Raw genomic sequence first — 57,216 nt, 5'->3', positions numbered from 1 at the left:
GGCTCGACGTCGGGCTCCTTGCCGTCGATGAGGCGCATTGCGTTGCGAGCTGGGGTCACGACTTCCGGCCCGACTATCTTCGGCTCGGCGACGTCCGCGAGCGCCTCGGAAGGCCCGTCACCGTCGCGCTCACGGCCACGGCGGCCGAGCCGGTCCGTGCCGAGATCACGGCACGGCTCGGCATGAGGGACGCCCTCGTCGTGGTGCGCGGAGTCGACCGGCCCAACATCGACCTCACCGTGCACCGTGCGACGACCGATGACGAGAAGTGCGAACGGGTCATCGACGAAGTGCTCGCCCTCCCCAAGCCCGGGCTCGTCTACACGGCGACCCGACGAGACTCCGAGGAGTACGCGGAGGTGCTGCGCTCGCACGGCCTCCGCGCGTCCGCCTATCACGCGGGCCTGCCGGCGCGGGAGCGATCGGACGTCCACGACGCCTTCCTCGACGACGAGGTCGACGTCGTCGTCGCGACGAACGCCTTCGGCATGGGGATCGACAAGCCGAACGTCCGCTTCGTCGCCCATGCGTCGGTGCCCGACTCGCTCGACGCGTACTACCAGGAGGTGGGCCGGGCCGGCCGCGACGGCGATCCCGCGAGCGCCATCCTGTTCTACCGCTCCGAAGACCTCGGCCTGCGAAAGTACTTCGTCGCCCGCGGTGTCGACCAGGAGCGGGCGGCGGCCGCCTACCGGGCACTCGCGCAATCCGACTCGCCCGTGAAGGCGACCGAGCTCGCGAAGCGGCTGGAGATCTCCCCCCGCTCGGCCACCGCACTGCTGAATCTTCTCGCCGAGGCGGGTGCGGTGTCGGTCACACGGCGGGGCGCACGGCCCCGTGCGGGATTCACGCCGGCGGCAGCCGCGGCGGGCGCAGAGGAGGCGTCGGAGCGCCGGGAGCGCATCGAGGAGTCTCGACTGGAGGTCATGCGCCGCTACGCCGAGACTCGCGACTGCCGGCGCCGGGTCCTGCTCGGCTACTTCGGCGAGGACCTGCCGGAGCCCTGCGGCCACTGCGACACCTGCCGGGCCGGCACGGCGAAGGAAGCTGAAGAAGAGGTCGACACGCCCTATCCCGCAGGCGTGAGCGTGAAGCACATCGAATGGGGCCGGGGCAGCGTCGTGGAGGTCGAGAGCGACCGGATCACCGTCTTCTTCGAAGAGCAGGGCTACAAAGTGCTGGCCTTGGACGCCGTCACAGAGAACCACCTGCTGAGCCTCGTCTAGACTCCGACGTCATGGACATGGGTCTGTGGATCGGCGTGGGCGTCGCCCTGGCCGCTGCCGCCGTGCTCGTTATCCTCGCACCGGTCCTGAAGCGCGACCAACTCAGACGGCAGCTGGACGGACGAGCGCCGTCAGGCGGGCTCGGCTCGGGACTGGACGCCGTCTGGCGCCCCTCCGCCGAAGACGCTCATCGCGACTGGGAGGCCACCGTCGAGCTGCCCGCGCCGGCGCCGACACCGGGCGACAAGGGGCGCATGGACGATGGCCGGATCGTCATCGAGGTTCCGAAGGACGCCTAGGCGCGGCATCCGTCGCTCAACGGGGCTCTTCCGGTCCCTCCGGAGGATTGCTCCCCCGGGGTATGGGCAGCTCACCGCTGTGCGAGAGCACCTCCGGGTGGAACCGGGCGAGGGTGATGACACCGAAGACGGCGATCGCACCGGCCAGCGCGAAGCCGATGAAGGCCCAGAGCGGCGCGTTGGCCGCCTCCTGCAGGACCGTCAGGCCGATGATCACGGCGACGATGGGGTCGATGACGGTGAGGCCGGCGATGACGAGGTCGGGCGGACCCACCGCGTAGGCGGTCTGCACGAAATAGGCGCCGATCGCGACGGCGGCGAGCAGGGCGACGATGCAGAGGATCGTGAGCCAGTCGAAGTCATTGGCCTTGATGCGCTCGATGACGACCTTCGCGAGAGTCGCGACGAAGCCGTAGATCATGCCGGACGCGACGATGTAGAAGAGAGCTTGACCGCGCTTGCGAAGCCAGAGCCAGAGTGCGCCGAGCGCCACGAGGACGACGCCCAGGAGCGAGAGGATGACGATGGTCTCTCGTGGCGTCACGGGGTTCTCAGTCGCGTAGAACGCGGCGATCGTGACGAAGATGAAGATTCCGCCGACGCACGCGATGATCGCCATGATCGATCGTCTCGTCGGCCGTATGCCGGTCACGCGGGAGTTCAGCAGAGTCGTGATGACGAGCGAGATCGCTCCGATGGGCTGCACGATGATGAGCGGCGCGAAGGCGAGGGCGCTCAGCTGGCATATGATCGCGAGCCCCAGCATGCCGGTGCCGGCGACCCATGAGGGGCGCTTGAGGAGGCTCACGAGCTGACGCCCGCTGAGACCGGATGCGCCGGAGAGCCCGCTGAGCCGCTCCACCTTCGTGACACCGCGGTGCTGGTACTGAGCGCCGAAGGACATGAAGACGGCGCCGAGCAGGGCGAGCGGGATGCCGATCAGGATGGCGGGCTCCCGGAAGAATCCGATGAGGTCGTCCGTCACCTCATCCAGAGTCAGTTCCGCCCACAGCACCCTCCGACACTAACCGCCCGGATGCCTCGATAGGCTCAAGGCGTGGCCGTTCTGCCGATCCGCATCATGGGTGACCCCGTCCTGCACGCCCCCGCAGCGGCGGTCGACGAGGTCACCGACGAAATCCGCACGCTCGTCGCCGACATGTTCGAGACGATGGATGCCGCGCCCGGTGTCGGGCTCGCCGCCCCCCAGGTCGGGGTGCCGCTGCGGATCTACACGTACTCGTACCAGGACGACGACGGGCAGCCCTGGCGGGGAGTGCTGATCAACCCGGAGCTGTGGATGCGTCCGCTCGTGCCGGGCGATCCCGACCCCGACGACGAATCCGAAGGATGCCTCTCGTTCCCCGGCGAACGGTTCCCGCTCCGCCGCTCCGAGGAGGTCCTCGTCACCGGCACGGACCTCGAGGGCGAGCCGGTGCGCATCGAGGTGGACGGCTGGCGGGCGCGCATCATGCAGCACGAGTTCGACCACCTCGACGGGATCCTCTACATCGACCGACTCGACGACAGCGACTGGAAAACGACGCAGAAGATCGCGCGCAAGCGCGGGTGGGGTCGGCCGGGCGCATCCTGGACGCCTGGAATCGACGACATCGAAGCCTGACCGCTCCGAGCGTCGGCGGTAGCCATCCGGAAATGAAGAACGGCCCCGGAGTGGAGTCCGGAGCCGTTCGCTCCCCCACTTGGACTCGAACCAAGAACCTATCGGTTAACAGCCGATTGCTCTGCCAATTGAGCTATGGAGGAATGCTTCGCGCTCTCGCGCGGGCAACCACACCATATTAGCAAAGCCGGAGGGGTGCTCACGACGCGACGAGGCGATGATCGGCCTCCGAGCTCGGCGTCCACAGCAGATCCGTCGTGCCGCGCCCGTAGGCGACCGTATGGCCGCCCCTCAGCACGAGCACGTCGGCCGAGAGCTCCCGGACGACCTCGGCGTCATTCGTCACCACGAGAGTCGACATGCCTCGCGCGCGCCGGCGCAGGATCGCGTCGCGGGCGGCTCTGCGGACCTCGACGTCCATGTTGGCGAACGGCTCGTCGGCGATGAACACGCGCGGCTCGAGCACGAGCGTCTGCGCGAACGCGACCCGCTGGCGCATGCCGGCGCTGAGTTCGTAGGGGTACTTGGCGGCCGCTCCGAGCGGCAGCATCAGCTCGTCGAGGAGGGTCGCCACCCGGACCGCGAGAGCCCGCTGGTTGACGCGTCGGTCGCGGCTCGTGATGGGTTCGCCGATCACGTCGGCGACCGTCATGCGCGCCGGCAGCTTCGCCCCGGCGGACTGCGCGAGGTAGCCGGTGAAGTACGTCAGCTCCCGGCGGGAGCGCCCCGGATGTCGCACCGGGATGCCTTCGACCCAGGCGTCTCCCCCGACGACGGCGAGGCCGGGCGCGTCGACGCCCGCCAGAACGGCGGCGAGGCTCGACTTGCCGGCTCCGGTCGGACCCATGATCGCGAGCGTCCCGCCGTGCGGGACCACGAAGGATGCCCCGTCCACGACGCGCACGTCCACGGCGCCCCGGGTCGAGCGAGCGAGCGACAGGTCCGTCGCACGGATGGCGACGTCGGCGTCACGGCGGCGGGGCATGGACTCATCCTGCCCTGCGCGGCGGCCGGGGGCCAGCCGGCGTGCGGAATCAGGACTCCGAGACGAGCTGCTGCCGGTTCACATCCAGCTCCCGCAGACGGAGGCGGATCGACCGCCCCTCCTCGGAGTCCGGCGGCACGCGCTGGATCGCACCCAGCAGCTCTGCCTTCTCGCGATCGAGCGATCGCTGGATGAGCCGCCGGCAGAGGGAGGATGCCGAGGCCACGGCCTCGTCGTCGGTGAGCGCCGGGAAGTCCGCCGTCAGGAGCTCGGCTGCGAGGGAGCGGAAGGGCTCCCGCACGGTGCCGATGGCCTCCGCGGCCCAGCCGGGCCGGTCGACGGCCGCCTCGGGGGCCACGGACGAGCGGACGGCTTCGAGGGCGGGGTGCCGGAACGGCAGTGCGAACGCGCGCTCGCGCAGTGCGGAGTCGAGGCGGTGCCCGAACTGCAGCAGGCCCATCAGGGCGTCGCGCTCGAGCGCCACCTCCGCGGTGCGGGGCAGCGACGCGAGTGTGACGCGGACGAGGGGCGCGGCATCCGTCGCCCCATCGGCCGGACGATCGGGCGCCGGTCGCGCCGGGCCGCGGTCGCCCGTTCGGCTCGCGCGCTCGACCTCGCGGCGCACGTCCTCGGTGTCCATGCCGAGGCGCCGAGCGAGGACGCGGACGTACTCGGGCTGCAGCAGCGGGTCGCGGAGCTCGGCCACGACGGGCGCCGCGGCGCGAAGAGCCCCGACACGACCTTCCACGCTGGCGAGGTCGAAGCCGGAGATGCGCTGGTCGAGGACGAACTCGACCATGGGCGACTTCGTGTCGACGAGCGTCCGGACGGCGCCGTCGCCGCGGCGGAGACGCAGATCGCACGGGTCGAGGCCCTCCGGGCCGACTGCGACGTAGGTCTGCGCATTGAACCGCTTGGCGTCGGCGAAGGCGCGGAGCGCGGCCTTCTGTCCCGCGGCATCCGGATCGAACGTGAAGACGACCTCGCCCGCCGCGGAATCGTCGCCCATCACCCTTCGGAGCACCGTGATGTGGTCGGAGCCGAAGGCCGTGCCACAGGTCGCGATGGCCGTCGTGACGCCTGCGAGGTGGCACGCCATGACGTCGGTATAGCCCTCGACCACGACGACGCGGTGGCTGCGGCTGATCTCGCGCTTCGCGAGGTCGAGCCCGTACAGCACCTGGGCCTTCTTGTAGATCGTCGTCTCGGGCGTGTTGAGGTACTTCGGTCCGTTGTCGTCGTCGAAGAGCCGGCGCGCTCCGAAGCCGAGCACCTGACCCGTGACGTCGCGGATGGGCCAGACGACGCGTCCGCGGAACCGGTCGTAGACGCCTCGCTGCCCCTGGGAGACGAGACCCGCCGCGGTGAGGTCGTCGCGCGAGAATCCCTGGGCGGTCAGGGCGTCGAGCATGCCCGACCATCCTTTGGGGGCGAAGCCGACTCCGAAGTGGGCCGCGGCGCCGGCGTCGAAGCCGCGCTCGCCGAGGAAGCGCCGGGCGATGTCCGCCTCGGGGGTGGCGAGCTGCGCGCGGAAGAACTCCGCCGCGGCGGCGTTCGCAGCGTACAGGCGCGCACGCCCGGAGGTCTCGGGAGCGGCTCCGCCGTCCTCGTAGTGGAGCGAGTAGCCGATGCGGGCGGCGAGCCGCTCGACGGCCTCGGTGAAGGAGAGGTGGTCGAGGTTGCGGAGGAACGAGTAGACGTCGCCCGACTCGCCGCAGCCGAAGCAGTGGTAGAAGCCCGCCTGCGGGCGCACGTTGAAGCTCGGGCTGCGCTCGTCGTGGAAGGGGCACAGCCCCTTGAGCGCGCCGACGCCGGCGGACTTCAGCGCGACGCGTTCGCCGATGATGTCCGCGATGTTGGTGCGGGCCTTGACCTCGTCGACGTCGGCCTGACGGATCCGCCCCGGCATCAGGCGTCCTCGCGCGAGGCGACCCGGCGGCCGGGCTTCTGCGAACCGGGCGCCCAGACGCCGATGGACTCGGCATCCACCTCGCCGACGAGGCGTCCGTGCCAGGCGATCGCCAGCTGGTCGGTCAGGCTCGCGACCTGGTCGACGACGACACGGCGGCGCGCGGCATCCGTTCTCGCCGTCTCGAAGTCCAGGGCGTAGAGCGCGTCGAGCTCCTCGGGCCGCTCCCACAGCGCCGTCGCCAGGCGCTTGAGCACGCGTCGCTGCTCCTTGTAGAGCTCTTTGCGGCCCTCCATCGACACGACGACGGCTCCGATGATGCCCTTGAGCACCGCCATCTCGGCCTCGACGACGCGCGGCACGACGACGTGGGCGCGATAGCGGGTCAGCACATTGAGAGCGTACGCATCCCGCGTCGCCGTCGTCGCGGCCCGGGCGAATCGTCCGATGAGGTCGGAGGTGAGGTTCTTCAGCCGTGCGTGGTCGGCGCGGGTGCCTGCGTAGGACGTGATCCACTCGGGCATCCGCATGAGCCGGTACAGCGCGTCCGCGAGCTCGTCGCGCGCGAAGTCGAAACCCACCCACGACTGGATTCCGCTCAGCAGCTTGTCGTGCACCCGGACGTCGGCGAGGAACGCCGGATCGAGGTAGCCGTTGACGATCGCGTCCTCGAAGTCGTGGACCGAGTAGGCGATGTCGTCGGACAGGTCCATGACCTCGGCCTCGATGCAGCGCACGCGACCCGGAGCGTCCTGGCGCATCCAGCGGAAGACGTGCTCGTCGTCGGGGTAGACGCCGAACTTGAGGCGGCCACCGGGGTCGGGAAGCGGATGATCCGCCGTCCACGGGTATTTGCAGGTCGCGTCGAGGCTCGCCCGAGTCAGGTTCAGGCCGAAGCTCGCGCCGTCGTCGTCGACGACCTTCGGCTCGAGCCGGGTGAGGATGCGGAGCGTCTGCGCGTTTCCCTCGAAGCCGCCGAAGTCCTCGGCCCAGTCGTTGAGCGCCCGCTCGCCGTTGTGCCCGAAGGGCGGATGCCCGAGGTCATGGCTCAGGCACGCCGTGTCGACGACGTCGGGTGCGAGTCGCAGCGCGGTCGCGAGCTCCCGCCCGACCTGTGCCACCTCGAGCGAGTGCGTCAGGCGGTTGCGCGCGAAGTCGGCGGGGCTCGCGGGGCTCAGCACCTGCGTCTTGGCGGCGAGGCGACGCAGCGCCGCCGAGTGCAGCACCCGGGCGCGGTCGCGTGCGAAGTCGTCGCGCTGCGACCGGTGCCGCTCGCGGTGGAAGCGCGCCGCGTCGGCGTCGTCATAGCCCTCCGGCCGCTCCGACGCGACGCCGACCGCACCCGTCGCGGCAGCCGAGAGCGCCGGCGCCAGCCCGGAGCTCGTCGAAGCGTCAGCCGCCACTGTGGTCGAGTTCCGCTTCGGCGAGGGCGCTGGATGCCTCGGCTCCGAGGTCCTGCGAGTCGAGCCAGCCGTCGGGCAGCGCGGGGCGCTTGGGGGTTCCGGCGCGTCCGCGCTGACCCTCCGCCGCGGCGCCCGGATAGGCAGCCTCGAGGTCGAGGGTCGCCAGCAGGTCGTCGATCTCAGCGAGGCTCGACACCGTCGCGAGCCGCGCTCGCGTGTCGCCGCCGACCGGATATCCCTTGAAGTACCAGACGACGTGCTTGCGGATGTCGCGGCATCCGCGGTCCTCGTCCTCGAAGAACTCGACCAGCAGCTCGGCATGGCGGCGGAACGCCGCGGCCACGAACCCCAGCGTCGCGTCGACGGGCTCGCCCATCGCCGCCCCCGGCTCGCCGAGCGCCCGGGCGAGGTCGCCGAACAGCCACGGACGGCCGAGGCATCCGCGTCCGACGACGACGCCGTCGCAGCCCGTCTCGGCCATCATGCGCACCGCGTCGTCGGCCGACCAGATGTCGCCGTTGCCGAGCACCGGCACGCTCGTGACGGTCTCTTTCAGCTTCGCGATGGCCGACCAGTCGGCCTGGCCGGAGTAGAACTCGGCGGCGGTGCGAGCGTGGAGCGCGATCGAGGCGACTCCGGCGTCCTCGCCGATACGTCCCGCCTCGAGGTAGGTGAGGTGATCGGAGTCGATGCCCTTGCGCATCTTGATCGTCAGCGGGATGTCGCCCGCGGCGCGGACGGCGCCTGTGACGATGTCGCGGAACAGCTCGCGCTTCCACGGGAGGGCCGCTCCCCCGCCCTTGCGGGTGACCTTGGGGACGGGGCATCCGAAATTCAGGTCGATGTGATCGGCGCGATCCTCGGCGACGAGGATCCGGACCGCCTCGGCGACCGTCTTCGGATCGACGCCGTAGAGCTGGATGGAGCGCGGGGTCTCGGACTCGTGGTGCGTGATGAGGCGCATCGTCGTGGCGTTGCGCTCCACGAGCGCGCGCGACGTTATCATCTCGCTCACGTACAGGCCGGCGCCGTACTCGCGGCACAGGCGACGGAAGGCCGTGTTGGTGATGCCGGCCATGGGAGCGAGCACGACGGGCGCATCGAGCTCGATGGGCCCGATGCGCAGCGCGCGGGCCGGAGCCAGGGCGGTCGTCATCCTCTCATTCTCCCAGACGAAACCGGGCGCCTCCTTGAAGAAGGGCCTTAGCCTGGAAACATGACCCAGGCCGTCGACGTCTCGCTCCGCGACATCCCGTTCCAGACCGCAGAAGGCGAGACCAAGACGCTCGCCGACTACGGCGACAAGGTGCTCCTGGTGGTGAACGTCGCCTCGAAATGCGGGCTCACGCCGCAGTACGAGCAGCTCGAGGAGCTGCAGCGCGCGTACGCCGACCGCGGCTTCACGGTGCTGGGGTTCCCCTGCAACCAGTTCGCGGGTCAGGAGCCGGGATCGATGGACGAGATCCTCGACTACTGCGCCATGACGTGGGGCGTCACCTTCCCGGTCCTCGACAAGGTGAAGGTCAACGGCGGGAAGGCCGCGCCGCTTTACAAGGCGCTCAAGAAGACCCGGGATGCCGAGGGCAAGCGCGGTCCGGTCCTGTGGAACTTCGAGAAGTTCGTGCTCACGCCCGACGGCGCGATGCATCGCTTCCGGCCGAACGTGAAGCCCGACGACCCCGCGATCGTCGAGGTCATCGAGCGGAATCTTCCCGCCTGACGGCGGGCCGGCGGCCTCAGGCGGCGTCCTCGTCGGCGTCGCGGTGCTCGGCCCACACCTGGCGCGCGATCTGCGCGAACGCCTCGGCGGGCTGCGCGCCGGAAACCCCGTACTTGCCGTCGATGACGAAGAACGGCACGCCGTTGATGCCGTACGCGGATGCCTGCGCCTGGTCGGCGCGCACGGCCGCGAGATAGCGCCCGCTCCGCAGAGCCTCGCGGGCTGCGTCGCCGTCGAGACCCGCGTCGACAGCCAGCGAGACGAGCTCGTCCTCGCGCCCGACGTGGCGGCCCTCGGTGAAGTACGCCGACATGAGCCGCTCTGCCAGCTCGAGCTGGCGGCCCTGATCCTTCGCGAAGTGGAGGAGCTCGTGGGCCTTCACGGTGTTCGTGTGCTTGAGGATGTCGAACCGGTATTCCAGTCCGGCGTCGGCCGCGACACCGGTGACCCGGTCGAGCATGCCGGTGGCCTGCTCCGCAGAGATGCCCTTGTGCCGGGCCAGATAGTCCGCCTCACCGCCCTCGAAATCGACCGGCGTGTCGGGCGAGAGCTCGAAGGAGTGGTACGTCACCTCCACGAAGGGGGCGTCGTCGTCGGCGGATGCCTCGGCGAGTCCCTTCTCGAGATTCCGCTTGCCGATGTAGCACCACGGGCAGGCGATATCGCTCCAGACGTCGATTCGGATGGGTTCGGTCACGTCAGGGCTAACGCCCCGCCGCGGGCTCGATATTCCGCCGGGCGAGGACGGCAGCGACGAAGAAGCAGACCGCACCGACGAATGTGCCCAGGTTCGCCCACTCGAGGTTCCGCGGATCTCCGGTCGCCGGGAGGATGTAGGCGCCGACGGCGGAGAAGCCGAACGCGATCGACCCGACCATGTTGAGGATCGTGCCGTGGCCGGTGCGGGCGAGCGGGTCCCAGAGCTCGTGACGCCGGTTCGCGGCGACGAGCGCGAAGACGCTCGAGATCAGGAAGGCGATCGAGCCCCAGGCATCCGGTCGCCACCCGGTGAAGTCCTGCCGGGGTGAGGCGGCCGCCTCGACCAGCACGGCGAGGGTGCTCAGGTTGAAGAGGAGCGTGCCGAGGAACTGGATGGCTGCCGACCACCAGTCGGCGGCATCCGCCCCTTGCAGCGGCTTCTCTGGTGGCCGCCGCCCGCTCAGCGCGAGCTGGATGAGCGCGGCGAGGGTGAAGAAGATCGATCCGACGAAGAAGGTCGCCGAGCCCCACACGGGTCCGACGGCGTTCGCATAGGCGGGGACGGCTCCGATCGCGAAGCATGCCGATCCGATCATGAATCCCCACGCCTCCCGGCGCAGGCGCAGAGGGCGAGGGGGTGAGGCCACAGTCCGATCGTAGCGATGCCGAAGGGGCGGTCCGTGCGGCGGGATGCCGCAGGGACCGCCCCTCGGATCGGCTCAGTGGTGGAAGGCCCCAGCCTCCTCCTCGCTCATCGGCACCGTGATCGGGTGCTTGTCGAAGTGGGCGATCGCGTCGCGGTAGTCGTTCATGAGCAGGGATGCCTCGTCACGGCTGAAGCCGACGCGCACCAGGATCCGCTGGATCGGCAGATCCTCCCGGTTCTTCGGCATCGTGTAGGCCGGCACCTGCCAGCCGCGGGCGCGCAGACGGTCGGCGAGGTCGAACAGCGTGAAGGCGTGATCGACTCCGTCCTTGAGCTTCCAGGACACCGCCGGGATGCCCTCCTGCGGGCTGCCGCCGTTGATGATGTCGAAGTGCCCGAGCTTGTCGATCTCGGACGCGAGATACATCGCCGTGTCGTAGCAGGACTGCTGCACCTTGCGGTATCCCTCGCGCCCCAGGCGCAGGAAGTTGTAGTACTGAGCGACGATCTGTCCCCCGGGCCGCGAGAAGTTCAGCGCGAACGTCGGCATGTTGCCGCCGAGGTAGTTGACGTTGAAGATCAGGTCCTCGGGGAGGTCCGCGGCATCCCGCCACACGACCCAGCCGACGCCCAGCGGGGCGAGGCCGAACTTGTGGCCGGATGTGTTGATCGACTTGACCCGAGGCAGCCGGAAGTCCCAGATGATGTGGGGCGCCGTGAACGGCGCCAGGAAGCCGCCGCTCGCTCCGTCGACGTGGATCGGGATGTCGAGGCCCTGCTCCTCCTGCAGCTGGTCGAGCGCGTCGCTCACCGCCTGCACCGGCTCGAAGCCGCCCGTGAACGTCACCCCGAGAGTCGGCACGACGCCGATGGTGTTCTCGTCGACGCGCTTCACGACCTCCTCCGGGGTCATCAGGAAGCGGTCGCCTTCCATCGGGATCTCGCGGAGCTCGACGTCCCAGTACCGTGCGAACTTGTGCCAGCAGACCTGCACCGGACCCGTGATGAGGTTCGGCTTGTCGGTCGGCTTGCCAGCCGCCCGCTGGCGCGCCCGCCAGTTCCACAGCAGCGCCATCCCGCCGAGCATCGCCGCCTCGCTCGACCCCGTCGTCGACGTGCCCAGCGTGTTGGCGGCGTCGGGCGAGTTCCACAGGTCGGCCAGGATGTGGACGCAGCGGGCTTCGATCTCGGCCGTCTGCGGGTACTCGTCCTTGTCGATCATGTTCTTGTCGAGCGTCTCGGCCATGAGGGCGCGCACCTCGGGCTCGAGCCACGTCTGGCAGAACGTCGCGAGGTTCTGTCGCGAGTTGCCGTCCATCATGAGCTCGTCGGAGACGACCTGATACGCGTGCCGGGCGAGGTGCTCCTTCTCGGGGATGCGGTACTTCGGCATCGAGACCGAGAGGTCGCTCGATGAGAAGACCTCGTCGAGGATCTCGTCGCGGATGTTGTCGCGGTGGTGCAGCATTGTGCGTCTCTCCCTTGTCGGATTCGAGTCAGTAGTCGGTCGTGATCGTGAGAGGCAGGTCAGGAGACCTGCGGCTCGGTCTTGGTGAGGTCCGGGTCCGTGTCCTCGTGGGCGTGCGAGACCTCGGGGTGGACCTTCCAGCTGGGCTTGCGCACCGCGTAGAGGATGAACGGCCAGACGCCCAGCACGACGATGCCGGCCACGAGCAGGAGCGAATACCAGGGCTGGCCCATCGTGCTGCTGGACGGCTCGACGAAGCCGATGAGGAAAGCGAGCAGGCTCGCGAAGAACCCGACCCAGCCGAAGAGCGGCATCGCCGGGACGCGGAAGCCGCGCTGGACGTCGGGGTGCGTGCGCCGCAGCCGCATGGCCGCGAGGAACATGATCATGTACATGATCAGGTACAGCTGAACGGCCATCGCGGAGAACACCCAGAACACGCTCTGCACCGACGGCACAATGGCGAACAGCACCGCGAGGACCGTCACGATGATGCCCTGCACAACCATGATCGGCACCTGCATGTCGTACTGGTTCGTCTTCTGCAGCGACGGGGGCAGGTAGCCCTGGCGGCCGACCATCAGAAGACCCTTGCTGGGCCCGGGGATCCAGGTGACCACCGATGCCAGGATGCCGAACACGATGAGCAGCGACATCACGGTGGTCGCCCAGGGCATCCCGAGCTGCTTGAAGAAGACGTCGAACGCCTGCAGCACACCCTGAGTGAGGTTGACGCTGTCGGCGGGGACGCCCACCGAGATCGCGAGCGTCGGGAAGACGAAGACGATCAGGATCACGATCGCGGCCAGCACGATCGCCTTCGGGAAGTTCTTCGCCGGGTTCTGCATCTCGTTCACGTGCACGGCGTTCATCTCCATGCCCGCGTACGAAAGGAAGTTGCTCACGATGAGCACGATGCTCGCAATGCCCGTCCAGGTGGGGAGCCACTGCGCCTCGGAGATCGGAGCCAGCTGCGACTGGCCGCCTCCCGTCAGGAAGAGGATCGCGAAGAAGACGAGGCCGAGTGACGGGACGATCGTGCCAGCGATGAAGCCCCACTTGCTGACGCCGGCGAACGCCTTGACGCCGCGGAATGCGATGAGGGTCGAGAACCAGTAGACGACGAGGATCACGACACCGGTGAAGAGGCCGTTGTTCGCGAGCGCCGGGTTGAACACGTACGCGAGCGCCGAGGCGAAGAACGCCAGCTGCGCGGGGTACCAGACGACGTTCTGGATCCACTGCTGCCAGATCGCGACGAATCCGACGCGGTCTCCGAACGCCTCCTTCGCCCAGACGAACACGCCGCCCTTCCATCCGCTCGCCAGCTCCGCGGCGACCATCGCGACCGGGACCATGAACACGATGGCGGGCAGGATGTAGAGGAAGATCGAGGCCCAGCCGTACGGAGCCATCGCCGGTAGGCCGCGGACGCTGGCGACGGCGGTGGCGATGAGGATCGCCATCGTGGTCCACGAGAGGGCGGCGTTGCCCGTCTTGGCTGGGGTGGCCGACCGTGTGGTCTTGTCAGTGCTCGACATTGCAACTCCCTCAACAAGAGGGGGTCTCTCCGTGAGGCCCCCCGGCTCGGAGATCGACGGCGGACCTTGGCGAGGGACGTCGGCGACAGTTCGAGTTCGGGTCTACTCGCGTCCCGCGAAACGTGTCAACGGCTCACAGCCGGTCGGGAATCGAATTCATCCGATCCGGGTGAGGAGACGTGGCGGTCGGGTCAGAGCCCTGTTTCCGACGGAGCGTCGACCGCGCCGCCGAACCGCCGGTCGCGGTCCAGATAGAGGTCGATCGCCCGCCACAGATCCGTGCGGCTGAAGTCGGGCCACAGGGTGTCGAGGAACACGAACTCGGCATAGGCCGACTCCCACAGCAGGAAGTTCGACGTTCGCTGCTCGCCGCTCGACCGCACGAAGAGGTCGACGTCGGGCATGTCGGGGATGTAGAGCCGGCGCTGGATGAGCTTCTCCGAGACGGCGCTCGGCCGGATCCTCCCGGCGGCGACGTCGTCGGCGATCGAGCGCACCGCGTCGACGAGCTCGACACGACCGCCGTAGTTGACGCACATCGTGAGCGTCAGGACGTCGTTCGCCGCGGTGAGCTGCTCGGCGTACTGCAGCTCCTTGACGACCGAGCCCCACAGCCGCGGCTTGCGCCCGGCCCACCGGACCCGCACGCCCCACTCGTTGAGCTGATCGCGGCGGCGATGCAGCACGTCGCGGTTGAAGCCCATGAGGAAGCGCACCTCATCGGGCGAGCGCGACCAGTTCTCGGTCGAGAACGCGTAGACCGACAGATGCCTCACCCCGGCCTGGATCGCCCCGGCGACGACATCGAGCAGCGCCGCCTCGCCCGCCTTGTGGCCCTCTACGCGCGTGAGGCCCTTGCGGTTCGCCCAGCGTCCGTTGCCGTCCATGACGATCGCGACATGCTGCGGCACGGCGCCCTTGGGGTAGGCGGGCGGGTAGAGCCCTGTCCAGTCGACAGCGCGGTAGGGCACCGCATCGCGGTGCGTGTAGGGCTTCGGCGTCACCGGGCGGCCTCCCGGGGCGCGGACTCGACGTGCGAGAGCGAGCGGATGCCTCGTTCCAGGTGCCACTGCGCATACGCCGCGATGAGCCCCGACGCGGCGGCCGTGGCCGCCGGGGACGCGGCATCCACTTCCTCCCACTCCCCCGCCATCAGCGACTGGAGGAGCGCGACCGTCTCGGCGGGGACCCGCGCCGCGCCCGTCGGCGCGCAGTCGTGGCAGATCATGCCGCCGAGCTGCGCGACGAACGTGTCGTGCGGCCCCGGGCGGCTGCACCGGGCGCACTCGTCGAGCGACGGCGCCCAGCCCGAGAGCGCCATGGCGCGCAGCAGGTAGGAGTCCAGGATGCTGCGCGACGCGTGATCGCCGCGCGCGAGGGCGCGGAGCCCGCCCACGAGGAGGAGATACTGCTGCGGCGTCGCCTCGGCCTCGTTGAGGCGATCGGCCGCCTCGACCATGGCACTGGCCGACGTGTAGCGGTCGTAGTGCACCGCGATCTCGGCGCCGTACGATCCGAGCGACTCGGCCTGCTGCACGATGTCGAGCGACCGCCCCTGGTACAGCTGCACGTCGGCGACCATGAAGGGCTCGAGGCGCGAGCCGAAGCGCGACGACGTGCGCCGCACGCCCTTGGCGACGGCGCGGAGCTTGCCGTGGCGGCGGCTCAGCAGCGTCACGATCCTGTCGGCCTCGCCCAGCTTGTGGGTCCGCAGGACCACGACTTCGTCGCGGTAGGTGGGCACTCCTCGATTATCCCGGCCCACCGCGACAATGGAGGGGTGAACGAGCCGGTCTTCGTCATTCCGCTGTGGGCGGACCTCACCGCCGTGGGCCTCGGCGGCGTCCAGGGCGCGCTGTTCGCGTCGGGCTTCCGGGGTCAGCGACGACTCGACCTGCTCGGCGTCGCCATCATCGGGGTCGTGATGGGCATGGGCGGCGGACTCATCCGCGACCTGCTGCTCAATGTGCCGCCGGCGACCCTCCAGAGCAACTGGTACCTCATCACCGCGACGCTCGCGGCGCTGGTCGGCATGCTCCTCGCGAACCTCTTCCAGCGGCTGAACGGCGTGATCGTCGCGCTCGACGCCGTCGTCATCGGCCTCTTCGGCGCCTTCGGCACGAGCAAGGCACTGACCCTCGGCTTCCCCTTCGTCCCGGCGGTCTTCGTGGGCGTGTGCGCGGCCGTCGGCGGCGGCATCCTGCGCGACATGCTCATGGGTCTGCCGACCGCCATCATGCACGTCGGCTCGCTCTACGCGGTGGCCGCGGGAGCTGGATGCCTCGTCCTCGCGACGCTGCAGGCCTTCGGCCTCGACATCGTCATCGCCGCGGTCGTCGGCATCGTCGTGACCACCGTCATCCGTCTCCTCGCGGTGATGTTCGACATCTCGCTGCCCGAGCAGCGGGCGCTCTACCGGCGCAAGGTCGCGGTCGAGACGTCGGCGATCACGCTGCCGAAGCGGTGACCGCGGCCTAGACGAACCCCTGCCGCTGCGTCTCCTCGTTCGCCACCCGCACGCCGTAGTGGTACGCGAGCTTGCCGCCGAGCCACCCCGAGATGCCGAGTATCGCGAGTCCGACGATGCTCAGGACGAAGCCGATGACGCTCACGTGATCGTGATCCTCACCGGAGCGGATGAACCAGTTGACGGCGAAGAGGACGGTCACCGCGAGGTTGAGGGTCATATGCAGCAGCGCGGTGCGGTGCGCCGGCATGCCGCTCGGGATCACCGAGAAGTCGAGGAATCCGAGGATCGCGGCGAGAAGCGCTCCGACGATCCCGATCGCGATGAGCACCTGGGCGCCGATCGCCCAGGGCGTGGGGTCCTCGACGAAGAAGCCGATGAGGTCGAACACGATGCTCGCGGTCCATGCCCCGATGGGAATGGTCACGGCGATCGGGTGGAACGGATGGCCGTAGGGACCGGCGAGCACGGTCCTGGGTCGCTTTGCACGCTGAAGCGGATCGGAAGTCGTCATGTCCACAAGCTAGGAGCCCCCTCCGCCGGAGCGGAGGGGGCTTGACAAGCACCGCGGCGCTCGGGGGTCAGACGCCGGCGAGCTCCCGCGAACGCTCACGCGTGCGGATGGCCCGGTTGACGCCTGAGACGATGGCCTTGAGCGACGCCGTCGAGATGTCGCCGTCGATGCCGACGCCCCACAGCCGCTCGCCGTCGACCTGCAGCTCGACGTAGGCGGCCGCCTGGGCGTCGCCGCCCGCGCTGAGCGCGTGCTCGACGTAGTCGTACACCGTGACGTCGAACCCGTGCGCGCGGACGATCTCGATGAACGCCGCGACAGGGCCGTTCCCATGACCGGATGCCTCGACTCGCTCGTCGCCGTCGCGCAGCGTGACCTCGAGCGAGATGTCGCCCGACATGTCGCTCTGCGTGCGAGTGCTCAGCAGCTCGAACCTTCCCCAGCGGTCGTCGGCGACGTCGGACGGCAGGTACTCGTCGTTGAAGATCGACCAGATCTGGTCGCTCGTCACTTCGCCGCCCTCGGCATCCGTCTTCGCCTGCACGACGCCCGAGAACTCGATCTGGAGCTTGCGCGGCAGGTCGATCGCATGGTCGGTCTTGAGCAGGTAGGCCACGCCGCCCTTGCCGGACTGCGAGTTGACGCGGATGACCGCCTCGTACGAACGCCCCAGGTCCTTGGGGTCGATCGGCAGGTACGGCACGGCCCAGTCGATCTCGTCGACCGAGACGCCTTCGGCGCGGGCGCGGGCCTCCATGGCCTCGAAGCCCTTCTTGATGGCGTCCTGATGCGACCCGCTGAAGGCCGTGAAGACGAGGTCACCGGCCCACGGGCTGCGCTCCGGGACGGGGAGCTGGTTGCAGTACTCCGCCGTGCGCTTGATCTGGTCGATGTCGCTGAAGTCGATCTGAGGGTCGATGCCCTGCGTCAGGAGGTTGATACCCAGGGCGACCAGGTCGACGTTGCCCGTGCGCTCCCCGTTCCCGAAGAGGCATCCCTCGATGCGGTCCGCACCGGCCATGTACCCCAGCTCGGCCGCCGCGATCGCGGTGCCGCGGTCGTTGTGCGGGTGCAGCGACAGGATGACGTTCTCGCGGTGCGCCAGGCGGCGGCTCATCCATTCGATGGAGTCGGCGTAGACGTTCGGCGTCGCCATCTCCACCGTGGCGGGCAGGTTGATGATGACCTTGCGGTCGGGCGTCGGCTCGAAGATCTCGATCACCTGGTTGCACACCTCGAGCGCGAAGTCGAGCTCGGTGCCGGTGTAGCTCTCGGGCGAGTACTCGTAGAAGACCTTCGTCTCGGGAATGCGCTTCTCGAACTCGCGGCACAGGCGGGCGCCCTCGAGGGCGATGTCGACGATGCCCTGGCGATCGGTGCGGAAGACGACCTCGCGCTGGAGGACGCTCGTCGAGTTGTAGAGGTGGACGATCGCCTGCTTGGCGCCGGCGATCGACTCATACGTGCGCTCGATGAGGTGGGACCGGGCCTGCGTCAGCACCTGGATGGTGACGTCGTCCGGAATGAGGTCCTCTTCGATCAGCTGGCGCACGAAGTCGAAGTCGGTCTGGCTCGCGCTGGGGAACCCGACCTCGATCTCCTTGTAGCCCATGCGGACGAGGAGGTCGAACATTATGCGCTTGCGCTCGGGGCTCATCGGGTCGATGAGCGCCTGATTGCCGTCGCGCAGGTCGACGGCGCACCAGCGGGGTGCCGTCGTGATGCGCTTGCCAGGCCACGTGCGGTCGGGCAGTTCGACCGCGATCTGCTCGTGGTACGGCCGATACTTGTGGATCGGCATGCCGGAGGGCTTCTGGGTGTTGTCCATGATGGTGTCGCTTCTTCTGTCGTCTGAGGATGCGGGCCAACAGCAATCGCCGCGACGAGGAAGGCCCTAGATCGAGGACTCGTCGCGGCGGCTAAGAAGGAGAAGCCCGCCGAAGCGCATGGGTTCAGGGTACACCTGCCGTCCGGATCGGTCGAACGCGCCCCGCGAGACGAACGCCGGGTTCCCGACACCATGGAGGTATGAACCGACTTCGTCGTGCCGTTGCGGCTGCGGGCCTGGCCGCGGCATCCCTCGTCCTCCTCGCTGCATGCGCGACTCCCGCCGCAGGGGGCGGCGCGCCGTTCGGGACCGTTCCGCCCGCCGCGCCAGACGGCGAGGTGCGCGGCACCGGCACGGTTCTGGACCGGGGCGGCGACGTGCAGCTGTGCCTCGGACCGATCGCCGAGTCGTATCCGCCGCAGTGCTCCGGCATCCCGTTGCAGGGCTGGTCGTGGGACGGCGTGGAGGGCAGTGACTCGTCCGGTGACGCGCACTGGGGCGCTTACGCCGTGCAGGGGACGTACGACGGCGAGACGCTCACGGTCACCGGTCCGCCGATCCTCCTGGCGCTGTACGACCCGATCCGCCCCGAGGACCCTACGGGCGGGAAGCCCGGTACGGCCGATGAGGCGACCCTCGAGAAGGTCCGGGCCGAGCTGCCATCCGCCCTCGGCGATCAGTTCGTCTCGTCCAGCATCGAGCGCGGGTACGTGTGGGTCGATGTCATCTGGGACGACGGGACGCTGCAGGATGCCGCGGACGCGGCGTACGGCGACGGGGTCGTCGTCGTCCGGTCCGCCCTGCAGGGCTGAGCGCTTCTGGCCCCCGCGCGGGCCGAGGGCTAGTGTGTGCCAAAAGGGCCCGCAGCGGGCCTCCGATCGGACGCAGGTGGGGCCGGCGATGGGGTCGACAGAAGAGCGCGCGTTCGAGGCTGTGATCCTCGCGAACTCGTTCCTCGACGGGCGCGGACGAGCGGCGATCGTCGAGTTCTTCCCGCCGTCGGTCGTCGAGCTGTACGACGCCGTCATCCTGCGCGCGGACTGGCAGAACGCCGCGACCCTGACCGAACGCGCCTTCGTCGTGATCGAGGTGCTCGACGCTGATCCGGCTCTGGCCGCCCGGTATCAGGCCGACGTGGATGCGGGTCGACTGGGGTTCGGTGCGGGCGAGGACGAAGCGATCGACACCGCGATCAGCGAGGTGAGCTCACGCCTCGGGGCGCAGGCCGCGCCAGGCGCGGATGACGGGCTGCTCGGCGGCGATGAGGCGGCGCCGAGTGCGGATGACGGCGCGATGGCCGAGCCGCCGGCCGACATGGCAGAGCCGTCGCCCGCTCCCGACATGGCTGAGCCGCCGCCACCGCCCCCGCCGCCCTTCGAAGCCGAGTCGGCTGGGCCCCCTCCGGTCACCCCGCTCGTGCCGCCGGCGCCGACCCCACCGCCGGCTGACGGAGGAGCACCGGCCCCCGTCGAGACGGTGCAGACGTGGCTCAACGCCGACGTGCAGGGCGGCTACACCAGCCTGCAGGCAGGACTGCCGTACGTCCTCGACATCTCGTTCGGCGAGCGCAGCGCAACCGCGGCGGGTGCGGCCCCGACCGCGATCCCCTTCGAGGCGACGCAGAAGTCGGTCGACCTGTCGGTGCAGCTCGTGAGCACCGACTTCGAAGTGCCGCCGCTCCCCCAGCTGATCCGCGTGGGACGCGACGGACGATCTGTCGGGCACGTGCTCTTCCCCTGCACGCCGCTGCACGCGGGACCCTCCAAGCTGAGCGTGCTCGTCGACGTCCGGGGCAACTTCCTGCAGCGCCTCGAGCTCGAGTTCGACGTCGGAACCGCCAAGCCCGTCGAGTCGACCAACTTCGGCCGTCCCGCCGGCGCGGCGACGACGCTCGAGCCGCGCACCGCGTCGATGCAGTTCATGCCGGCGACGGGCGGCTACGAGCTCTTCGTCAAGGGCGTGACCGACCAGGAGGTCTTCGTCCAGATCACCGAGGACGAGCTCGCCGCGCGGATCGACGGCGTGCGTCAGGCGCTGCTCAAGACGGTGAAGGACCCGACCTTCGCGCTGGAACTCGACATCCCTGCCGACCGCGGGGCCGTCGCCCTGAAAGACCTCGCCTTCGCCGGCTTCCGGCTCTACCAGGCGATCTTCGGAGGTCCGTTCGCCTCGGAGGAACTGAAGGATGTGGGGCGCTGGCTGCGCGACAGCCTGGCCGACGACGTCACGACGCTGCAGGTCGTCTCGCGCGGATTCCCGGTGCCGTGGGCACTCATGTACCTCACCGACCGGTTCTCGGACGACGCTCTCGACTGGAAGAACTTCATCGGCATGCGCCATGTCGTCGAGCAGGTGCCGATGCGCGAGATCTCGACGCTGCCGCCCGTCACCACGATCGAGTCGACGCCCGACCTGACAGTGCGCGTGCTCTACAACGACGGCATCGACGCCCAGATGCCCTCGCATCCGGTCGCGGCTCAGCGGACGTACTGGGAGAACCGCGCGGTCGCCCTCGGCGAGGGAACGAAGGTCGACGACCTCAAGGCCGCACTCGCCGCCACCGCCACCGACAAAGTGCTGTACATGTACTGCCACGCCGTCGCGTCGGACCAGGACTCCGACGACTCGTACCTCGTGATGACGGGCGACCAGCGCATCACGCTCGGCGAGCTCGCCGTGTACGCTCCCATCGACGACCAGCTGTCGAGTCATCCGCTCGTCGTCATCAATGCGTGCGAGTCGGGAGACCTCTCGCCGAACTTCTACGACGGCTTCGTGCCGTACTTCCTCGCGAAAGGCGCCCGCGGCGTCATCGGCACGGAGTGCAAGACCCCCGGCCGGTTCGCCAGCGAATGGGCGATCGCCTTCTTCGACCGCTTCTTCGCGGGTGAGCCGCTCGGCGATGCCGTGCTGGGACTGCGGCGCGACTTCCTCGAGAAGCACGGCAATCCGCTCGGCCTCCTGTACGGCGTGCACTGCGACACCGACACGCGCGTCGACCCCGCCCTCGCCGCCGCCGGCGGCTCGCACTAGGAGCTCTCATGGCCCTTCGGCACATCGACGGAAAGTCCCAGACCTACCACCTCATCGCTTACGACAGGAAGGGCCGGGAGCAGCGCGACGAGGACGGCTCCGTCGCGAGCGCAGCGGCGCTGAAGGCCATCGCCGCGCCGGGTGTGACGGATGTCTTCGTCCTGAGCCATGGTTGGCAGGGCGACTACCAGGACGCCATCAGCCAGTACGACCGGTGGGTCGGGGCCGCGAACCCCGACACGGACGACGACGACATCCGCCCCGTCGTCGTCGGCCTGCACTGGCCGAGCAAGGCGTGGAGCAACCGAGAGCTCACCGATACGCCGAGCGGCCTTCTCGGCGATGAGCCGTCCGAGGACTCCGTGACGGTGGATCAGGCGGTCGACGAGTTCGCCGCGCAGCTCGGAGACGATCCCCAGACGCGCGAGGCCCTCCGGACGGTGCTGACGTACGCGGCATCCGTGCCCCCGGATCAGGATGCCTCGGCCGGCGACGCTCTTCCCGCCGATGTGTCGGAGGCCTACCGCTCGCTCGTGTCGCGGCTCGGGGCCGCGGGCGACGACGGCGGGCTGCTCAGCGGCGGCTGGGATCCCGACGTCGTGTTCGACGAGTCGGTCACGGCGGCGGCCGACGACGGCCTGCTGGGCGGCGGGGTCTTCTCGCGCCTGCGCGAGGCGGTGCTGACGCCCCTGCGCCAGCTCACCTTCTGGAGCGGCAAGAATCACGCGCGGGAGTTCGGCGAGGGCGCGGCGGCCGACTTCGTCCGCAAGATCATGCGCGCCGCCGACGTGCGCATCCACCTCATGGGGCACAGCTTCGGGACGATCGTCATGGCGGGCGCGGTCCGCGGACCCGGCGAGCACCCGACGCCTCCGCCGCGACCCGTGAACTCGCTCTTCCTCGTACAGGGGGCCGTCTCGCTGTGGGCGTTCACCGAGGATGCGCCTTCTGCCTTCGGCGGTGGTCGTGGCTACTTCGCCGACGTCCTGCGTCCCGAGTTCGTCTCGGGCCCCGTCGTCGTGACGCGGTCGTCGTGGGACTACGCCGTGGGCAAGTTCTATCCGCTCGCCGTCAAGCTCGCCGGCCAGTTCCTCCTGGGCGACGACGAGGCGCCGAAGTACGGCGGGATCGGCACCTTCGGCATCAAGGGCGTCGGCGGAGCCGTCGAACTGCCGGCGCTCGCGAAGGGGGCGCGGACGGACCCCGGCTTCGCACCGGGGAAGCTCTACAACATCGACGCGAGCGGGGTCATCTCGCACCTCGACGGCGCGAGCGGTGCCCACAACGACGTCGGGCACTCCGAGCTGACGTGGATCGCCTGGAACGCCGCGAAGGCGGGACGCTGACGCCGCCTGACGGGATGGGCTCAGAACCCGAGGCGGCCGAGCTGCTTCGGATCGCGCTGCCACTCCTTGGCGACGCGAACGTGGAGCTTCAAGAAGACCTTGGTGCCGACGAGGGGCTCGATCTGCTCGCGGGCGCGGGCGCCCACATCGCGCAGCCGTGAGCCCTTCCGGCCGATGATGATGGCCTTCTGGCTGTCGCGCTCGACGACGATGTTCGCGTAGATGTCGGTGAGCGACCCGGTGTCGCGCTCCTCCATGTCCTCGATCGTGACGGCGATCGAGTGCGGCAGCTCATCGCGTACGCCGTCCAGTGCCGACTCGCGGATGATCTCGGCGATCCGGTCCTCGAGCGACTCATCGGTCACGACGTCGTCGGGGTACAAGGCCGGCCCGATCGGCATGAGTTCGAGCAGCTCGTCGGTGAGCACGTCGAGCTGCTCGTGCGTGAGAGCGGACAGCGGGATGACGGCTGCCCAGTCCTCGCGGAGGCTGTCGACCTCCATGAGCCGCTCCGTGATCTGCTCGCGGGAGGCGGCATCCGTCTTCGTCACGATCGCGACCTTCTTTGCGCGGCCGTACCCCGACAAGGACTCCGCGATGCGCCGGTCGCCGGGGCCCACCTTCTCCGTGGCGGGGACGCAGAAGCCGATGACGTCGACATCCCCGAGCACCTGCTCGACGAGATCGTTGAGGCGCTGGCCCAGGAGCGTGCGGGGCTTGTGCAGTCCCGGGGTGTCGACGATCACGAGCTGTCCCACGGGGCGGTTCAGGATGCCTCGGATCGCCCGCCGCGTCGTCTGCGGCTTGTCGGAGGTGATGGCCACCTTCTCTCCGACGAGTGCATTGGTGAGCGTCGACTTGCCGACGTTGGGGCGGCCGACGAATGTGACGAACCCCGAGCGCCCTTCGACAGGCTCAGGGACCGGTGCGGGCTCAGGGACCGGTGCGGGCTCCGCGGTCGCGGACTCGAACTCGGACTCCGTGGGCTCGGTGTCAGGCACTGCGCTCCCCCTTCTTCGCCTTCGGCGTCTTCACGTCGCCCGTCGAGGGCTTCAACACCGGGATGGGCTCGGTGCGCGGCCGCGAGACCTGCACCTCTCCGGTCCGGGGCCGGGCGCCGAACGCCTCTTCTGCCGCCTCGAGCTCTTCGCCCCGCTCGACGAACACGGTCGCGAGACCGCGTCCGCGTCCGCGCGACGCCCCGCCGGTGAGGACGAGCCCGGCGTACTCAGCCGTGGCGCCAGGCTGCGGGACGCGTCCGAGGGCCTTGCCGAGGAGGCCGCCGATCGAGTCCACGTCCTCGTCGTCCAGATCGATCCCGAAGAGGTCTCCGACCTCGTCGAGGCCGAGGCGCGCACTGACGCGGAAGCGACCCGGCTCGAGCTCGACCGCCTCCTCCGCGCGCGGGTCGTACTCGTCGGCGATCTCGCCGACGAGCTCCTCGATGAGGTCCTCGAGCGTCACGAGGCCCGAGACGCCGCCGTACTCGTCGACCACGAGGCAGACGTGCACGGCGTCGCGCTTCATCTGCTGCAGCAGCGTCTCTGCCTTCATGGACTCCGGCACGAACACCGCGCGGCGGGCGATGCGATTGATGGGGGCGTCCCGCCATCCCGTCTCGTCGCGGAAGCCGAACTGCACGAGGTCCTTGAGATACAGCATCCCGACCACGTCGTCGGCCTCGTCGTCGACGATGGGGATCCGCGAGATGCCCTTCTCGAGGAAGATCTTCATCGCGTCGCGGGTGAAGGCCGAGGCATCCACGGTCACCATGTCGGTGCGGGGCACCATGACGGCGCGCACGATCGTGTCGGTGAACTCGAACACGGAGTGGATGAGCTCGCGGTCGTCCTCCTCGATGAGGTCCTGCGACGCGGCCTCGTCGACCATGTCGAGCAGCTGCTCCTCGGAGGCGAACGACGCGCCGCGGGCGACGCCCGGGGTGACGCGGTTGCCGAGCGCGACGAGGCCGTGCGCGAGCGGGCCGAGGATCAGACGCACGCCACGGATGATGGGCGCCGTCGCCCCGACCAGGACCTTGGCGTGCTGCCTCCCCCACGTGCGCGGGCTCGCCCCGACGATGACGAACGAGATGCCCGTCATGAGGACCGCGGCGGCGAGCATCGCCCACCAGATGCTGTCGAACAGGAGCGTGAAGGCGACCGTCACGAGCACGGCGGCCGTCGTCTCGGCGAGCACCCGGATGAACACGACGGCGTTCGCGTGCACCTCCGGGTCGTCGGCGATGCGACGCAGCGACTGGACGTTGCGGCCGGCCATCGCGAGCTCGGCGAGGCCCTGCCTGGACGTGACGCCGAGTGCGGAGTCGATCGCTGCCATGAGGCCGCCGAAGGCGATGAGCAATGCCGCGGCGAGGAGCAGCAGGACCGGCGTCATGCGCGGTTTCGTCGGCGTTCGGAGTGCTGAAACCCCACGATGAGGTCCTTCTGCAAACCGAACATCTCCCGCTCCTCGTCCGGCTCCGCGTGATCGAAGCCGAGCAGGTGCAGGAGCCCGTGCGTCGTGAGGAGGATGAGCTCGTCCATCGTCGAGTGCTTCGCGGCGACCGCCTGCGTCTCGGCGACCTGCGGGCACAGCACGATGTCGCCGAGCAGGCCGGCCGGCGTCGGTATGTCCTCCGTACCGGGGCGGAGCTCGTCCATGGGGAAGCTGAGCACGTCGGTGGGGCCGGGCTCGTCCATCCACTGGACGTGCAGCGCCTCCATCGCACCCTCGTCGACGAGGACGATCGCGACATCCGCGTCGGGGCTCACGTGCAGCTCGGCGAGGTTGTACTCGGTGAGCCGCAGGAGCACCGTCTCGTCGACCGGGATGCCGGACTCGTTGTTGATCTCGATCGTCATGAGCGGCCTCGCTTCGGCAGGTGATCGCGCGGACCGGCCGTGCGCGTGGCCGAGCGGCGCTCGGCGCGGTTGGCGAACTCGGATGCCTCGTCCCGCTCGCGGCGCGCGGCGAGCCGGCGCTCGTCGTACTCGCTGTAGGCGTCGACGATCCGCCCGACGAGCGTGTGGCGGACGACGTCGTCGCTCGTGAGGTACGAGAAGTGGATGTCGTCGATGTTGCCGAGCACGCGCGTCACGAGACGCAGGCCCGATGCGCCCTGGGGCAGGTCGATCTGCGTGATGTCGCCGGTGACCACCATGCGCGTCCCGAAGCCGAGCCGCGTGAGGAACATCTTCATCTGCTCGGGCGTCGTGTTCTGCGCCTCGTCGAGCACGACGAACGAGTCGTTCAGCGTGCGGCCGCGCATGTAGGCGAGCGGCGCGACCTCGATCGTGCCGGTGGCCATGAGCTTGGGCACGAGCTCGGGGTCCATCATCTCGTTGAGCGCGTCGTACAGCGGCCGGAGGTACGGGTCGATCTTGTCGGTGAGCGTGCCGGGGAGGAACCCCAGACGCTCTCCCGCCTCGACGGCCGGGCGCGTCAGGATGATGCGGCTGACCTCCTTGCGCTGCAGCGCCTGGACCGCCTTCGCCATCGCGAGGTAGGTCTTCCCCGTTCCGGCGGGGCCGATGCCGAAGACGATCGTGTTCTCCTCGATCGCGTCGACGTAGGCCTTCTGCCCGAGCGTCTTGGGCCGGATGACCTTGCCGCGCGACGAGAGGATCGCCTCGCCGAGCACCTCGGAGGGACGCGGCCCGCCCTCGGTCTGCAGGATGCGGTTCGACGACGCGACATCGACGGGGCCGAGCTGGTGCCCCGCCTTCGCCATCGCCAGCAGCTCGTCGACCAGCGAGCGGGCCGCGGCGACGGCCTCGGCCTCCCCCGTCAGGGTGATCTCGTTGCCGCGCACGTGCACGTCGACACCGGGATGCTCCTTCTCGACGACGCGCAGCAGCCGGTCCTGCGGCCCCAGCAGCTGCACCATCGCGACGCCGTCCGCGTAGACGCGGTCGACCGTGGGCGTATCGTCAGGCACCGAGTGTCTTCTCCTCGAGTTCTCCGGCAAGGACGTGGGCATGGACGTGGAACACCGTCTGCCCTGCGCTCGGACCCGTGTTGAACACGAGCCGGAAGTCTCCCCCGGCGTGCTCGGCCGCGAGCGAGTTGGCGAGCCCGATGAGCTCGGCGAGGAGGTCGGGATCGCCGGCGGCGAGCTCGACGACGTTGCGGTACTCCTGCGACTTGGGGATCACCAGCAGGTGCACGGGCGCCTGCGGATGGATGTCGCGGATCGCGAACGCGTTCTCGGTCTCCGCGATGACCTCGGAGGGGATCTCGCCCTCCAGAATGCGCGTGAAGATCGAGGGTTCGCTCATTCCGTCAGTCTAACGGCGAGCCCCTACCAGCGGCCGAGGATCGCGCTGACGACCGCGAGCGACGCCGGGCCGGCGGTCGAGGTGCGCAGCACGCTGTCGCCGAGCCGCACGAGGGTCGCTCCCGCGTCGGCGAGCCGCTCGAGCTCCTGAGGCGCGATCCCGCCCTCGGGGCCGACGACGAGCACGATGTCGCGCGGGTCGGTCGCGTCGAGAGACGTCTTCGAGAGCGGCTCGCGGGCGGTCGGCTCGAGGACGAGGACCCGGGATGCCGCGGCCCGCGCGACCAGTTCGTCCGTCGTCGCGAGCGGTGAGACCTCCGGGAGCCACGCCCGGTGCGCCTGCTTCGCCGCCTCGCGTGCGATCGTCGCCCACCGCGCCGTGCCCTTGGCGGCCTTCGCCGCGTCCCAGCGCGACACGCTCCGCGCAGCCTGCCACGGCACGATCTCATCGACGCCCAGCTCGGTCGCCGCCTGCACGGCGAGTTCGTCGCGATCGCCCTTCGCGAGGGCCTGCACGAGCACCACCCGCGGCGTCGCCGCCGGCACGTCGTCGCGTCCCGTCACCCGGACGACGACCTCCCTGGGCGACACCGACTCGCACTCCCCCGTGAGCCACGTGCCGCGGCCGTCGCCGACCGTGACCTCCTCGCCGACCCGGATGCGCCGCACTGCGGCGGCGTGGTGCGCCTCCTGGCCCGTGAGCGTCACGGCGTCGCCGGGGCGCGGCGCGCCCGGCGTATCGGCCAGGGGGCTTACCGCCCCGTCCAGCAGGAAGTGCAGCGGCATCCGTCAGCCGTTCCGGAAGCGGTCGCGCAGCTTCGCGAAGAGCCCCTGGTGGAACTCCGCGAGGTGCGGCGCGGGTGCCTTCGTCCTGCGGGCGAACTCCTCGATGAGCTGGCGCTCCTTGTGATCGAGGCGTGTGGGCGTGACGACATGCACGCCGACGCGGAGGTCGCCGCGCTGCGTGCCGCGCAGGGGCGTGATGCCCCGGCCCTTGATCGTGAGGATGTCGCCGGCCTGCACGCCGGGGCGGACCTCGAGCTCGACCGGTCCGTCGAGCGACTCGATGGTCGTCGTCGTGCCGAGGATCGCATCGGGCATCGACACGTCGAGCGTCGCGAGCAGGTCGTCGCCGTCGCGGCTGAACACCTCGTGCGGCTGCACGGTGACCTCGATGTAGAGGTCGCCGTTCGGCCCGCCCGCAGGGCCCACCTCGCCCGAGCCGGGGAGCTGCAGCCGCAGTCCGGTCTCCACGCCGGCGGGGATGTCGATCGACACCGTGCGGCGTGCGCGCACGCGACCCTGACCCTGGCACGTGGCGCACGGGTACGGGATCGTCGTGCCGTAGCCCTGGCAGACGTTGCAGGGCTGGCTCGTGACGACGTTGCCGAGGAGGCTCCGCACCTGACGCTGCACCTGGCCCGTGCCGTGGCAGATGTCGCACGTGACGGGCGAGGTGCCCGGCTGGCAGCACGATCCCTGGCACGTGTCGCAGAGCACGGCGGTGTCGACGTCGAGGTCGCGGTGCGCGCCGAAGATGACGTCCTTCAGTTCGAGGGTCACGCGGACGAGCGCGTCCTGCCCCCGCTCGCGGCGCGAGCGCGGGCGACCCTGCCGGCCGCCGGCTGCCGCTCCGAAGAACGTCTCGAAGATGTCGCTGAAGCCGCCGAAGTTGCCGGCGCCTCCGCCGAACGGCGAATCGCTTCCGCCCATGTCGTACCGTGCGCGCTGGTCGGGGTCGCTCAGCACGTCGTAGGCGTGGGTCACGAGCTTGAACCGCTCGGACGCGTCCTCGCCCGGGTTGACGTCCGGGTGGAGCTCGCGCGCGAGCCTCCGGTACGCCTTCTTGATCTCGTCGGGCGTCGCGTCGCGCGAGACACCGAGGACCTCGTAGTGGTCAGCCACATTCGCCTTCCTGCCCGCGCCCCGCGCGGCATCGTCTGGTCACGCCGCGCGTCAGCGGGCGTTCTCGTCGTCGTCGAGCATGCGGCTCAGGTAGCGGGCCACCGCCCGCACCGTCGCCAGGTTGCTCGGATAGTCCATGCGCGTCGGGCCGAGCAGCCCTACGCGCGCGCGTGCCCCGGTCGCGTCGTAATCGCTCGCGAGAACGGATGCCTCGGCCAGCCCGAACGGCTCGTTCTCGCGACCGATGCTCGTCGCGAGCCCGTGGTCGTCGGCCACCATCTCGCTCATTAGTCGGAGCAGCGTCACCTGCTCCTCGATCGCCTCGAGGAGCGGGTAGATGCTCCCCCTAAAGTCCGATTCGCGCCGGGCGAGGTTGGCGGCGCCCGCCATGACGAGCCGGTCCTGCCGGAACTCCTCGAGCTCCTCGGCGACGTGCCGCACGATCGCGAGGATCGCGGCATTCTCGGGCACGGCGCTGTCGGCGGCCTTCGTGAGGAAATCGTCGACGCGCTGCGATCCGTCGCGGACATGACGCCCCACGATGAGCTCGCCCACTGTTCGGCGTGCGCGCTCCATGACGTCGTCGCCGAGCTCCTCCCGCACGAACACGAGCCGCTGCGAGACGCGGCCGGTGTCGGTCACGAGGATGACGATGAGCCGACCGCCCTCGAGCGGCACGAGCTCGACGTGCGAGACGCTCGCCTGCGCGAACGACGGGTACTGCACGATCGCGACCTGACCCGTGAGCTGGGTGAGGGCGCGGACGGTGCGCACCAGGAGGTCGTCGAGGTCGCCCGGCCCGTCGAGGAACGATGCGATCGCGTGGCGCTGCGCCGGAGTGAGTGGTCGCAAGGCCGCCAGGTGGTCGACGAAGACCCGGTAGCCCTTGTCGGTCGGGACGCGGCCCGACGAGGTGTGCGGAGCGGTGATGAGCTCTTCGTCCTCGAGCAGCGCCATGTCGTTGCGGATCGTCGCGGCCGAGACGCCGAACGAGTGCCGCTCGACGATGGACTTGCTGCCGACGGGCTCGTGGGTGTCGACGTAGTCCTGCACGATCGCACGCAGGACCTGGAGTCCTCGATCGGTGACCATCGCGCCCTCCTCACGCCGGATCCGCCTGGGCTGGCACTCCCAGGAGTGGAGTGCCAATTCTACCGGATCGGGATGCAACGCTCGCGGAGGCGCACGTTCCTGATCCCGCCGAAACCGCACGAATCACCGCCCCGGGGTCGAGGCATCCGTCAATCCTGCGATCTCGACAGCGGCGCGAGGAACGGGGAGCGCGGCGGGGTCGGCGGGCGCGTCAGTCCGTCAGCGCCCGGACCACGGCGTCCGCGAGCAGGCGGCCGCGTCGCGTCAGGACGATGCGTCCATGCAGCGCCTCCGGTCCGTCGATGAGCCCGTCGGCGATGAGGGATGCCACCGCGTGGCGCCCCTCGCCGAGGAGTTCCGCGATCGGCATGCCCACACGGATGCGGGTGCGCAGCAGAACGCTCTCGAGCGCGCGGGCCTCGGCATCCGGCCTCTCCCTGCCGGCCGCCGGCGACTCGCCGAGCGCGAGGCGCTGAGCGTAGGCGGCGGGGTGCTTGACGTTCCAGAAGCGCACGCCGCCGACGTGGCTGTGCGCCCCCGGCCCGAAGCCCCACCAGTCGTGGCCCTGCCAGTAAGCGAGGTTGTGACGGGAGCGATGGGCGGGGTCGGTGGCCCAGTTCGATACCTCGTACCAGTCGTAGCTCCCCGCGGCGAGGAGGTCGTCGGCCAGCTCGTACATGTCGGCCTGCAGATCGTCGTCGGGGGCCGGCACCTCGTTGCGGCGGATCTGCCGGGCGAGCTTGGTCCCGTCCTCGATGATGAGGGCGTACGCCGAGACGTGATCGGGCTCAAGGGCGACGGCCGTCTCGAGGGAGTGCCGCCAGTCGTCGAGGGACTCCCCCGGCGCGCCGTAGATGAGGTCCAGGCTCACGTCGAGACCCGCGCCGCGCGCCGCCGCGACGGCGGTGGCGACGTTCAGGGGATCATGCGTTCGGTCGAGCGCGGCGAGCACGTGCGGCACGGACGACTGCATCCCGATCGACAGGCGCGTGACACCGGATGCCGCGAGCTCCGCCGCGACCGCGTCGGTGACGGTGTCGGGGTTGGCCTCGACCGTGACCTCGGCGTCGGCGTCGATGCCGAACGTCGAGCGGACCCCGGCGAGCATGCGGCCGAGGTCGCCGGGCGGAAGGAGCGTCGGCGTGCCGCCGCCGAAGAACACCGTCGAGGCGGGGCGCAGCGGGCCGGCGTCCGCCAGAACGCGCTCCGCGAGGCGCACCTCGTGCAGGAGGGTGTCGGCGTACTCGTCCTGCCGGGCGCCACGCAGCTCGCCGGATGTGTAGGTGTTGAAGTCGCAGTAGCCGCAGCGCACGCGGCAGAACGGCACGTGGAGGTAGACGCCGAACGGCGTCGCGGCATCCACCCGGACCTCGGAGGGCAGGGCGCCGTCGGCCGGAGCGGCCTCGCCGAGGGGAAGAGCGGATCCCATCAGGCGGGTGTCGTGTACAGCGGCGAGATCGCGCGGAGGTAGCGCGTGAAGAGCTCGCGACGGCGGCGACGCACGAGCGTCGGCAGCATCCGGTACAGAATCGCGACCGGGCGATCGAAGGCGCGCACCGTGAACCACACCTCGTCGTTGTCGTGCCACTCGAGCATGAACGACTCCTCGCCGCTGACGACCGAGCCGCCGACCGTCCCGAGCGCGAACCCGACGCGGCGGGGCTCCTCGACCGCGAAGATGACGCGCAGTTCGCCGTCGGCGTTGAAGCCCTTGACGCGTCCCTCGACGACGATCGTCGTGCCGGCGGCGACGAACGGCGTGCCGTCGGTGTCGAAGCGCTGCTCGACCTCGCTGCTGCTCGGCGCGATGGGGTTCCCCTCGGCGTCGAAGCTCACGCCCGAGTACATCGGGCCGGATGCCGGGCGCACGTCCTTGACCGTCAGGTCGGCGCCCTTCTGCGCGACCCACGCGAGCAGCGACTCGCTGGCGGTCTGGAAGCGCGCTTCTCCGCTGCCGATGCGCCACGACTCCTCGGCGGGAGTGCTGCGCTCCGGCGGATATTGCATGAGGTCCGGCGCCTGCGTCGCCCCGACGGCGGCGTAGTCGACGGTCTCGTCCTTGAACGTCCCGCGGCGCATGGATTCCAGCCTACTTCTGCTTGCCCTCGACATCCCCTGAGAGCGCGGCGATGAAGGCCTCCTGGGGGACCTCGACGCGCCCCACCATCTTCATGCGCTTCTTGCCCTCCTTCTGCTTCTCGAGGAGCTTGCGCTTACGGGTGATGTCACCGCCGTAGCACTTCGCGAGCACGTCCTTGCGCATCGCGCGGATGTTCTCACGGGCGATGATGCGAGCGCCGATCGCGGCCTGGATCGGCACCTCGAACTGCTGGCGCGGGATGAGCTTGCGCAGGCGCTCGGTCATCATCGTGCCGTAGGCGTAAGCCTTCTCGCGGTGCACGATCGAGCTGAAGGCATCCACCTTGTCGCCCTGGAGCAGGATGTCGACCTTCACGAGGTCGGCCTCCTGCTGTCCGGCCGGCTCGTAGTCGAGGCTCGCATACCCCTGCGTGCGCGACTTCAGCTGGTCGAAGAAGTCGAAGACGATCTCGCCGAGCGGCATGTTGTAGCGGAGCTCCACCCGCTCCTCGCTGAAGTACTCCATGCCGAGGAGCTGTCCGCGACGCCCCTGGCACAGCTCCATGACGGTGCCGACGTAGTCCTTCGGCAGGAGGATGGCCGCCTTCACCATCGGCTCGGACACCGACGCGACGCGGCCGTCGGGGTACTCGCTCGGATTGGTGACGGTGACGTGCTCTCCCGTGTCGGTGAGCACCTCGTAGATGACGCTCGGCGCCGTGGTGATGAGGTCGAGGTCGAACTCGCGGGCGAGGCGCTCCGTGATGATCTCGAGGTGCAGAAGGCCGAGGAAGCCGCAGCGGAAGCCGAAGCCGAGGGCGACCGAGGTCTCGGGCTCGTACTGGAGCGAGGCATCCGAGAGCTTGAGCTTGTCGAGCGCCTCGCGGAGGTCGCCGTAGTCGCTCCCGTCGATCGGGTAGATGCCCGAGAAGACCATGGGCTTGGGGTCGGTGTACCCCGGCAGGGCCTCGGTCGCGGGCTTGCGCAGGTTGGTGATGGTGTCGCCGACCTTCGACTGGCGGACGTCCTTCACACCCGTGATGAGGTATCCCACCTCGCCGACGCCGAGACCCTTCGTGGGCACCGGCTCCGGGCTCGAGACGCCGATCTCGAGGAGCTCGTGCGTCGCCCTCGTCGACATCATCTGGATGCGCTCACGAGGTTCGAGCTTGCCGTCGACCATCCGGACGTACGTCACGACGCCGCGGTAGGCGTCGTACACCGAGTCGAAGATCATGGCGCGGGCAGGGGCATCCGCATTCCCCTTCGGGGCGGGGATGTCGCGCACGATGCGGTCGAGCAGCTCCTCCACGCCCGCACCGGTCTTGCCGCTCACTCGCAGCACATCGTCGGGATCGCCGCCGATGAGGTTCGCGAGCTCCTTCGCGAATCGGTCGGGGTCGGCCGCGGGCAGATCGATCTTGTTGAGGACCGGGATGATGTGCAGGTCGTTCTCGAGGGCGAGGTAGAGGTTCGCGAGGGTCTGCGCCTCGATCCCCTGCGCGGCGTCGACCAGGAGGATCGCGCCCTCGCACGCTGCGAGCGAGCGGCTCACCTCGTACGTGAAGTCGACGTGCCCGGGCGTGTCGATCATGTTGAGCGCGAACACCTCGGCGCGCTCCGTGACCGGATCGTGGGCGGCCCACGGCATCCGCACCGCCTGGGACTTGATCGTGATCCCGCGCTCGCGCTCGATGTCCATGCGGTCGAGGTACTGCGCGCGCATGTCGCGGTCCGCGACGACGCCCGTGATCTGCAGCATGCGGTCGGCGAGGGTCGACTTGCCGTGGTCGATGTGGGCGATGATGCAGAAGTTGCGGATCGCCTCGGGAGCCGTGGCAGACGGCTCGAGGGGCTTCAGGGCGCGCGGGGACATATCCGGCCCAGTCTACCGGCGGGTCACCCCGCGACCCGTGCCGTTCGGGATGCCGCGGCCGGGAGTCGGCTGAGTCCTTCGAGCAGGTCGTCCCGGCGTGCCGCGCAGCACACGCGGATCCACCCCTCGCCGGTGCGACCGAAGGCGCTGCCCGGTGCGACGGCGACGCGCGCGTCGTACAGGAAGCGCTCGGCCCAGGCGGCGACATCCCCCTCCGTCGCATGTGAGACGTCGATCCACAGGTAGAACGCGCCCGTCGGGGCGAGGTAGTCGAGGCCGCGCTCGTCGAGAAGTGCGGTCGCCGCCGCGAGGTTGTCCCGGTAGTGGTCGGCGGCAGCCCGCACATGGTCTTGGGGGCCGGAGATGGCCTCGAGCGCCGCATACTGGGCCGGCATGTCGACGCACGAGATCGCAGACTCCTGCACGCGCAGCATCGTCGACGTGAAGCCCTTCGGCGTCACGAGCCACCCGACGCGCGCACCGGTCATGGCGTAGGTCTTCGACGTCGAGAAGACCGAGAACACGCGGTCGTCGGGGTCGAGCGATGCCGGGCTCACATGCGGGATGCCGTAGCTGAAGGCCTCGTAGCATTCGTCGCTCAGCACCCACAGGTCGTGCCGCGCGGCGAAGTCGAGCAGCGCCCGGATCGTCTCGAGCTCGAACGTGGATCCGAGCGGGTTCGAGGGCGAGTTGACGATGAGCAGTCGGGTGCGGTCCGTGACGAGCGCCTCCAGCTGCTCGAGATCGGGCTGGAACCCCTTGGCGGGGCTGAGCTGATACGGAACGGGCACCGCCGCGAGCATGTGGGCGTTCATGGTGAACGTCGTGTACCCCGGGTCGGGCACGAGCACCTCGTCGCCCGGTGCGAGTGTCAAGCCCATCGCCTGGTGCAGAGCCTGCGTCGCACCGACCGTCACCCAGACCTGCTCGATGTCGACATGGACGTCGTTGACGGCCGCGAGCTTGTCCACGATCGCCGCTCGGAGCGGCGCGATGCCGCCGTTGGGCCCGTATCGCACATGCCCGGCGCGCCACGCGGCCGCGGCGGCCTCTCGGATCGCGGGGGCGGGCTCCTCCCCCGGCTCGCCGACCGCCAGGATGATCGCATCGTCGAGCCGCAGGGCCTGCTCGAGGATGTGCCGCACGCCGGACCCCGGCATGCCGAGGATGTGGTCCGCGAGGCGTGGCATGCCGCCACTCTATGTCGGACCCCCGCGCACGTCCGGCGCGTCGGATTCCCGGTGCACGGATAGCGAGACGCCCCGGGCCGACGGCTCGCTGGGAGGCCCCCGGCCGTAATGTGGCTGCATGACCGTCCAGGTGGTGCTCGTCCACGGGATCCGGACGTCGGCGACCATGTGGCGCGCGCAGGTGGCCTATCTCGAGCGGCGCGGCAACCCCGTCACCGCCGTCGATCTTCCTGGCCACGGGACGCGCATGGCGCAGGCGTTCACGCTGGACTCCGCTTTCGAGACGATCGACCGAGCGGTCCGGGATGCCTCGGCCGCCGGCCCTGTCTTGCTCTGCGGCCACTCGATGGGCGGCCTCCTCTCGATCGAGTACATCGGCGCGGAGGACGCGCCGCCCGTGGCGGGACTCATCGCGGCATCCTGCACCGCGATCCCCCGCGGACTGGCGCTGCAGACCTATCGCGTGCTGGCCCGCGGGCTCGATTCGCTGCCCGATCGCGGCATGTGGCTCACCGATCGCCTGCTCGACCGCATCCTGCCGGATGAGACGCGGGCGGACTTCGGAGCCGGCGGCTATGCGCTCGACGCACAGGACCTCGCGCTGCGGAGCCTCTCGGTGCTCGACCTGCTCGCGGCGCTCCGCCGGATCGAGGTGCCCCTGTGGTTCGTGAACGGACAGTACGACCAGCTGCGCGTCAACGAGCGCCTCTTCCTGAGGGTCGCGCCCCGCGCCGAGCTGATCGTCGTGCCCCGGACGACCCATCACGTCACCGTGATGCGCCCACAGGTGTTCAACGCCGTTCTGGAGGTCGCTCTCACGACCCTCGAGGCCTCAGGCAGCTGAGGGCACCCGCTCAGGCGTGCGGATCGCGTACGTCGTGAGGCCGCCGGCGATCGACAGGATGCCGCCGACCAGGAAGAGCAGCCAGAACCCGCCGACGAGGGCGACGAGTCCCGCGCCGAGGAGCGGGCCGATGAGCTGCCCCAGGCTCGCCGAGACGTTGACGAACCCGAGGTCGCGGGCGTGGTCCTCCGGATACGGGAGGAGGTCGGTGCCCAGCGCGAGGCCCACCGACATGTATGCGCCGTAGCCGACGCCGAGGAGTGCGGCCGCGACCATCGCGCTCGGAAGCGACGGGACGACGACGAGGATGATCGACGCCCCGCCCTGGACGATCGCGGACCACACGACCCACGGGACGCGGCGCCCGGAGCGGTCGGAGATCCACCCCGAGACAATCGAGGCGACCACGACGAAGACCGTGTAGACGAGGATCAGAAGGAGCAGCTCATCCTCGGCGGTCGAGGCATCCCGATCCAGTCCGTAAATGAGGAAGAAGAGCAGGAGTCCCGTGCCGAGAGCGTTGCCGATGTTCACCGTCAGACGCCCGGCGAGGAGCCAGGCGAAGTCGCGGTCCCGCAGCGCCGCCAGCCGCTCGCCCAGCGTGCGGACCTTCCGCGCAGCAGCCACCTCGCCCTGGGCGGGCGGGTCGGGCAGCAGCAGCGCCGCGAGCGTGCCGACCACCGCGATGAGCCCCGCGAGCACGAGGTAGCCGACGACGAAGCCGAGCTCGAGCAGCACGATGATGCCGACGCCCACGACGATTCCGAGCGCCTGCGACGACGAGACGGCAGCGGATGCCGCGCCCCGCTGCGTCGTCAGCTGATCGGCGATGAGGGCGGTGAAGGCCGCGGAGGCGACGGCGACGCCGACCGAAACTCCCACCCATGCGATCCCGACGCCCCACGGTCCCTCCGCGAACGCGATGGCGACGAGTGACACGGTCGCGAGCCACACACCGCCCAGCGCCCAGGGGCGCCGGCGACCGGCGCGACCCCGCGTCCGATCCGAGAGGCCGCCCGCGACGGGGGCGGCGATGACGCCCGCTATTCCGCCGATCGCGAGTACGAGGCCCGAGGACACGACGCCCGAGATCCAGCCGTCCGCGTCGTCGGGGGTGTTGAGCTGCAGCGGGATGAGCAGCTGCAGCGGTGTGAGCTGCACGGTCCAGATCGCGAGCCACGCGAGTGTGAAGAGGACGAACCAGCGCGCCCCCACCTTGGTTCCGGCCCGCCCGTTCATGAGCGCGCCTCCTCGATGACGCCGCGATACCAGTCGAAGGAGTCCTTCGGAGTCCGGAGCGACGTCGCCTGGTCGACATGCACGAGCCCGAAGCGCTGCGTGTACCCGTCCGCCCACTCGAAGTTGTCGAGCAGCGACCACACCGTGTACTCGTCGACGCGGACTCCCGCGTCGCGAGCGCGTCCGACGGCGGCGATGTGGCCGGCGAGGTACCCGATGCGGTCCCGGTCGTGCAGCGGCTCCGTCACCTCATCCGGTTCGGGGAACGACGCGCCGTTCTCGGCGATCGCGATCGGCGGAAGGGATGCCCCGTACCGCTCGCGGAAGTCGACGAGCAGTTCGGTGAGCGCACCGGGCACGATCGGCCAGAGCTCGCCGAAGCCCGTGTGCGAAGCCCCGGGTGTCGGCACTATCTCGAAGGGGATGGGGCTCTCGCCGGATGCCGCCGCGACCGTCGTCGGGTTGTAGAAGTTGAACCCGTAGACGTCCGTGGGGGCCCCGATGAGGTCGAGGTCGCCGTCCTCGACAGGCATCGGGGGCAGGCCGAGCGCGTCGAGGTCGGGATACCTCCCGAGGAGGATCGGCTCGGCGAAGACGCGGTTGTGCAGCAGGTCGTACACGTGCGCAGCCTGGGCGTCTTCGGCGGAATCGGTCGCGGGCAGGACGAGCGTGTGATTGTTGACGATGCCCACCGTCTCGGCGCCCGTGTGCCGGAGCACGGACAGGGCCAGCCCGTGCGCGAGCAGCTGGTGATGGACTGTGGGGAGCGATTCGAAGAGCAGCTGCCGCCCCGGCGCGAGCTCGCCGATCGCGTACCCCTGCAACGACGTGGAGACGGGCTCGTTGATCGTGTACCAGTGCTTCACCCGGTCTCCGAAGGCGTCGGCCACGATGGCCGAGTAGTCGCGGAAGCGCTCCGCCGTCTCACGGTCGAGCCAGCCGCCCCGGGCCTCGAGGGACGCGGGCAGATCCCAGTGGTAGAGCGTCGGGTGGGGGGTGACGCCGGCCGCGAGCAGGTCGTCGACGAGCCGGTCGTAGTACGCGAGGCCGCGCGGCTCGGCGGTTCCCCGCCCGTCCGGCTGCACCCGCACCCACGAGATCGAGAAGCGGTACCGGTCGACTCCGAGGCCCCGGAGGAGCTCGACGTCCTCCGCCCAGCGGTGGTAGCTGTCGGGTCCGGGCTCGGCGGTCGAGCCGTCGCGGACTCCGCCGGGCGCGTCGACGAAGTCGTCCCAGATCGACCGGCCGCGGCCATCGGCCCGGCGCGCCCCCTCGATCTGGAACGCGGCCGTCGCCACCGACCATCGGAATCCGTCGGCGAGCGCCGTGACGTCGGGCGAGGGATGTTCGGGCACGCAGACTCCTTCGTCGCGGGCGGCGCGGCCTCGGGCGGCCCGCGCTCGCTCGCGTCGATCATGCACCATGTGACGACCATCGTCCGACACCTTCCCCGAGTCGGTGGATAGACGCTCGACCTGATAGACTCGGTGATTGGTTTGCGCGTGGGTCCCACCCTGCGCGCGCCGGAGGCGCCCCTCTACCGCTGGCCGGCAATCATCCGATTCACTCCGAACGAAAGAACGTCGACACGTGGCGAACATCAAGTCGCAGATCAAGCGCAACAAGACCAACGAGAAGGCGCACGAGCGCAACAAGGCCGTCAAGAGCGAGCTGAAGACGCTCGTCCGTCAGACGCGTGAGGCCGTCGCGGCCGGCGACAAGGCCACCGCCGAGAAGACCCTCTCGAAGGCGACCAAGAAGCTCGACAAGGCCGTGAGCAAGGGCGTCATCCACCAGAACCAGGCGGCGAACCGCAAGTCGGCGATCTCGAAGCAGGTTGCGGCGCTCTGATCCGCTGAGCTCTTCGTGCGAAGGCCCGTCCCGCAAGGGGCGGGCCTTCGCCGTCGGTGACGGATGTCGCGGCCCCCGTTCGCGCAGGATCCGCGGGTCGTTCCGCCGCGACGGTCTCAGGAGCCGTAGGGGGCCCTCGTCGCGATGACCGTGACGAGGCGTTCGAGCGAGAACACCGGGTCTCGCGAGGCGCCCTTGACCTCGGCATCCGCGCGAGCGGCGGCCTGGATGGCCATGCCGAGCGTCGACTCCGACCAGCCCACGAGATCTCGTCGCGCCCGGTCGACCTGCCAGTCCTTGAGCCCGAGGCGAGAGGCGACGGCGACGGAGGACTCGCGACTGCCCGCAACGCGCGCCATCGTGCGGAGCTTCATGGCGATCGCCGCGACGAGCGGCACGGGATCGGCACCCGATGCCAGGGCATGGCGGAGCGCGATGAGCGCATCGCCGTAGCGACCAGCGATCGCCGTGTCGGCGACCGTGAAGGCGGATGTCTCGACCCGGCCGCCGTAATAGCGCTCGACGATCTGCTCGGTGATGTCGCCGGGGACGTCGGCGATGAGCTGCTGGCAGGCGCCCGCGAGTTCCGTCAGGTCGTCGGCGAAGGCCGAGACGAGCGAGCGCAGTGCGATGGGGGCGATGCGCTTCTTCGCCGCCTGGAACTCCCCCGCCGCGAAGTCGAACCGGTCGCTGTCGCGCTTGATGGCGGGGCACGGGATCTCGACGCCTCCGCCCGTTCCCGCCCGGATGGCGTCGAGGAGCTTCTTGCCCCGCACCGTCGCACCGGTATGGCGGAGGATGACGGTCGCACCGTCCTGGGGCGCCGAGAGGTACGAGACGGCTTCGGTCAGGAAGGCGTCGGAGCACTTCTCCACACCGGAGACGCGCACGAGTCGCGGCTCGCCGAAGAGCGACGGCGAGGTGACAGACAGCAGCGTGCCCTGCGCGTAGTCGTCGGCCCGGATGTCGGACACTTCGAGGCTCGGGTCTTCGGCCCGGAGGTAGTCCCGCAGCGTCGCGATCGCGCGCTCGGCGCACACCTCCTCGGGCCCCGAGACCAGGACCACGGGCGCCGGCTGCGGGTTGCGCCAGGGCAGTTGCGGGATGGCGCTGCGCGTCTTCGCCGGTGCTGCCCGTCGCCCAGTGGTCGCCATGGATCCAGCCTAGCCAGCGGGCACGACGTCGCCGGCCCGCTCGCGCCAGACGGCGACGCCCTCTCCCTCCCGGGCGCGCCACAGCGCGAGCATGCCCTCCTCGTCGGTTCGGACGATCACCGCTCCGAGCCGCTCGAGCAGTTCCAGCGTCTCGGCGCGCGGATGGCCGTAGTCGTTGCCGATGCCCACCGTCACGACGGCGACGGCCGGCGCGATCTGCTCGTACAGCTCGGGAGCCTGGTCGGCGCTGCCATGGTGCGCGACCTTCACGAAGTCGTACGGCGGCGAGAGAGCGCCGGATGCCGCAAGCGCCCGCTGTGGTGAGGCGGACATGTCGCCGAGGAAGAGCGCGTGAGGCACCCCTCCGCCGCCGATGTCGAGGACGACGCTCGCGTCGTTGCCGCTCGGGAAGGCCCTGCTCGCGGGCGGCGGCCACCGGAGCACCCAGTCCGCATCACCGAGCCGCCCCGTCTGACCTGCCGCGGCCTGGACCACGGTCGCTCCCCCTCGTCGGAAACCTTCGAGGAGCGTCTCGTCCTGGGCCGATGCGGAAGGCCCGTGGCGCACTTCGTCGACGCGTCCGACGACCGCCGTGGAGCCGCCGGCGTGGTCGAGGTCGAAGTGAGTGAGGACCAGCAGGTTCAGACGCGCGATCCCCGCGCGGTCGAGGCATCCGTTCAGCGCCTCGGGGTCGGGTCCGGTGTCGACGAGCGCCACCTCGCCGGCGGAGCGGATGAGCACGGCGTCGCCCTGGCCGACGTCGCACGCGAGGATCGTCCACTCGGCCGGAAGCGTCAGCGGGCCGGCGACCGTCGCGAGCGCCGAGGTGCCGGCGGTCACGCCGATGACCGCCGCGACGAGTACCGCCGCCGCGGTCCGCAGCATGGGGGCCGCCCGGCGAACCGCGAGTACGGCTACCGCGGCGCCCAGCACCGCCAGCGCCGAGGCGCCCCACCAGCCCTCGGCCCACCGGACCTGGCCCCCCGGGAGGTCGCTGAAGATGTTCGCCGTCGAAGCGATCCACGCGGCCGGGAGCCACGCGATCGCGGTGAGGCCGGACTGCACGACCGGGATCGGCAGCGCCAGGCAGGCGGCAAGACCGACGACCGTCGCGACAGGAGCCGCCGGAGCGGCCAGGAGGTTCGCCACCACGCCGTACAGCGGAACGCTCGGCGAGATGAGGACCAGGAGGGGACCGCACGCGAGCTGCGCCGCGAGCGGCACGGAGAGTGCAAGGGCCAGAGCCCGCGGCATCCACCGCTCGAGACCCGACGCGAGCGGGCGGGCGAGCAGAAGCAGAGCCGCCGTCGCCGCGACGGAGAGGGCGAATCCCAGCGAGGTCGCGAGCCACGGATCGCCGACCAGGAGCACGGTGACGGCGAGTGATAGCACCGCGGCGCCGACAGCCGGTCGGCCGAGCGCCACCGAGAGCATGGCCACCGCCGCCATGACGCCGGCACGGGCGACGCTCGGCTCGGGCGTCACGAGCACGACGAAGCCTGTGAGCGCCACCACCCCGGCGACCACCCGGCCCACCCGCGGCACCCCGGCGAGCGCGGCGCCCGCGAAGGCGATGCCGACGACGAGGGCGCAGTTCGCCCCGGACACTGCGGTCAGATGCGAGAGCGACGACGATTTCATGGCGGCGTCGAGGCCCGGATCGACAAGACTCGTGTCGCCCACCGCCAGCCCCGGGATGAGACCGGCACCTGGCTCGGGGAGCCCCGCTGCCGTCGCGGTCAGCCCGTGACGAAGGGCTGCCGCGACGGCGGCGGGGCCGCCGGGCGGCTGCGCCACGACGACACCGCGCGTGGCCGACAGGTCGAAGACCGCCCGCTCGCCGGCATCCGTCGCCCGGGCGCTTCCCGAGGCGATGACCACCGCTCCGACGTCGAGGGCGCCGAGGTCGTCGACCTCGTCAGGGTGGACGCGGATCGTGATCGGCAGATTCTGCCCGCCGTGCTCTTCCCGACCGAGACGGATACCGCTCGCGACGGCGTCGAAGGCCAGCTCCCCCGTGACGCGCCGCTCGACCTTGCCCATGACGGTCGCGGTCACCTCGACGGCTCGGCCTCCCGAGCCGACGAACGCCAGCGCCTCCGACCGCGCGGGCTGGGCGAGTGCGACGTGGGAGGCGATCGCGGCCGCTGCGGCGAGACCCAGCACGACCGCGACGAGAGCGGCCCCTCGGCGGCGGAAGAGGAGGGCGAGTGCGAGCGCCGCAGCCACCCACGCGCCGATCGCGAGAGGAACGGAGGTCTCCGGCACAGCGGTTGCGAGGCCCGCCGTGCCCCACGCGGCCGCCGCCACGGGCATCAGGCGAAGGCGGCGCAGCCGTGCTCGTGCGTGCGGGACGGGCGTCATATCGTCACGAGATCCCGCAGCGCATCGAGCATCTTGTCGCCGATGCCCGGCACCGCGAGGAGGTCCTCGACGCTCGTGAACCCGCCGTTCGCGGTCCGCCACTCGATGATGCGCTCGGCCATCGCCGGCCCGATCCGTGGCAGGGAGTCGAGCTCGCTCGCATCGGCGGTGTTGAGGTTGACGCGTCCATCGCCGCTCGTCCCTTCGCCGGGCGCCGCCCCGTTGACGGGAGCCGCCCCGATCACCGGCACGACGAGCTGCTCCCCGTCGCTCAGCGACCGAGCGAGGTTGACCGCGGACTCGTCGGCACCCTCGGCGAACCCCCCGGCGGCCGCGACGGCGTCGACGACCCGCGCCCGCTCGGGCAGCACGTAGAGGCCGGGCGCCGCCACCGCTCCCGATACGTGCACGTAGACGGATGCCGCGGCCGAGGCATCCGTCGACGGAGCAGCGTCGACAGCCACGGCCTGCACAGGAGAACCGGCGCCGCGAAGGATGCCGATGCCGACCGTGATCGCGAGCGCGACGAGCACGACGACGATCGCGGCGCCGACGCCGAGGCGCCGACGATCGCGGGTCGAGTCCTCCCCCGTCGTCACGCAGGTGACGCTAGGCGCCGTCCGGGGCCCGCCGAGGCGAGAATGAACCGGGCGTGCACTCCCCCGCGCCCTCCGGCACTGGGGAGGAGAGCGTCAGCGCGTGCTGAAGCTCACGACCTTGGGGGGCCGCACGATCGCCCGGACGATCTCGCGGTCGCCCAGCGCGCGCTGGACGCGCTCGTTGCCCCGGGCGAGCGCTTCGAGCTCGTCGCCGCTGATCCGCGTCGGCACCTCGAGCGTCGCACGCACCTTGCCGTCGATCTGGACGACCGCCGTCACCGAGTCCTCGACGAGGAGCATCGGGTCGGCCTGACGCCACGGGACGAGTCCGACGAAGGGCTCGTAGCCGAGGGTCTCCCACATCTCCTCCGCGGTGTGAGGCGCGAAGAGGTCGAGCACCATGGCGACCGCCTCGGCAGCCTCGCGCACGGCGGGATCGGCGGGACCGGCCCCGGAGTCGATCGTCTTGCGCGTCGCGTTCACGAGCTCCATGAGTCGCGCGACGACCACGTTGAACTTCGTCTGCTCCACGAGGCCCGGTGCGTCCGCCAGGAGACGGTGGGTCACGCGACGAAGAGCCTGATCGCCCTCGGCCCACACGACGTCGGGCGCGCTGGTGACGTCCTTCGCGACGCGCCATGCGCGCGACAGGAACTTCTGGGCGCCGACGGTCGAGACGTCCTCCCAGTGGATGTCGTCCTCGACGGGGCCTGCGAACGCGATCGCGACTCGGACGGCGTCGGCGCCGGGATCGACCATGCTCGAGGCGAACTCGACGAGGTTCCCCTTGCTCTTGGACATCTTCGAGCCGCGCAGCAGCACCATGCCCTGGTTCACGAGGCTCGTGAAGGGCTCGGTGAACTCGATCAGACCCGCGTCGTAGAGCACCTTCGTGATGAAGCGCGCGTAGAGGAGGTGGAGGATCGCGTGCTCGACGCCGCCGATGTACGAGTCGACGGGCGCCCATTTGTCGGCCTCGCGCGGCGAGAACGCCTCGCTCTCGTCGCCCGGCGACAGGAAGCGCAGGAAGTACCACGAGCTGTCGACGAAGGTGTCCATCGTGTCGGGATCGCGGAGCGCCGGCTCGCCCGTCTCGGGGTCGACCGTCTGCATCCATTCGGTCGCGCCGCCGAGCGGCGACGTGCCCTTCGGCGTCAGGTCGAGGCCGTGGGCGTCCGGAAGCGTGAGCGGCAGCTGATCCGCGGGCACGGGGACGATGCGACCGTCCTCGGTGTGGATCATCGGGATCGGGGTGCCCCAGAATCGCTGGCGCGAGATGAGCCAGTCCCGCAGGCGGAAGGACTTCGCGGCGCGGCCCGTCCCCGCGGCTTCCAGCTGCTCGGTCATGCGGGCGATCGCGTTGCGCTTCGACAGACCGTCGAGGGCTCCGGAGTTGACCATGCGGCCCTCGCCCGTGAGCGCGATGCCGGTCCTGGCGGGGTCGAGCTCGGCGAGCGAGTCGGTGTCGGCACCGGGATCGATCGGATCGCCGTTCTCGTCCAGCTCGATGACCGGGATGGCACCCGTCACGGGTGCCGTGGTGTCGACGACGACCCGGACAGGCAGGTCGAAGGCGCGCGCGAAGTCGAGGTCGCGCTGATCGTGTGCGGGCACCGCCATGACGGCGCCGTGGCCGTAGTCGGCGAGCACGTAGTCGGCCGCCCAGATCGGCAGACGCTCGCCGTTGACCGGGTTGACGGCGTAGCGCTCGAGGAAAACGCCCGTCTTCGGGCGGTCCGTGCTCTGACGCTCGATCTCGGACTCGCGCCCGACCCGCTCGAGGTAGTCCTGGAAGCGCATCCGCACCTCGGGCGACGATCCGGCAGCGAGCTCGGCCGCAAGGTCGCTGTCGGGCGCCACGACGAAGAACGTGGCGCCGTGCAGCGTGTCAGGGCGCGTCGAGAAGACCGTGACCTTCTCGGGATGTCCCTCGATCTCGAAGTCGATGTCGGCTCCGACCGAGCGCCCGATCCAGTTGCGCTGCATCCGGATGACCTTCTGCGGCCAGAAGCCCTCGAGCTGGTTGAGGTCGTCCAGCAGACGGTCGGCGTAGTCGGTGATCTTGAAGTACCACTGCGTGAGCTTCTTCTTGACGACCTCGGTGCCGCACCGCTCGCAGCGCCCGTCGATGACCTGCTCGTTGGCGAGCACCGTCTGGTCGTGCGGGCACCAGTTGACGGGGCTCTCCTTGCGGTAGGCGAGGCCGCGCTCGTACAGCAGCTGGAAGAGCCACTGGTTCCAGCGGTAGTAGTCGGGGTCGCTCGTGTGGAGGATGCGACTCCAGTCGTACGAGGAGCCGTACTCACGGAAGCTCTTCTTGTGCTGCGCGATGTTCGCGTACGTCCACTCCCGCGGGTCGGCGCCGCGCTGGATCGCCGCGTTCTCGGCGGGCAGGCCGAACGAGTCCCACCCGATGGGGTTCAGGACGTTGTAGCCGCGGTGGCGCCAGAAGCGGGCGACGATGTCGACGTAGGCGTAGCTCTCGGCGTGGCCCATGTGCAGGTCGCCGGACGGGTACGGGAACATCCCGAGCACGTACTTGCGCGGCCGCGTGTCGTCGGTGCCGCCGGCACGGAACGGGTCGGACTCCGTCCATCGCGCCTGCCACTTCTGCTGAATGGCGTACGCGTCGTAACCACCGTCCTCGGCGGGCGCGGCGGTGTCGGGAGGGGACGTCTGTGACACGTGAAGGAGCACCAATCGTGAAAAAGCCGGGAGAGCGCGCGAAACGCGGGGTTCCAGGTTACCCGACGGGCGTCCTCACCAGCCGGGCGGCAGTGTCGCCCCCAGCGCCCCGAGGGGACCCCGCGCCTTCACCCCCACCTCGGCGACCTCGGCGGCGGCGTCCGAGCGCCACGTGATCCCTCCCCCGGCGCCGACGTAGGCGCCATGCGAATGGACGACGATCGAGCGGATGATCATGGCGAGGTCGAGTGCTCCGTCATCGCCGATCCATCCGAAGCACCCCGAGAAGACGCCGCGCGGCCCTCCTTCGAGGTCGTGCAGGATCGTCATGGCCGACAGCTTCGGCGCACCGGTCATGCTCCCGGCCGGGAAGGCTGCGTCGAGCAGCCGGCCGACCGTGACGTCGTCTTCGAGCGTGCCCGACACGGTGCTCACGAGCTGATGCACGGCGGGGTAGCTCTCGATGGCGAAGAGGCGCTCGACGGCGACCGTGCCGTCGAGGCACACGCGCGAGAGGTCGTTGCGCATGAGATCCACGATCATGACGTTCTCGGCGCGCTCCTTCTCGCTCGCGGCGAGCTCGGCGGCGAGCGCCGCGTCGGTCGCGCCATCCGTCCCGCGCGGCCGCGTGCCCTTGATCGGGTGCGTCCGAACGATGCCGTCGCCGACCTCGAGGAACAGCTCGGGACTCGCGCTCAGCAGCGCGACGGACCCCGACCGGATGAGTCCGCCGTGATGCGCGGGCGTGCGCGAGCGCAGCCGCCGGTAGGACTCGAGAGGATCGACGGATGCCTCGACGGCGAACCGCGTCGTGAGGCAGAGCTGGTACGCATCGCCCTCACGGATCGCATCGCGGCACCGCTCGATCAGAGCCTCGTACTGATCGGGCTCATGTCGCGCCAGGACCGAGACGGGCGCGGGTGCGGCATGCAGGGGCGGAACGGGATGCCTCACGGCCGCCCGCACGGATCGCGCGAAGTCGGCGACCTCCTCGCCGCACGCGAAGGCGTACGCCTTGCGGGCGGTGTGATCGAACGCGACCAGGCGCTCCGCCCGCAGCCACAGGTCGGACGGGACGTCGTCGCCGGGGTCGGCGGTCGGAGCGCCGGCGCGTGCGGCGCCCGGCTCGTAGCCGAGCCATCCCACCCAGCCGCCGCCGAACCGCCCCTCCGGACTGGATGCCCCCGCGCCGGCGCACGCGACATCCCGGACGACCGCCGGGTCATCGGCCCGATCGCCGGTGCCGATCCAGCTCCAGCCGGTCGTTGCGTCAGGTCCGGCATCCAGCCAGAACGAGTGCTCGAGCGTCGCGAACAGGGCGAGATAGAGGGTCTCGGGGTCGATCCAGACGTCGAGCGGCTCGGCGACGAGGGGATGCGACATCTTCCCAGGCTAGAGGGGACGCCCGCGCTCTAGGCTCGTGCCGTGAACGAGTTCCTCACGTGGCTGCTCGACGCCGTGCAGAGCGTCGACCCCGTCGTGAGGACGCTGATCGCCGGTGTCGCGGTGATGCTCGAGACGAGCATCCTGGTCGGTCTCGTGGTGCCGGGCGACACGGTGGTGATCGTCGCCGGCACGGCCGTGGCCTCGCTGCTCGAGGGCGTCCTGCTCGGCGTCGCCGTGGTGGTCGGCGCGCTCATCGGCGAGAGCATCGGCTTCTGGCTGGGACGGTTCCTCGGACCGAAGATCCGCGTCTCGCGGCTCGGGCGGCGCATCGGCGACGACAAGTGGGAGCGATCCGAGCGGTACCTCCGCCGGCGCGGCGGTCCGGCGATCTTCATCTCGCGCTTCCTCCCGGTGCTGCACTCGCTCGTACCGCTCACGGTCGGCATGAGCGGCTATCCGTATCGACGCTTCCTCGCATGGACCACGCCGGCGTGCATCGTCTGGGCGGCGCTGTACATCTCTGTCTCGGCGGCCGCCGCGGGCACCTACCGAGACCTCGCCGATCGCATCCACTACGCGGGCTATCTGTTCGTCGGCGTCATCGTGCTGTTCCTCGTGCTGGTGTTCGTGGGCAAGAAGATCATCGAGCGCGTCGAACGGCGCCATATGCACGAGGAGGAGGCCGCCCCGTCGGGCCGCTTCGAGGAGGACGTGGAAGACTGAGAGGATGCCCGCGAACGACTCCGGCCACCCCAAGGTCCTGTGGCTCGCCCGCCTCGAGTACCGCTTCCACGCCTGGCGGGAGCGTCGCGCGCGTGCGCGCAGCCACAAGCCGACCGTCACGCCGTTCCCCGGCTACGGCGGCGTCGACTGGGTGCGCGTTCTCGGACGCGTGCTCATCGTTCCGCCCGTCAAGCCCGCCAAGCCGGTCGAGACGGGCGAATACGCGAGGATCCGCGGGTGGCGCAGCTTCGCGTCGGTACCCGTCGGGTTCGCGCAGGTCACCGTCACGATCGCGGGCGTGAAGCACGAGGTCGTCGCCGACCGCGGCGGTGTCATCGACACGGTGCTGCCCGCCCGGCTCGAACCCGGCTGGCAGACGTTCGAGATGACGGTGGAGGGCGGCGAGCCCGTCGAGACCCGCGTCTTCGTCGTCGGCCCCGAGGTGAAGTTCGGCCTCGTCTCCGACGTGGACGACACGGTAATGGTGACCGCGCTCCCCCGCCCGCTGCTCGCGGCTTGGAACTCGTTCGTCGTCGACGAGCACGCCCGCCAGCCCGTGCCCGGGATGGCAGTGCTCCTCGAGCGCATCGCGCGGGAGAACCCGGGGGCGCCCGTCGTCTACCTCTCGACCGGGGCATGGAACGTCGCCCCCACGCTCATCAGGTTCCTCCGCCGTCACCTCTTCCCACCCGGGGCGATCCTCCTCACCGACTGGGGTCCCACGCACGACCGGTGGTTCCGCAGCGGCAAGGCGCACAAGCTCTCGAACCTGCGTCGCCTGGCAAAGGAGTTCCCCGACGTCAAGTGGCTCCTGATCGGCGACGACGGGCAGCACGACGACGAGATCTACACGACCTTCGCGAGTGAGAACCCGGCCAATGTCGTCGGTGTCGCGCTCCGTCGACTGTCGCCGGCTGAGGCCGTCCTCGCCGGTGGACGCACGGTCGTGGACGACCACGCCGCCGCGGTCCCGTGGGTCACGGAGTCGGACGGCGCCGGTCTGCTGGAGCGCCTCGAAGAGGTCGGCGTCCTCCAGGCCTGACGTCTGACCCCGCGCGTAGGCTGACGGCATGTGCGGAAGATTCGTCGTCGCCAACGTCGGCTCCGAGCTCGTCGGGGTGCTGCGTGTCGACGTGGAGGCCGAAGACCTGCCCGAGCCGTCGTACAACATCGCACCGACCTCCGAGGTCGCGATCGTCCTCGACTCGGCCAAGACCGAGCCGCCGACGCGGCGCCTCGAAGTCGCCCGGTGGGGGCTCGTACCGGCGTGGGCGAAAGACCTCAAGATCGGCGCGCGCGCCTTCAATGCCCGCGCTGAAGAGCTCGAGGACAAGCCGATGTTCCGCAAGGCCCTCGAGAAGCGGCGCGCGGTGGTGCCGGCATCCGGCTATTACGAGTGGAAGAAGGTCGGCGATCAGAAGATCCCGCACTACATCCACCCCGCCGACGAGTCACCGATGTTCTTCGCGGGGCTCTACGAGTGGTGGAAGGATGCCTCGAAACCCGACGACGATCCCGACCGCTGGGTGCTGAGCTTCACGATCCTCACCCGCGACTCGATCGGCCGACTGGGCTCGATCCACGACCGCATGCCCCTCTTCATCGACGCCGACCACGCCGATGCCTGGCTCGACCCCGACACCGACAACGTGCGGGACGTACTGGATGCCGCGATCGACGCCGCTCCGGCTATCGCGGACGAGCTCGAGAACCACGTCGTGAGCAAGGCGGTGGGCAACGTCCGCAACAACTCGCCGGAGCTCATCGAACCCGTCGAGTGACCTCCGAGCCGAGCGCCCCCAGCCCCGCGACGACCACGTCGGCGAGCAGACGGGCGAAGCGACCGTCGAGGTCGAGGTCGGGATCGAAGATGCAGACGTCCGCTCCGACGGCGTGCGGCGCGAGGCGCTGCAGGAGGAGCACGAGCTGATCCACGTCGATCCCCCCAGGGTCCGGACTGTCGACCGCGGGCATGACGGCCGGGCCGAGGATGTCGACGTCGAGGTGCAGCCAGAACCCGGAGCCGGCGAACCCGACCGCTCGCGCCCCGGCCGCGACGGGATCGGCCTCCACTTCGCTCGCCGTCACGACGTCGGCGATCGACGCCCGGACGAGCGAGGCATCCACGTCGTCGTCGCGGCAGCCGACCTGGACCGTGCGGCTCGCGGCGAAGTAGGGGCCGAGGCCCGCGATGTCGGCGACCTCCGGGATGTGGAGCCCGATCGCTGCCGCGAGAGCCTCGCCGCCCATGGCGTCCACGGGACCGCCGTTTCCGGGATGCCGGAAGTCGGTGTGCCCATCCAGGTACAGGAGGCCGGCATCTCTCCCGGCGAGCGAGACGCCCGCCGCGACCACGAGGCTGCAATCTCCGCCGAGGACCAGGGGTGCGTGACCCGCGTCCACCGCCGCTTTGATCCGCTCGGCGAGGCGCACCGCGTGGTCGATCAGCGCCGCCTCGTTCCGCACGTGGCCGGGCTCGACGACGTCGCGATACCTCCCCGGGATCACGACGCCTGCGTCGGCTCCGCCGGCGGCCAGCAGCCGCGTGTGGAGCCCGGCCTCGCGGAGCGCCTCGGGAGCCTTGCTCGTGCCGGGGACGGCGGAGGGTTCGGGCGGTCGCAGGCCGAGGTTCGAGGGTGCGGAGATGAGCGAGATCACCCGGCCAGTCTCGTCGGCCCCACAGACACTGCGGAGACCACGCCTATCCTCGAAGGATGACGATCCTCGCCCCTCCGCCGACGCGGCTCGACGCCGCGGAATGGCGGGCGCTCGAGGCGTCGCACCTGGCACGCGCCGATGCGCTGACCGCGGGCCACCGAGCCCGCGCCGCGCGCGGCGAGAAGCATCCGGTCGAGGACTTCCTCTTCACCTACTACTCGTACAAGCCCGCAGTCCTGCGCCGATGGCACCCCGGGGCGGGCGTCGAGCTGGCGGATGCCTCGGACTCGCCGCGGGCCGGATGGCGGTGGTACCGCCCGGGCGGGGCGCCCGGGTCGCTCTGCGTCGACGGCGACGGCTTCCGGGCGGAGAAGGCTCTCCTCGTCACCGGAGTCGAGAAGATCCTGCGGTCGACCGCCGGTCGTGCCGGGTCGTTCGGATGCTTCGGCCTGCACGAGTGGGCGATGGTCTATCGCCAGGGCGAGCACCGGCATCCCGTTTCCCTCCGCCTCGGTCAGGGCGGCACGGACGCCGTCGTCGAGGCGCACGATCTGCGGTGCACGCACTTCGACGCCTTCCGGTTCTTCACAGCCGAGGCTGTGCCGCGCAATCGGGAGACCCCGACGCGCGAGTCCCAGCCGATGCTCGAGCAGCCCGGCTGCCTGCACGCGGGCATGGATCTGTACAAGTGGGCGATCAAGCTCGGTCCGCTCGTGCCGGGAGACCTGCTGCTCGACGCGTTCGAGCTCGCACGCGACATCCGCGTGCTCGACATGGAGGCCTCGCCGTACGACCTCGCCGCCCACGGCTATCTGCCCGTGCGCATCGAGACGCCCGAGGGCAAGGCCGAGTACGTGCGGCGCCAGCGCGACTTCAGCACCCGGGGTCAGGCTTTGCGGGCGCGGCTCGTGGCCGCCCTCGGCGCCTAGCCGGCCGGCGCGCAGTCCGGGCAGGGAACGAGGCCGCGACCCTCGGCCGCGAGCTTCAGCCGAAGCGCGGTGACCCGTGCGGCCGCGTCGTCGAGACGCTCCGCCGGCACGGTGCCCGACTCCACCGCCGCGACGATCCCGTCCACGATCCGCGGCGCCGTAGCGGCCGTCGATCCCGTGACCGAGAGGAGGAGGTCGTTACCGGCTGCGAGAGCGGCGACGGCGTTGGCCACGGGGTCGCGGTACTCCGGGATGCCGGATGCCTCGAGCATGCCGAGATCGTCGGTCACGATGACGCCGTCGAAGCGGAGCTCCTCACGTGCGATGCGATGCCACTCCGCCGAGAGCGACGCCGGCGCGGGGTCGACGGCCGTGTAGGCGAGGTGTCCGAACATGAGCAGCTCGGCGCCCGCCTCGATCCCGGCGCGGAAGGGCGCGGCATCCGTCGTCGACCACTCATCCTTCGACATGCCCGTCGACGGGATGCCGCGGTGGGAGTCGCCCGGGGCGGCGCCGTGACCCGGGAAGTGCTTGAGCGTCGAGAAGGCTTCACCGGACTCGCCGCGGACCGCCGCCGCGACCCGCTCCGCGGACGCGGCCGGCGTCGTGCCGAGTGCCCGGCGGTAGATGAACATCCCCGGGTCGTCCGTCACGTCGGCGACGGTGCCGAAGTTCACTCCTATCCCGCCTCGCTCGACGAGCGCCCCACGGCCCGCGAACGCGGCGGCCGCGGCATCCGGAGCCTCCGACTTGAGGGTCACCGACGACGGGAATCGGTCCCACGGAAGGCGTGAGACATCGCCGCCCTCCTGGTCGATCCCGATGAGGGGCGGGAGCGCGGGGTCGAGAGTGAGGGAGGCCGTGAGTTCGCGGAGCGCCGACTCGGTCGCCGGGACGTTCGCCCCCATGAGGATGAAGCCGCCGATGCCCGTCCGCTGCATGTAGTCGCGCACGGCGGCGGGATCCGCCGAGGGGATGTGACCCATGACGACGGCCGCGGCCTTCTCCCGCGTCGACATCGCTGCAACGGCGGCGCGCGCGGCATCCGGGGCCCCGTCGGCGGGCGCCGCGGCGACCTCGACGCGAGGCGTCGCGTCGTAGTCGGGCGGCGGGAGACCGGTCGACCGCGCATCGGACGCGACGGCCGGACCGGTGGCGCAGAGCGCCGCGAGACCGGTCAGTACGGCGAGCGCCACGAGCGCACGCCGTCTGATCGTCATGCCGTCAGCCTAGGTCGCTCCTCCGGGAGCGGGCTGGGTGTCAGTGGCGGGCGACGATGGCGGCGGCATCCGTCCCGGACGGGAGCGCACCGTAGTGCCAGGTGCGCTCATCGCCCAGCCGCGCGGCGATGAACGTCTGGGCGTCGAGGCCGGGCGCATGACGGAGCATCAGCGACGCCTGGAACGCCAGCGCGAGCGCCTCTGTCAGCCTCCGTGCGTGCGCGGGCGCCGAGTCGGGGTCGCCGGCCACCGCGGCGAGGAGCGCGAGCGTCCGGTCGACGTGGCCGTCGAGGACGCCGGATTCGCCGCGCACCGTGAAGAGCTCGTCGGCGAATGCCTCCGCAGACTCGGGGTCGCGCGCCAGCGCACGCAGCACGTCGAGTGCGATGACGTTCCCGGAGCCCTCCCAGATCGCCATGACGGGCTGCTCGCGGAATCGCCGGGCCAGCGGGAACGTCTCGGTGTAGCCGTTGCCGCCGAGGCACTCGAGCGCTTCGTAGGCGTGGTGCGGTCCCCGCTTGCAGACCCAGTACTTCGTCACGGGCGTCGCGAGGCGCCGCAGGGCGATGTCGCGATCGGATGCCTCGTCCTCGAAGAGCTGGGCCAGACGCAGGCCGCTCAGCATGGCCGCCTCGGAGTCGAGCGCGAGATCCGCGAGCACCGCCGTCATCGCGGGCTGATCGACGAGGAGCGCGCCGAACGCCGACCTCCCTCGGGCATGCCAGACCGCCTCGGCGACGGACTGGCGCATCCCCGCCGCCGTTCCCAGCACGCAGTCGAGCCGCGTGCGCTGGACCATCTCGATGATCGCGCGGACCCCCCGTCCGGGCTCCCCGACGATCGTCCCGATGGTGCCGTCGAACTCGATCTCGGCCGAGGCGTTCGAGCGGTTCCCCAGCTTGTCCTTGAGGCGCTGGAGGCGGAAGACGTTCCGCGTGCCGTGCGGGAGCATCCTGGGCACGAAGAGGCAGCTCAGCCCCTCGTCGACGTTCCCCCGGCGCGTGTGCGCGAGCACGAGGAATCCGTCCGACATCGGGGCGGAGCAGAACCATTTGTGCCCCGTCAGCTGGTAGGCGTGGCCGCTCAGGTGCACGCCCCTCGTCGTTCCCGCGCGGACGTCCGAGCCGCCCTGCTTCTCGGTCATCGCCATGCCGACGAGGGCGCTCGTCTTCTGCTCGGCGGGAAGCAGTCGTGGCTCGTACTCGCGCGAGTAGAGCTTGGGCAGCCAGTCGTCGGCGATCCAGGGCGAGCCGAGCAGGGATGCCACGGCGGCATGCGTCATCGAGATCGGGCATGCGTGACCGGGCTCGACTTGAGCGAAGAGCATGAAGGTGGCCGCGCGGGCGACGTGGGCTCCCGGCCGCGGATCGGCCCACGCCGAAGTGTGGGCTCCCGCCGCGACGGCGGCGCTCGTGATGCGGTGGTACGACGGGTCGTATTCGACCTCATCGAGGCGGAAGCCCCATCGGTCGTGCGGGTAGGCGACCGGCGGATGGATGTTCGCGAGCTCCGCGTCCCGCTGGAAGTCGAGAGAGCCGACATGCCTGCCGGTCCGGTGCAGCGCGGCATCCGCCCACTCGGCGCCGAACGCGCGAACCCCAGCCATCAGCGGAGCGTTCAGCTCGTACTCGTCGACGCCGACGCGCCACGGCGGCTGATTCTCCACGTAGTGCGTCGCAGGCCCGATCACCCGCTCGCCGCGCGAGTACGACGTCACGGCAGCTCGATCTCCTGCGGCATCGCGAGGCGATACTGCTCTTCGGTCGTGAGCGGGGCGCTCGTCACTTTGTCGTGCATGAACGAGAGCTTCCGCCGCACGGGAGCCGAGATCTCGAACGGGTAGAGGTCGCCGAACCCCATCGCCCGGTTGATCCGGTTGAACGCCTCCGACATCCATTCCCAGTCCGACAGCAGCAGCGCGACGGACTCGTCACGGTAGGAGCCTCGTGGGATCACGTCGGTGTCGCGCAGATTCGTCGCTGTGGCGTCGAGATGGATGCCGATGGCCGCGGCGGTCTGCAGCGTCCCGGTGATGTGGAGGTAATGGGCGAAGGTCTCGGCGAAGTCCTCCCACGGATGCATCGTCGCGTACTCGGAGATGAACGACTCGTGCCAGTTCTCCGGAGCGCCCATCGAGTAGTGCCGTTTGATCGCGTCCTTGTAGCTCGCGCGTTCGTCGCCGAAGAGGTCGCGGCACTCGGCCCAGTCCTGGTCGGTGCGCAGGAGCACGTTCTGGTAGTAGTGCCCCGTCTCGTGCCGCAGGTGGCCGAGCATCGTCCGGTACGGCTCCCCGAGCTTGATGCGCAGTGCCTCCCGGCGGTCGTCGAGGCTCTCGGCGAGGTCGATCGTGACGATTCCGTTCGCGTGACCGATCATGACCGGTCGGCCGAGCGAGATGCTCGAGAGCAGGTCGAAGCCCAGTCCTCCGGGCTGCACGTCCCACGGGACGATCGGAAGGCCCAGGTCGCCGAGCTGCAACAGGAGCCGGCGCTTCGCCTCCTCCGTCTTGGCGAGCTTGGCCAGGGCGATCGTGTCGTCGGCATCGGGTCGCGTGCGGGTGAGACGGCACGAGAAGCACCGCCCCGCAGGCGCACCCTCCCACACGAGCCAGTTGCAGTCCCAGCCACGATTCGAGCACGTGTACCAGGTCTGGTCGCCGATGACGGCCCGGCCGCGGTGCACCCCGTAGAACTGCCGGGTCAGGATGTGGTACCCCAGCTCGGCGTCGCAGTTCGGGCACACCAGCGCATCGAGGTACAGGAAGTGCCGGCAGGCCGGGCACCGCGGTTGGGAGATCACTCGATCAACGTAGCGCCCGGTCCGCCGGCGGAGCAGGAGTCCGGGTCGCCCTTCAGCCTCGGGGGGCGATGTCGACGCGAAGCAGGAGATCGTCGCCGGCGCGCGGGGTGCCGCGGCCGTCGGTGTTGTTCGTCAGCACCCACAGCGAACCGTCGGGAGAGGCCACGACATCCCGCAGCCGGCCCTGCTCGCCGGTCAGGAAGGCGGCCGGCTCATCTGCGATGCCCGGAGCGTCGGTGTCGATGACCCAGAGCCGCTCGCCGCGGAGGCCTGCCATGAACACCGTGTCGCCCACGGCCGCGATGCCGCTCGGGCTCGCATCCGACGTCGGCCACGTCGCGACGGGATCCATGTAGCGGTCGTCGTCCTCCATGCCCTCATAGATCGGCCAGCCGTAGTTCACGCCCGGCTCGATGCGGTTGAGCTCGTCGAACGTGTTCTGACCGAACTCGCTCGCCCACATCGTGCCGTCGCTCGTCCAGGCGATGCCCTGGACGTTCCGGTGACCGAGCGTGTAGACCTCGTTGCCGAAGGGGTTCCCCGGGGCCGGTCGCCCCTCGGGCGTCAGTCGGAGGATCTTGCCGTTCAGCGAGTCCGGGTTCTGTGACGCGGTGCGGTCCTGCGCATCCCCGGTCGTGACGTAGAGCATCCCGTCGGGACCGAATGCGAGCCGCCCGCCGTTGTGGGTCGAGTTGCGGGCGATCCCCTCGATGACGACTTCGGGCTCGCCGAGGGCGAGCGAGCCGGGTTCGCCGGTGAGAGGCATCCGCACCACCCGGTTGTCATCGGAAGCCCCGTGATACGCATAGAGCCAGCGCTCATCGCCGTCGGTCCACACCGCGAGACCGTGGAGGCCCGATTCGCCGCCCGAGACGACGTCCGGCACGACGCCCACCTCCCGGAGGTCGCCTGACGCGGTGAGCTCGAGGATCGAGCCGTCATCGCGCTGGCTGACAAGCGCTCCCCCGTCATCGAGCGGCACGACGGACCAGGGAGCGGTGAGGCCCGAGGCGAGAGTGGTCGGTGCGCCGGTCGGTCGCCAGAACCCCTCCGCCGGGGCCGGCGGCCCGGATGCCGATCCCGACGGCGTCGAAGGCGTCGCCGTCGGCGGTATCGCCCCGTCGGGCGAGCTAGGGCTGCAGCCCGACACCGCGAGCGCGGCCAGAAGAACCGCGGATGCCGCGGCGAGACTGACCCGTCCGGTCACGAGTCGTTCGCGGCCGCCTCGACGGCGCCGATGTCGATCTTCTTCATCGCAAGCATCGCCTGAACGGCTCGGTGCGATCGATCCGGGTCGGGGTCGCGGATGAGCTGGATGAGGCGGTCCGGGATGATCTGCCAGGAGAGCCCCCACCGGTCCTTGAGCCAACCGCACGGCTGCTCCTCGCCCCCGTCGGTGAGGGCGTCCCAGTACCGGTCGACCTCTGTCTGGTCGGCGCACGACACGTAGAGCGAGATGGCCTCCGTGAACGGGAACTGCGGTCCGGCATCCATCGCGTAGTAGTCGCGGCCGCGCAGGCGGAAGTGCCCGTGCATGACCTTGCCGCTCATGCCGGGGACGCCGTCCGGATAGTGCGCGAGCGAGACGATCTCGGAGTCGGGGATGAGCTGTGTGTAGTAGGTGAGCGCCTCCTCT

The 57,216-nt window shown here is 70.2% G+C and carries 52 protein-coding genes and 1 tRNA gene (2 of these 53 only partly in view); 14 read left to right on the top strand and 39 right to left on the bottom strand.

Translation table 11 applies throughout. From position 1 onward, the window contains the following. Together G5T42_RS14980 and G5T42_RS14975 are read left to right on the top strand one after the other, a co-directional pair. Nucleotides 1-1,226, top strand: partial view of an ATP-dependent DNA helicase RecQ gene (locus tag G5T42_RS14980; RefSeq protein ID WP_165129586.1) — the 3' portion only. The gene continues 394 nt to the left of window position 1, outside the view; 1,226 of the gene's 1,620 nt are visible here — the last part of the coding sequence; its start codon lies off the left edge, out of view; its stop codon occupies nt 1,224-1,226. Nucleotides 1,227-1,237: 11 nt separating this feature from the next. Continuing rightward, nucleotides 1,238-1,525, top strand: a complete 288-nt coding sequence (locus G5T42_RS14975) for a hypothetical protein (RefSeq protein ID WP_165129585.1) — start codon at nt 1,238-1,240, stop codon at nt 1,523-1,525. A gap of 16 nt (nt 1,526-1,541) precedes the next feature. Here the strand turns inward: G5T42_RS14975 and G5T42_RS14970 are convergent, their stop codons facing one another. Then, complete coding sequence (locus tag G5T42_RS14970) at nt 1,542-2,540, bottom strand: DMT family transporter (protein ID WP_241245849.1); 999 nt, start codon at nt 2,538-2,540, stop codon at nt 1,542-1,544. Nucleotides 2,541-2,582: 42 nt separating this feature from the next. On the opposite strand from G5T42_RS14970, the gene def reads away from it, so the two are divergent. Continuing rightward, a complete protein-coding gene (gene def, locus G5T42_RS14965) occupies nt 2,583-3,149 on the top strand; it encodes a peptide deformylase (protein ID WP_165129584.1) in 567 nt (188 codons plus the stop codon). Between the two features lie 70 nt (nt 3,150-3,219). Here the strand turns inward: def and G5T42_RS14960 are convergent. The 5 genes from G5T42_RS14960 to dusB all read right to left on the bottom strand — a co-directional run bounded on the left by G5T42_RS14960 (nt 3,220) and on the right by dusB (nt 8,602). Next, a tRNA-Asn gene (locus G5T42_RS14960) sits at nt 3,220-3,292 on the bottom strand. A gap of 56 nt (nt 3,293-3,348) precedes the next feature. Further along, nucleotides 3,349-4,134 (bottom strand): ATP-binding cassette domain-containing protein, encoded by a 786-nt coding sequence (locus tag G5T42_RS14955; protein ID WP_165129583.1) that lies wholly within the window; start codon nt 4,132-4,134, stop codon nt 3,349-3,351. Between the two features lie 49 nt (nt 4,135-4,183). Then, the gene (gene dnaG, locus G5T42_RS14950; protein WP_165129582.1) at nt 4,184-6,043 is read right to left on the bottom strand and encodes a DNA primase; all 1,860 of its coding nucleotides are present in this window, start codon (nt 6,041-6,043) and stop codon (nt 4,184-4,186) included. Continuing rightward, complete coding sequence (locus G5T42_RS14945) at nt 6,043-7,416, bottom strand: deoxyguanosinetriphosphate triphosphohydrolase (RefSeq protein ID WP_165130269.1); 1,374 nt, start codon at nt 7,414-7,416, stop codon at nt 6,043-6,045. Before G5T42_RS14945 ends, dnaG begins: the two co-directional genes overlap by 1 nt. A gap of 19 nt (nt 7,417-7,435) precedes the next feature. Then, nucleotides 7,436-8,602 carry a tRNA dihydrouridine synthase DusB gene (gene dusB, locus G5T42_RS14940; RefSeq protein ID WP_165129581.1) on the bottom strand — a complete coding sequence of 389 codons (1,167 nt, stop codon included), beginning with the start codon at nt 8,600-8,602 and terminating at the stop codon, nt 7,436-7,438. Nucleotides 8,603-8,662: 60 nt separating this feature from the next. On the opposite strand from dusB, the gene G5T42_RS14935 reads away from it, so the two are divergent. Beyond that, entirely contained in the window at nt 8,663-9,166 is a 504-nt protein-coding gene (locus tag G5T42_RS14935) for a glutathione peroxidase (RefSeq protein WP_165129580.1), read from the top strand. A 16-nt stretch (nt 9,167-9,182) separates the two neighbouring features. On the opposite strand, the gene G5T42_RS14930 is transcribed toward G5T42_RS14935, so the two are convergent. From G5T42_RS14930 to recO, 6 genes are all read right to left on the bottom strand, one after another. Continuing rightward, complete coding sequence (locus G5T42_RS14930) at nt 9,183-9,863, bottom strand: DsbA family oxidoreductase (RefSeq protein WP_165129579.1); 681 nt, start codon at nt 9,861-9,863, stop codon at nt 9,183-9,185. Nucleotides 9,864-9,870: 7 nt separating this feature from the next. Continuing rightward, complete coding sequence (locus G5T42_RS14925; RefSeq protein ID WP_241245848.1) at nt 9,871-10,512, bottom strand: hypothetical protein; 642 nt, start codon at nt 10,510-10,512, stop codon at nt 9,871-9,873. Between the two features lie 72 nt (nt 10,513-10,584). Then, nucleotides 10,585-11,979 (bottom strand): glutamate decarboxylase, encoded by a 1,395-nt coding sequence (locus tag G5T42_RS14920; RefSeq protein ID WP_165129578.1) that lies wholly within the window; start codon nt 11,977-11,979, stop codon nt 10,585-10,587. Nucleotides 11,980-12,038: 59 nt separating this feature from the next. After that, a complete protein-coding gene (locus G5T42_RS14915) occupies nt 12,039-13,520 on the bottom strand; it encodes an amino acid permease (RefSeq protein ID WP_165129577.1) in 1,482 nt (493 codons plus the stop codon). Between the two features lie 191 nt (nt 13,521-13,711). Next, nucleotides 13,712-14,524, bottom strand: a complete 813-nt coding sequence (locus G5T42_RS14910) for an isoprenyl transferase (RefSeq protein ID WP_165129576.1) — start codon at nt 14,522-14,524, stop codon at nt 13,712-13,714. Then, nucleotides 14,521-15,264 carry a DNA repair protein RecO gene (recO, locus tag G5T42_RS14905; RefSeq protein WP_165129575.1) on the bottom strand — a complete coding sequence of 248 codons (744 nt, stop codon included), beginning with the start codon at nt 15,262-15,264 and terminating at the stop codon, nt 14,521-14,523. The genes G5T42_RS14910 and recO overlap by 4 nt, the downstream gene beginning before the upstream one ends. 36 nt (nt 15,265-15,300) lie before the next feature. Here recO and G5T42_RS14900 point away from each other — a divergent pair, with 36 nt between their 5' ends. Further along, nucleotides 15,301-15,987: a TRIC cation channel family protein gene (locus G5T42_RS14900; protein WP_165129574.1), complete on the top strand. Its 687-nt coding sequence runs from the start codon at nt 15,301-15,303 to the stop codon at nt 15,985-15,987. A 7-nt stretch (nt 15,988-15,994) separates the two neighbouring features. On the opposite strand, the gene G5T42_RS14895 is transcribed toward G5T42_RS14900, so the two are convergent. Next, nucleotides 15,995-16,501: a DUF2231 domain-containing protein gene (locus tag G5T42_RS14895; RefSeq protein ID WP_165129573.1), complete on the bottom strand. Its 507-nt coding sequence runs from the start codon at nt 16,499-16,501 to the stop codon at nt 15,995-15,997. Between the two features lie 67 nt (nt 16,502-16,568). Beyond that, the gene (leuA, locus tag G5T42_RS14890) at nt 16,569-18,329 is read right to left on the bottom strand and encodes a 2-isopropylmalate synthase (RefSeq protein WP_165129572.1); all 1,761 of its coding nucleotides are present in this window, start codon (nt 18,327-18,329) and stop codon (nt 16,569-16,571) included. 200 nt (nt 18,330-18,529) lie between these two features. On the opposite strand from leuA, the gene G5T42_RS14885 reads away from it, so the two are divergent. The 3 genes from G5T42_RS14885 to G5T42_RS14875 all read left to right on the top strand — a co-directional run bounded on the left by G5T42_RS14885 (nt 18,530) and on the right by G5T42_RS14875 (nt 22,708). Next, nucleotides 18,530-19,141, top strand: a complete 612-nt coding sequence (locus G5T42_RS14885) for a hypothetical protein (RefSeq protein ID WP_165129571.1) — start codon at nt 18,530-18,532, stop codon at nt 19,139-19,141. An 88-nt stretch (nt 19,142-19,229) separates the two neighbouring features. Beyond that, on the top strand, nt 19,230-21,362 hold the full coding sequence (locus tag G5T42_RS14880; protein ID WP_165129570.1) for a CHAT domain-containing protein: 2,133 nt from the start codon (nt 19,230-19,232) through the stop codon (nt 21,360-21,362). Nucleotides 21,363-21,370: 8 nt separating this feature from the next. Continuing rightward, nucleotides 21,371-22,708, top strand: coding sequence for a hypothetical protein (locus tag G5T42_RS14875; RefSeq protein WP_165129569.1), 1,338 nt, complete (start codon nt 21,371-21,373; stop codon nt 22,706-22,708). Between the two features lie 20 nt (nt 22,709-22,728). On the opposite strand, the gene era is transcribed toward G5T42_RS14875, so the two are convergent. The 12 genes from era to G5T42_RS14815 form a co-directional block, all read right to left on the bottom strand. Then, entirely contained in the window at nt 22,729-23,709 is a 981-nt protein-coding gene (gene era, locus G5T42_RS14870; protein WP_241245847.1) for a GTPase Era, read from the bottom strand. Next, complete coding sequence (locus tag G5T42_RS14865) at nt 23,702-25,105, bottom strand: hemolysin family protein (protein WP_165129568.1); 1,404 nt, start codon at nt 25,103-25,105, stop codon at nt 23,702-23,704. The genes era and G5T42_RS14865 overlap by 8 nt, the downstream gene beginning before the upstream one ends. Then, entirely contained in the window at nt 25,102-25,572 is a 471-nt protein-coding gene (gene ybeY / locus G5T42_RS14860) for an rRNA maturation RNase YbeY (RefSeq protein WP_165129567.1), read from the bottom strand. The genes G5T42_RS14865 and ybeY overlap by 4 nt, the downstream gene beginning before the upstream one ends. Then, complete coding sequence (locus G5T42_RS14855; protein WP_241246082.1) at nt 25,569-26,597, bottom strand: PhoH family protein; 1,029 nt, start codon at nt 26,595-26,597, stop codon at nt 25,569-25,571. The genes ybeY and G5T42_RS14855 overlap by 4 nt, the downstream gene beginning before the upstream one ends. Before the next feature lie 43 nt (nt 26,598-26,640). Beyond that, a complete protein-coding gene (locus tag G5T42_RS14850; protein ID WP_165129565.1) occupies nt 26,641-26,988 on the bottom strand; it encodes an HIT domain-containing protein in 348 nt (115 codons plus the stop codon). 23 nt (nt 26,989-27,011) lie between these two features. Further along, nucleotides 27,012-27,773 carry a 16S rRNA (uracil(1498)-N(3))-methyltransferase gene (locus G5T42_RS14845; protein WP_165129564.1) on the bottom strand — a complete coding sequence of 254 codons (762 nt, stop codon included), beginning with the start codon at nt 27,771-27,773 and terminating at the stop codon, nt 27,012-27,014. A gap of 3 nt (nt 27,774-27,776) precedes the next feature. Further along, nucleotides 27,777-28,892 carry a molecular chaperone DnaJ gene (dnaJ, locus tag G5T42_RS14840; protein WP_165129563.1) on the bottom strand — a complete coding sequence of 372 codons (1,116 nt, stop codon included), beginning with the start codon at nt 28,890-28,892 and terminating at the stop codon, nt 27,777-27,779. 51 nt (nt 28,893-28,943) lie between these two features. Then, on the bottom strand, nt 28,944-29,984 hold the full coding sequence (hrcA, locus tag G5T42_RS14835) for a heat-inducible transcriptional repressor HrcA (RefSeq protein WP_165129562.1): 1,041 nt from the start codon (nt 29,982-29,984) through the stop codon (nt 28,944-28,946). A 211-nt stretch (nt 29,985-30,195) separates the two neighbouring features. Further along, nucleotides 30,196-31,413, bottom strand: coding sequence for a radical SAM family heme chaperone HemW (gene hemW / locus G5T42_RS14830; RefSeq protein ID WP_165129561.1), 1,218 nt, complete (start codon nt 31,411-31,413; stop codon nt 30,196-30,198). Then, complete coding sequence (locus G5T42_RS14825; RefSeq protein ID WP_165129560.1) at nt 31,413-32,063, bottom strand: DUF1990 family protein; 651 nt, start codon at nt 32,061-32,063, stop codon at nt 31,413-31,415. The genes hemW and G5T42_RS14825 overlap by 1 nt, the downstream gene beginning before the upstream one ends. Before the next feature lie 10 nt (nt 32,064-32,073). Next, nucleotides 32,074-33,939 carry a translation elongation factor 4 gene (lepA, locus tag G5T42_RS14820; RefSeq protein ID WP_165129559.1) on the bottom strand — a complete coding sequence of 622 codons (1,866 nt, stop codon included), beginning with the start codon at nt 33,937-33,939 and terminating at the stop codon, nt 32,074-32,076. 23 nt (nt 33,940-33,962) lie between these two features. Beyond that, entirely contained in the window at nt 33,963-35,129 is a 1,167-nt protein-coding gene (locus tag G5T42_RS14815; RefSeq protein ID WP_165129558.1) for an aminotransferase class I/II-fold pyridoxal phosphate-dependent enzyme, read from the bottom strand. A gap of 118 nt (nt 35,130-35,247) precedes the next feature. Between G5T42_RS14815 and G5T42_RS14810 the strand changes: the two genes are divergently transcribed. Next, nucleotides 35,248-35,973 carry an alpha/beta hydrolase gene (locus G5T42_RS14810; RefSeq protein WP_165129557.1) on the top strand — a complete coding sequence of 242 codons (726 nt, stop codon included), beginning with the start codon at nt 35,248-35,250 and terminating at the stop codon, nt 35,971-35,973. Here G5T42_RS14810 and G5T42_RS14805 read toward each other — a convergent pair. After that, on the bottom strand, nt 35,962-37,212 hold the full coding sequence (locus tag G5T42_RS14805; protein ID WP_165129556.1) for an MFS transporter: 1,251 nt from the start codon (nt 37,210-37,212) through the stop codon (nt 35,962-35,964). The genes G5T42_RS14810 and G5T42_RS14805 overlap by 12 nt on opposite strands. Next, nucleotides 37,209-38,567: a GH1 family beta-glucosidase gene (locus G5T42_RS14800; protein ID WP_241245846.1), complete on the bottom strand. Its 1,359-nt coding sequence runs from the start codon at nt 38,565-38,567 to the stop codon at nt 37,209-37,211. The genes G5T42_RS14805 and G5T42_RS14800 overlap by 4 nt, the downstream gene beginning before the upstream one ends. 235 nt (nt 38,568-38,802) lie before the next feature. Between G5T42_RS14800 and rpsT the strand changes: the two genes are divergently transcribed. After that, the gene (gene rpsT, locus G5T42_RS14795) at nt 38,803-39,063 is read left to right on the top strand and encodes a 30S ribosomal protein S20 (RefSeq protein WP_165129554.1); all 261 of its coding nucleotides are present in this window, start codon (nt 38,803-38,805) and stop codon (nt 39,061-39,063) included. A gap of 116 nt (nt 39,064-39,179) precedes the next feature. Here the strand turns inward: rpsT and holA are convergent, their stop codons facing one another. The 5 genes from holA to G5T42_RS14770 all read right to left on the bottom strand — a co-directional run bounded on the left by holA (nt 39,180) and on the right by G5T42_RS14770 (nt 47,248). Beyond that, nucleotides 39,180-40,217 carry a DNA polymerase III subunit delta gene (gene holA, locus G5T42_RS14790; protein WP_165129553.1) on the bottom strand — a complete coding sequence of 346 codons (1,038 nt, stop codon included), beginning with the start codon at nt 40,215-40,217 and terminating at the stop codon, nt 39,180-39,182. A gap of 9 nt (nt 40,218-40,226) precedes the next feature. Continuing rightward, nucleotides 40,227-42,533 (bottom strand): ComEC/Rec2 family competence protein, encoded by a 2,307-nt coding sequence (locus G5T42_RS14785; protein WP_165129552.1) that lies wholly within the window; start codon nt 42,531-42,533, stop codon nt 40,227-40,229. Between the two features lie 44 nt (nt 42,534-42,577). Beyond that, nucleotides 42,578-43,180 (bottom strand): helix-hairpin-helix domain-containing protein, encoded by a 603-nt coding sequence (locus G5T42_RS14780; protein ID WP_165129551.1) that lies wholly within the window; start codon nt 43,178-43,180, stop codon nt 42,578-42,580. Nucleotides 43,181-43,273: 93 nt separating this feature from the next. Next, on the bottom strand, nt 43,274-45,865 hold the full coding sequence (gene leuS, locus G5T42_RS14775) for a leucine--tRNA ligase (RefSeq protein WP_165129550.1): 2,592 nt from the start codon (nt 45,863-45,865) through the stop codon (nt 43,274-43,276). Between the two features lie 75 nt (nt 45,866-45,940). Next, nucleotides 45,941-47,248 (bottom strand): anthranilate synthase component I family protein, encoded by a 1,308-nt coding sequence (locus tag G5T42_RS14770; protein WP_165129549.1) that lies wholly within the window; start codon nt 47,246-47,248, stop codon nt 45,941-45,943. Between the two features lie 42 nt (nt 47,249-47,290). Between G5T42_RS14770 and G5T42_RS14765 the strand changes: the two genes are divergently transcribed. From G5T42_RS14765 to G5T42_RS14755, 3 genes are read left to right on the top strand one after another with little or no spacing between them, the layout of a single operon-like run. Further along, nucleotides 47,291-47,974, top strand: coding sequence for a DedA family protein (locus G5T42_RS14765; RefSeq protein WP_165129548.1), 684 nt, complete (start codon nt 47,291-47,293; stop codon nt 47,972-47,974). A 4-nt stretch (nt 47,975-47,978) separates the two neighbouring features. Then, complete coding sequence (locus tag G5T42_RS14760; RefSeq protein WP_165129547.1) at nt 47,979-49,016, top strand: phosphatase domain-containing protein; 1,038 nt, start codon at nt 47,979-47,981, stop codon at nt 49,014-49,016. 28 nt (nt 49,017-49,044) lie between these two features. Continuing rightward, nucleotides 49,045-49,755 carry an SOS response-associated peptidase gene (locus G5T42_RS14755; protein ID WP_165129546.1) on the top strand — a complete coding sequence of 237 codons (711 nt, stop codon included), beginning with the start codon at nt 49,045-49,047 and terminating at the stop codon, nt 49,753-49,755. On the opposite strand, the gene G5T42_RS14750 is transcribed toward G5T42_RS14755, so the two are convergent. Continuing rightward, the gene (locus G5T42_RS14750; protein ID WP_165129545.1) at nt 49,736-50,632 is read right to left on the bottom strand and encodes an arginase family protein; all 897 of its coding nucleotides are present in this window, start codon (nt 50,630-50,632) and stop codon (nt 49,736-49,738) included. The genes G5T42_RS14755 and G5T42_RS14750 overlap by 20 nt on opposite strands. Before the next feature lie 56 nt (nt 50,633-50,688). On the opposite strand from G5T42_RS14750, the gene G5T42_RS14745 reads away from it, so the two are divergent. Then, on the top strand, nt 50,689-51,561 hold the full coding sequence (locus G5T42_RS14745) for a 3-methyladenine DNA glycosylase (RefSeq protein WP_165129544.1): 873 nt from the start codon (nt 50,689-50,691) through the stop codon (nt 51,559-51,561). On the opposite strand, the gene G5T42_RS14740 is transcribed toward G5T42_RS14745, so the two are convergent. The 5 genes in view from G5T42_RS14740 to G5T42_RS14720 are tightly spaced (at most 53 nt apart) and all read right to left on the bottom strand, a layout consistent with a single transcriptional unit that may run on beyond the window. Continuing rightward, nucleotides 51,558-52,781 carry a glycoside hydrolase family 3 N-terminal domain-containing protein gene (locus tag G5T42_RS14740; RefSeq protein ID WP_165129543.1) on the bottom strand — a complete coding sequence of 408 codons (1,224 nt, stop codon included), beginning with the start codon at nt 52,779-52,781 and terminating at the stop codon, nt 51,558-51,560. The two genes, G5T42_RS14745 and G5T42_RS14740, sit on opposite strands and share 4 nt — an antisense overlap. Nucleotides 52,782-52,821: 40 nt before the next feature. Further along, nucleotides 52,822-54,498, bottom strand: a complete 1,677-nt coding sequence (locus G5T42_RS14735) for an acyl-CoA dehydrogenase family protein (protein WP_165129542.1) — start codon at nt 54,496-54,498, stop codon at nt 52,822-52,824. Then, nucleotides 54,495-55,580, bottom strand: a complete 1,086-nt coding sequence (locus tag G5T42_RS14730) for a putative zinc-binding metallopeptidase (protein ID WP_241245845.1) — start codon at nt 55,578-55,580, stop codon at nt 54,495-54,497. The genes G5T42_RS14735 and G5T42_RS14730 overlap by 4 nt, the downstream gene beginning before the upstream one ends. Nucleotides 55,581-55,632: 52 nt before the next feature. Next, on the bottom strand, nt 55,633-56,730 hold the full coding sequence (locus G5T42_RS14725; RefSeq protein WP_347104483.1) for a PQQ-dependent sugar dehydrogenase: 1,098 nt from the start codon (nt 56,728-56,730) through the stop codon (nt 55,633-55,635). Nucleotides 56,731-56,783: 53 nt separating this feature from the next. Further along, nucleotides 56,784-57,216, bottom strand: partial view of a VOC family protein gene (locus tag G5T42_RS14720; RefSeq protein ID WP_165129540.1) — the 3' portion only. It continues 41 nt past the right edge of the window; 433 of the gene's 474 nt are visible here — the last part of the coding sequence; its start codon lies off the right edge, out of view — the gene reads right to left on this strand; it ends in the stop codon at nt 56,784-56,786.

The sequence above is a fragment of the Microbacterium sp. 4R-513 genome (genome assembly GCF_011046485.1).
Lineage (GTDB): Bacteria > Actinomycetota > Actinomycetes > Actinomycetales > Microbacteriaceae > Microbacterium.
The sequence above is the reverse complement of the archived record's forward strand: the minus strand, read 5'-3'. Positions and strand labels throughout refer to the sequence as shown.

Bases quoted from the DNA above. Each gene is read 5' to 3' on its own strand.
- G5T42_RS14975 (WP_165129585.1), top strand. From the start codon at position 1,238: ATGGACATGGGTCTGTGGATCGGCGTGGGCGTCGCCCTGGCCGCTGCC.
- G5T42_RS14955 (WP_165129583.1), bottom strand. From the start codon at position 4,134: ATGCCCCGCCGCCGTGACGCCGACGTCGCCATCCGTGCGACGGACCTG.
- dnaG (WP_165129582.1), bottom strand. From the start codon at position 6,043: ATGCCGGGGCGGATCCGTCAGGCCGACGTCGACGAGGTCAAGGCCCGC.
- dusB (WP_165129581.1), bottom strand. From the start codon at position 8,602: ATGACGACCGCCCTGGCTCCGGCCCGCGCGCTGCGCATCGGGCCCATC.
- G5T42_RS14935 (WP_165129580.1), top strand. From the start codon at position 8,663: ATGACCCAGGCCGTCGACGTCTCGCTCCGCGACATCCCGTTCCAGACC.
- G5T42_RS14920 (WP_165129578.1), bottom strand. From the start codon at position 11,979: ATGCTGCACCACCGCGACAACATCCGCGACGAGATCCTCGACGAGGTC.
- G5T42_RS14915 (WP_165129577.1), bottom strand. From the start codon at position 13,520: ATGTCGAGCACTGACAAGACCACACGGTCGGCCACCCCAGCCAAGACG.
- G5T42_RS14895 (WP_165129573.1), bottom strand. From the start codon at position 16,501: ATGACGACTTCCGATCCGCTTCAGCGTGCAAAGCGACCCAGGACCGTG.
- leuA (WP_165129572.1), bottom strand. From the start codon at position 18,329: ATGGACAACACCCAGAAGCCCTCCGGCATGCCGATCCACAAGTATCGG.
- G5T42_RS14885 (WP_165129571.1), top strand. From the start codon at position 18,530: ATGAACCGACTTCGTCGTGCCGTTGCGGCTGCGGGCCTGGCCGCGGCA.
- G5T42_RS14880 (WP_165129570.1), top strand. From the start codon at position 19,230: ATGGGGTCGACAGAAGAGCGCGCGTTCGAGGCTGTGATCCTCGCGAAC.
- G5T42_RS14875 (WP_165129569.1), top strand. From the start codon at position 21,371: ATGGCCCTTCGGCACATCGACGGAAAGTCCCAGACCTACCACCTCATC.
- G5T42_RS14865 (WP_165129568.1), bottom strand. From the start codon at position 25,105: ATGACGCCGGTCCTGCTGCTCCTCGCCGCGGCATTGCTCATCGCCTTC.
- ybeY (WP_165129567.1), bottom strand. From the start codon at position 25,572: ATGACGATCGAGATCAACAACGAGTCCGGCATCCCGGTCGACGAGACG.
- G5T42_RS14855 (WP_241246082.1), bottom strand. From the start codon at position 26,597: ATGGTGCAGCTGCTGGGGCCGCAGGACCGGCTGCTGCGCGTCGTCGAG.
- G5T42_RS14850 (WP_165129565.1), bottom strand. From the start codon at position 26,988: ATGAGCGAACCCTCGATCTTCACGCGCATTCTGGAGGGCGAGATCCCC.
- G5T42_RS14845 (WP_165129564.1), bottom strand. From the start codon at position 27,773: ATGCCGCTGCACTTCCTGCTGGACGGGGCGGTAAGCCCCCTGGCCGAT.
- hrcA (WP_165129562.1), bottom strand. From the start codon at position 29,984: ATGGTCACCGATCGAGGACTCCAGGTCCTGCGTGCGATCGTGCAGGAC.
- hemW (WP_165129561.1), bottom strand. From the start codon at position 31,413: ATGGGATCCGCTCTTCCCCTCGGCGAGGCCGCTCCGGCCGACGGCGCC.
- G5T42_RS14825 (WP_165129560.1), bottom strand. From the start codon at position 32,063: ATGCGCCGCGGGACGTTCAAGGACGAGACCGTCGACTACGCCGCCGTC.
- lepA (WP_165129559.1), bottom strand. From the start codon at position 33,939: ATGTCCCCGCGCGCCCTGAAGCCCCTCGAGCCGTCTGCCACGGCTCCC.
- G5T42_RS14815 (WP_165129558.1), bottom strand. From the start codon at position 35,129: ATGCCACGCCTCGCGGACCACATCCTCGGCATGCCGGGGTCCGGCGTG.
- G5T42_RS14810 (WP_165129557.1), top strand. From the start codon at position 35,248: ATGACCGTCCAGGTGGTGCTCGTCCACGGGATCCGGACGTCGGCGACC.
- G5T42_RS14805 (WP_165129556.1), bottom strand. From the start codon at position 37,212: ATGAACGGGCGGGCCGGAACCAAGGTGGGGGCGCGCTGGTTCGTCCTC.
- holA (WP_165129553.1), bottom strand. From the start codon at position 40,217: ATGGCGACCACTGGGCGACGGGCAGCACCGGCGAAGACGCGCAGCGCC.
- G5T42_RS14785 (WP_165129552.1), bottom strand. From the start codon at position 42,533: ATGCCCGTGGCGGCGGCCGCGTGGGGCACGGCGGGCCTCGCAACCGCT.
- G5T42_RS14770 (WP_165129549.1), bottom strand. From the start codon at position 47,248: ATGTCGCATCCCCTCGTCGCCGAGCCGCTCGACGTCTGGATCGACCCC.
- G5T42_RS14760 (WP_165129547.1), top strand. From the start codon at position 47,979: ATGCCCGCGAACGACTCCGGCCACCCCAAGGTCCTGTGGCTCGCCCGC.
- G5T42_RS14755 (WP_165129546.1), top strand. From the start codon at position 49,045: ATGTGCGGAAGATTCGTCGTCGCCAACGTCGGCTCCGAGCTCGTCGGG.
- G5T42_RS14745 (WP_165129544.1), top strand. From the start codon at position 50,689: ATGACGATCCTCGCCCCTCCGCCGACGCGGCTCGACGCCGCGGAATGG.
- G5T42_RS14740 (WP_165129543.1), bottom strand. From the start codon at position 52,781: ATGACGATCAGACGGCGTGCGCTCGTGGCGCTCGCCGTACTGACCGGT.